General features: G+C 61.1%; 54 protein-coding genes (2 of these 54 only partly in view). 21 read left to right on the top strand and 33 right to left on the bottom strand.

The genetic code is table 11. The features are described 5' to 3' along the window. Nucleotides 1–59 carry the 5' portion of a methylmalonyl Co-A mutase-associated GTPase MeaB gene (meaB, locus tag AC2FLO_RS16410; protein WP_496753004.1) on the bottom strand. 913 nt of this gene lie to the left of the window's left edge, so only the first 59 of its 972 coding nucleotides appear in the window; its start codon is at nt 57–59; the stop codon falls past the left edge of the window. Between the two features lie 173 nt (nt 60–232). On the opposite strand from meaB, the gene hrpB reads away from it, so the two are divergent. The 3 genes from hrpB (at nt 233) to AC2FLO_RS16395 (ending at nt 4,905) form a co-directional block, all read left to right on the top strand. Then, entirely contained in the window at nt 233–2,686 is a 2,454-nt protein-coding gene (gene hrpB, locus AC2FLO_RS16405; RefSeq protein ID WP_496753005.1) for an ATP-dependent helicase HrpB, read from the top strand. Between the two features lie 192 nt (nt 2,687–2,878). Beyond that, nucleotides 2,879–3,337, top strand: a complete 459-nt coding sequence (locus AC2FLO_RS16400) for an NUDIX hydrolase (protein WP_480488431.1) — start codon at nt 2,879–2,881, stop codon at nt 3,335–3,337. A gap of 89 nt (nt 3,338–3,426) precedes the next feature. Further along, nucleotides 3,427–4,905: an inorganic phosphate transporter gene (locus AC2FLO_RS16395; RefSeq protein ID WP_496753006.1), complete on the top strand. Its 1,479-nt coding sequence runs from the start codon at nt 3,427–3,429 to the stop codon at nt 4,903–4,905. A gap of 9 nt (nt 4,906–4,914) precedes the next feature. Here AC2FLO_RS16395 and AC2FLO_RS16390 read toward each other — a convergent pair whose 3' ends face one another. Both AC2FLO_RS16390 and AC2FLO_RS16385 read right to left on the bottom strand, forming a co-directional pair. Then, nucleotides 4,915–5,889, bottom strand: coding sequence for a 2-dehydropantoate 2-reductase (locus AC2FLO_RS16390; protein ID WP_496753007.1), 975 nt, complete (start codon nt 5,887–5,889; stop codon nt 4,915–4,917). A gap of 45 nt (nt 5,890–5,934) precedes the next feature. Continuing rightward, nucleotides 5,935–6,930: a pirin family protein gene (locus AC2FLO_RS16385; RefSeq protein ID WP_496753008.1), complete on the bottom strand. Its 996-nt coding sequence runs from the start codon at nt 6,928–6,930 to the stop codon at nt 5,935–5,937. 274 nt (nt 6,931–7,204) lie between these two features. Here AC2FLO_RS16385 and AC2FLO_RS16380 point away from each other — a divergent pair, with 274 nt between their 5' ends. Both AC2FLO_RS16380 and AC2FLO_RS16375 read left to right on the top strand, forming a co-directional pair. Continuing rightward, nucleotides 7,205–7,693, top strand: coding sequence for a peptidase associated/transthyretin-like domain-containing protein (locus AC2FLO_RS16380; RefSeq protein WP_480586252.1), 489 nt, complete (start codon nt 7,205–7,207; stop codon nt 7,691–7,693). Nucleotides 7,694–7,696: 3 nt separating this feature from the next. Then, on the top strand, nt 7,697–8,293 hold the full coding sequence (locus AC2FLO_RS16375) for a ferric reductase-like transmembrane domain-containing protein (RefSeq protein ID WP_496753009.1): 597 nt from the start codon (nt 7,697–7,699) through the stop codon (nt 8,291–8,293). 28 nt (nt 8,294–8,321) lie between these two features. On the opposite strand, the gene AC2FLO_RS16370 is transcribed toward AC2FLO_RS16375, so the two are convergent. The 4 genes from AC2FLO_RS16370 to AC2FLO_RS16355 form a co-directional block, all read right to left on the bottom strand. Next, nucleotides 8,322–8,666, bottom strand: a complete 345-nt coding sequence (locus AC2FLO_RS16370; protein WP_496753010.1) for a 5-carboxymethyl-2-hydroxymuconate Delta-isomerase — start codon at nt 8,664–8,666, stop codon at nt 8,322–8,324. 58 nt (nt 8,667–8,724) lie between these two features. Continuing rightward, entirely contained in the window at nt 8,725–9,651 is a 927-nt protein-coding gene (gene argF, locus AC2FLO_RS16365) for an ornithine carbamoyltransferase (protein WP_480473650.1), read from the bottom strand. Between the two features lie 75 nt (nt 9,652–9,726). Beyond that, on the bottom strand, nt 9,727–10,914 hold the full coding sequence (locus AC2FLO_RS16360) for an aspartate aminotransferase family protein (protein WP_496753011.1): 1,188 nt from the start codon (nt 10,912–10,914) through the stop codon (nt 9,727–9,729). 242 nt (nt 10,915–11,156) lie between these two features. Continuing rightward, nucleotides 11,157–11,417: a zinc ribbon domain-containing protein gene (locus tag AC2FLO_RS16355; protein ID WP_496753012.1), complete on the bottom strand. Its 261-nt coding sequence runs from the start codon at nt 11,415–11,417 to the stop codon at nt 11,157–11,159. A 74-nt stretch (nt 11,418–11,491) separates the two neighbouring features. Here AC2FLO_RS16355 and AC2FLO_RS16350 point away from each other — a divergent pair, with 74 nt between their 5' ends. The 3 genes from AC2FLO_RS16350 (at nt 11,492) to AC2FLO_RS16340 (ending at nt 14,136) form a co-directional block, all read left to right on the top strand. Next, entirely contained in the window at nt 11,492–11,857 is a 366-nt protein-coding gene (locus AC2FLO_RS16350) for a MerR family transcriptional regulator (protein ID WP_480586237.1), read from the top strand. Nucleotides 11,858–11,909: 52 nt separating this feature from the next. Next, entirely contained in the window at nt 11,910–12,794 is an 885-nt protein-coding gene (locus AC2FLO_RS16345) for a DMT family transporter (protein ID WP_496753013.1), read from the top strand. Between the two features lie 106 nt (nt 12,795–12,900). After that, a complete protein-coding gene (locus tag AC2FLO_RS16340; RefSeq protein WP_496753136.1) occupies nt 12,901–14,136 on the top strand; it encodes an MFS transporter in 1,236 nt (411 codons plus the stop codon). Here AC2FLO_RS16340 and AC2FLO_RS16335 read toward each other — a convergent pair. Further along, nucleotides 14,133–14,936, bottom strand: a complete 804-nt coding sequence (locus AC2FLO_RS16335) for an ABC transporter permease (protein WP_496753014.1) — start codon at nt 14,934–14,936, stop codon at nt 14,133–14,135. The genes AC2FLO_RS16340 and AC2FLO_RS16335 overlap by 4 nt on opposite strands. 126 nt (nt 14,937–15,062) lie before the next feature. On the opposite strand from AC2FLO_RS16335, the gene AC2FLO_RS16330 reads away from it, so the two are divergent. Together AC2FLO_RS16330 and AC2FLO_RS16325 are read left to right on the top strand one after the other, a co-directional pair. Then, nucleotides 15,063–15,632 (top strand): GcrA family cell cycle regulator, encoded by a 570-nt coding sequence (locus tag AC2FLO_RS16330; RefSeq protein WP_267363457.1) that lies wholly within the window; start codon nt 15,063–15,065, stop codon nt 15,630–15,632. Between the two features lie 315 nt (nt 15,633–15,947). Then, a complete protein-coding gene (locus AC2FLO_RS16325; protein ID WP_496753015.1) occupies nt 15,948–17,795 on the top strand; it encodes an amidohydrolase in 1,848 nt (615 codons plus the stop codon). A gap of 87 nt (nt 17,796–17,882) precedes the next feature. Here the strand turns inward: AC2FLO_RS16325 and AC2FLO_RS16320 are convergent, their stop codons facing one another. Together AC2FLO_RS16320 and AC2FLO_RS16315 are read right to left on the bottom strand one after the other, a co-directional pair. Further along, a complete protein-coding gene (locus AC2FLO_RS16320) occupies nt 17,883–18,959 on the bottom strand; it encodes a T6SS phospholipase effector Tle1-like catalytic domain-containing protein (RefSeq protein WP_267363459.1) in 1,077 nt (358 codons plus the stop codon). After that, complete coding sequence (locus AC2FLO_RS16315; protein ID WP_496753016.1) at nt 18,937–21,228, bottom strand: xanthine dehydrogenase family protein molybdopterin-binding subunit; 2,292 nt, start codon at nt 21,226–21,228, stop codon at nt 18,937–18,939. Before AC2FLO_RS16315 ends, AC2FLO_RS16320 begins: the two co-directional genes overlap by 23 nt. A gap of 164 nt (nt 21,229–21,392) precedes the next feature. Here AC2FLO_RS16315 and AC2FLO_RS16310 point away from each other — a divergent pair, with 164 nt between their 5' ends. From AC2FLO_RS16310 to AC2FLO_RS16295, 4 genes are all read left to right on the top strand, one after another. Next, nucleotides 21,393–22,292: a phytanoyl-CoA dioxygenase family protein gene (locus tag AC2FLO_RS16310; RefSeq protein ID WP_496753017.1), complete on the top strand. Its 900-nt coding sequence runs from the start codon at nt 21,393–21,395 to the stop codon at nt 22,290–22,292. A gap of 94 nt (nt 22,293–22,386) precedes the next feature. Continuing rightward, entirely contained in the window at nt 22,387–25,569 is a 3,183-nt protein-coding gene (locus AC2FLO_RS16305) for a valine--tRNA ligase (protein ID WP_496753018.1), read from the top strand. Between the two features lie 135 nt (nt 25,570–25,704). Continuing rightward, nucleotides 25,705–26,868 (top strand): benzoate/H(+) symporter BenE family transporter, encoded by a 1,164-nt coding sequence (locus AC2FLO_RS16300; RefSeq protein WP_496753019.1) that lies wholly within the window; start codon nt 25,705–25,707, stop codon nt 26,866–26,868. Nucleotides 26,869–26,907: 39 nt separating this feature from the next. Beyond that, nucleotides 26,908–27,240, top strand: coding sequence for a DnaJ family domain-containing protein (locus AC2FLO_RS16295; protein WP_480507803.1), 333 nt, complete (start codon nt 26,908–26,910; stop codon nt 27,238–27,240). Here AC2FLO_RS16295 and AC2FLO_RS16290 read toward each other — a convergent pair whose 3' ends face one another. Both AC2FLO_RS16290 and AC2FLO_RS16285 read right to left on the bottom strand, forming a co-directional pair. Beyond that, nucleotides 27,241–28,023: a crotonase/enoyl-CoA hydratase family protein gene (locus AC2FLO_RS16290; protein ID WP_496753020.1), complete on the bottom strand. Its 783-nt coding sequence runs from the start codon at nt 28,021–28,023 to the stop codon at nt 27,241–27,243. 66 nt (nt 28,024–28,089) lie between these two features. Further along, nucleotides 28,090–29,160 carry an SMP-30/gluconolactonase/LRE family protein gene (locus AC2FLO_RS16285; RefSeq protein ID WP_496753021.1) on the bottom strand — a complete coding sequence of 357 codons (1,071 nt, stop codon included), beginning with the start codon at nt 29,158–29,160 and terminating at the stop codon, nt 28,090–28,092. Between the two features lie 90 nt (nt 29,161–29,250). Between AC2FLO_RS16285 and AC2FLO_RS16280 the strand changes: the two genes are divergently transcribed. After that, nucleotides 29,251–30,366, top strand: coding sequence for a pyridoxal phosphate-dependent aminotransferase (locus AC2FLO_RS16280; RefSeq protein ID WP_496753022.1), 1,116 nt, complete (start codon nt 29,251–29,253; stop codon nt 30,364–30,366). A gap of 127 nt (nt 30,367–30,493) precedes the next feature. Here the strand turns inward: AC2FLO_RS16280 and AC2FLO_RS16275 are convergent, their stop codons facing one another. The 6 genes from AC2FLO_RS16275 to AC2FLO_RS16250 all read right to left on the bottom strand — a co-directional run bounded on the left by AC2FLO_RS16275 (nt 30,494) and on the right by AC2FLO_RS16250 (nt 39,304). Then, a complete protein-coding gene (locus AC2FLO_RS16275; RefSeq protein ID WP_496753023.1) occupies nt 30,494–31,684 on the bottom strand; it encodes a pyridoxal-phosphate-dependent aminotransferase family protein in 1,191 nt (396 codons plus the stop codon). Between the two features lie 51 nt (nt 31,685–31,735). Beyond that, nucleotides 31,736–32,368: a bifunctional 4-hydroxy-2-oxoglutarate aldolase/2-dehydro-3-deoxy-phosphogluconate aldolase gene (locus AC2FLO_RS16270; RefSeq protein WP_496753024.1), complete on the bottom strand. Its 633-nt coding sequence runs from the start codon at nt 32,366–32,368 to the stop codon at nt 31,736–31,738. Nucleotides 32,369–32,372: 4 nt separating this feature from the next. Beyond that, on the bottom strand, nt 32,373–34,178 hold the full coding sequence (gene edd, locus AC2FLO_RS16265; RefSeq protein ID WP_496753025.1) for a phosphogluconate dehydratase: 1,806 nt from the start codon (nt 34,176–34,178) through the stop codon (nt 32,373–32,375). Nucleotides 34,179–34,180: 2 nt separating this feature from the next. Beyond that, complete coding sequence (zwf, locus tag AC2FLO_RS16260) at nt 34,181–35,626, bottom strand: glucose-6-phosphate dehydrogenase (RefSeq protein ID WP_480507791.1); 1,446 nt, start codon at nt 35,624–35,626, stop codon at nt 34,181–34,183. Nucleotides 35,627–35,775: 149 nt separating this feature from the next. Continuing rightward, nucleotides 35,776–38,019: a phosphoenolpyruvate--protein phosphotransferase gene (ptsP, locus tag AC2FLO_RS16255; protein WP_496753026.1), complete on the bottom strand. Its 2,244-nt coding sequence runs from the start codon at nt 38,017–38,019 to the stop codon at nt 35,776–35,778. 46 nt (nt 38,020–38,065) lie between these two features. Then, nucleotides 38,066–39,304 carry an aspartate kinase gene (locus AC2FLO_RS16250; protein WP_480488466.1) on the bottom strand — a complete coding sequence of 413 codons (1,239 nt, stop codon included), beginning with the start codon at nt 39,302–39,304 and terminating at the stop codon, nt 38,066–38,068. 165 nt (nt 39,305–39,469) lie between these two features. Here AC2FLO_RS16250 and AC2FLO_RS16245 point away from each other — a divergent pair, with 165 nt between their 5' ends. Then, nucleotides 39,470–39,826 (top strand): hypothetical protein, encoded by a 357-nt coding sequence (locus AC2FLO_RS16245; RefSeq protein ID WP_480488468.1) that lies wholly within the window; start codon nt 39,470–39,472, stop codon nt 39,824–39,826. On the opposite strand, the gene AC2FLO_RS16240 is transcribed toward AC2FLO_RS16245, so the two are convergent. The 5 genes from AC2FLO_RS16240 to AC2FLO_RS16220 form a co-directional block, all read right to left on the bottom strand. Continuing rightward, nucleotides 39,820–40,458, bottom strand: coding sequence for an SDR family oxidoreductase (locus tag AC2FLO_RS16240; RefSeq protein WP_496753027.1), 639 nt, complete (start codon nt 40,456–40,458; stop codon nt 39,820–39,822). The genes AC2FLO_RS16245 and AC2FLO_RS16240 overlap by 7 nt on opposite strands. A 3-nt stretch (nt 40,459–40,461) precedes the next feature. Beyond that, nucleotides 40,462–40,917 (bottom strand): DUF1178 family protein, encoded by a 456-nt coding sequence (locus AC2FLO_RS16235; RefSeq protein ID WP_496753028.1) that lies wholly within the window; start codon nt 40,915–40,917, stop codon nt 40,462–40,464. Nucleotides 40,918–40,989: 72 nt separating this feature from the next. Next, nucleotides 40,990–41,451: an NUDIX hydrolase gene (locus tag AC2FLO_RS16230; RefSeq protein ID WP_480586196.1), complete on the bottom strand. Its 462-nt coding sequence runs from the start codon at nt 41,449–41,451 to the stop codon at nt 40,990–40,992. A gap of 140 nt (nt 41,452–41,591) precedes the next feature. After that, nucleotides 41,592–42,335: an EcsC family protein gene (locus AC2FLO_RS16225; RefSeq protein WP_267363077.1), complete on the bottom strand. Its 744-nt coding sequence runs from the start codon at nt 42,333–42,335 to the stop codon at nt 41,592–41,594. Nucleotides 42,336–42,387: 52 nt separating this feature from the next. After that, the gene (locus AC2FLO_RS16220) at nt 42,388–42,882 is read right to left on the bottom strand and encodes a GNAT family N-acetyltransferase (protein ID WP_496753029.1); all 495 of its coding nucleotides are present in this window, start codon (nt 42,880–42,882) and stop codon (nt 42,388–42,390) included. A 72-nt stretch (nt 42,883–42,954) separates the two neighbouring features. Here AC2FLO_RS16220 and AC2FLO_RS16215 point away from each other — a divergent pair, with 72 nt between their 5' ends. After that, a complete protein-coding gene (locus AC2FLO_RS16215) occupies nt 42,955–43,560 on the top strand; it encodes a flavin reductase family protein (RefSeq protein ID WP_496753030.1) in 606 nt (201 codons plus the stop codon). Between the two features lie 135 nt (nt 43,561–43,695). On the opposite strand, the gene AC2FLO_RS16210 is transcribed toward AC2FLO_RS16215, so the two are convergent. Beyond that, nucleotides 43,696–45,330 carry a SulP family inorganic anion transporter gene (locus AC2FLO_RS16210; protein ID WP_496753031.1) on the bottom strand — a complete coding sequence of 545 codons (1,635 nt, stop codon included), beginning with the start codon at nt 45,328–45,330 and terminating at the stop codon, nt 43,696–43,698. A 165-nt stretch (nt 45,331–45,495) separates the two neighbouring features. On the opposite strand from AC2FLO_RS16210, the gene AC2FLO_RS16205 reads away from it, so the two are divergent. The 3 genes from AC2FLO_RS16205 (at nt 45,496) to AC2FLO_RS16195 (ending at nt 47,937) form a co-directional block, all read left to right on the top strand. Further along, complete coding sequence (locus tag AC2FLO_RS16205; RefSeq protein ID WP_496753032.1) at nt 45,496–46,056, top strand: invasion associated locus B family protein; 561 nt, start codon at nt 45,496–45,498, stop codon at nt 46,054–46,056. A 66-nt stretch (nt 46,057–46,122) separates the two neighbouring features. After that, on the top strand, nt 46,123–46,995 hold the full coding sequence (locus AC2FLO_RS16200; RefSeq protein ID WP_480898735.1) for an S-methyl-5'-thioadenosine phosphorylase: 873 nt from the start codon (nt 46,123–46,125) through the stop codon (nt 46,993–46,995). Between the two features lie 312 nt (nt 46,996–47,307). Beyond that, nucleotides 47,308–47,937 (top strand): LysE family translocator, encoded by a 630-nt coding sequence (locus AC2FLO_RS16195; protein WP_496753033.1) that lies wholly within the window; start codon nt 47,308–47,310, stop codon nt 47,935–47,937. Between the two features lie 8 nt (nt 47,938–47,945). On the opposite strand, the gene AC2FLO_RS16190 is transcribed toward AC2FLO_RS16195, so the two are convergent. Continuing rightward, on the bottom strand, nt 47,946–48,119 hold the full coding sequence (locus tag AC2FLO_RS16190) for a hypothetical protein (protein WP_209505622.1): 174 nt from the start codon (nt 48,117–48,119) through the stop codon (nt 47,946–47,948). Nucleotides 48,120–48,444: 325 nt separating this feature from the next. Here AC2FLO_RS16190 and AC2FLO_RS16185 point away from each other — a divergent pair, with 325 nt between their 5' ends. After that, nucleotides 48,445–48,984: an adenine phosphoribosyltransferase gene (locus AC2FLO_RS16185; protein WP_209505620.1), complete on the top strand. Its 540-nt coding sequence runs from the start codon at nt 48,445–48,447 to the stop codon at nt 48,982–48,984. A gap of 42 nt (nt 48,985–49,026) precedes the next feature. Here the strand turns inward: AC2FLO_RS16185 and AC2FLO_RS16180 are convergent, their stop codons facing one another. The 8 genes from AC2FLO_RS16180 to AC2FLO_RS16145 form a co-directional block, all read right to left on the bottom strand. Then, the gene (locus AC2FLO_RS16180; RefSeq protein ID WP_496753034.1) at nt 49,027–50,442 is read right to left on the bottom strand and encodes an FAD-binding oxidoreductase; all 1,416 of its coding nucleotides are present in this window, start codon (nt 50,440–50,442) and stop codon (nt 49,027–49,029) included. Between the two features lie 38 nt (nt 50,443–50,480). Continuing rightward, entirely contained in the window at nt 50,481–51,299 is an 819-nt protein-coding gene (locus AC2FLO_RS16175) for an MBL fold metallo-hydrolase (RefSeq protein ID WP_480484384.1), read from the bottom strand. Between the two features lie 102 nt (nt 51,300–51,401). Beyond that, on the bottom strand, nt 51,402–51,986 hold the full coding sequence (locus tag AC2FLO_RS16170) for a GNAT family N-acetyltransferase (protein WP_480586169.1): 585 nt from the start codon (nt 51,984–51,986) through the stop codon (nt 51,402–51,404). Next, complete coding sequence (locus AC2FLO_RS16165; protein ID WP_496753035.1) at nt 51,986–53,248, bottom strand: M16 family metallopeptidase; 1,263 nt, start codon at nt 53,246–53,248, stop codon at nt 51,986–51,988. The genes AC2FLO_RS16170 and AC2FLO_RS16165 overlap by 1 nt, the downstream gene beginning before the upstream one ends. Next, nucleotides 53,245–54,633, bottom strand: coding sequence for a threonine synthase (thrC, locus tag AC2FLO_RS16160; RefSeq protein ID WP_496753036.1), 1,389 nt, complete (start codon nt 54,631–54,633; stop codon nt 53,245–53,247). Before thrC ends, AC2FLO_RS16165 begins: the two co-directional genes overlap by 4 nt. Beyond that, entirely contained in the window at nt 54,630–55,307 is a 678-nt protein-coding gene (locus AC2FLO_RS16155) for an SURF1 family protein (protein ID WP_496753037.1), read from the bottom strand. The genes thrC and AC2FLO_RS16155 overlap by 4 nt, the downstream gene beginning before the upstream one ends. 156 nt (nt 55,308–55,463) lie before the next feature. Then, nucleotides 55,464–56,279: a cytochrome c oxidase subunit 3 gene (locus AC2FLO_RS16150; RefSeq protein ID WP_209505605.1), complete on the bottom strand. Its 816-nt coding sequence runs from the start codon at nt 56,277–56,279 to the stop codon at nt 55,464–55,466. A gap of 22 nt (nt 56,280–56,301) precedes the next feature. Further along, nucleotides 56,302–56,749: the 3' portion of a cytochrome c oxidase assembly protein gene (locus AC2FLO_RS16145; RefSeq protein WP_267363056.1), read on the bottom strand. It continues 128 nt past the right edge of the window; the window shows 448 of its 576 coding nt (coding positions 129–576); its start codon lies beyond the right edge, outside the window; its stop codon occupies nt 56,302–56,304.

Here is a 56,749-nt window from a genome sequence, read left to right as displayed (position 1 = left end):
CGCGCCAGCGCCCGACGCTCGCCCTTCAGAATTCTGTCGCTCAGGCTGTCTGTCTGCATTCTTGTCCCGATCCTAGAGGCAGGAACAGTTGCCGTGCTTGGAGGGTGTTTGTCCAGACCGGAGGCGGCAGGAAATGCGAAGATCGCGCAGCCTGTGTCATTTCGTGCGGGGCGATTTGCTGATGTGAGCGCGGAAACTGGACGCCACCTGCGGGATCGCGGATAAGGGCCGGATGACCCTACGCCTGCCCATAGACGATGCCATACCCGGCCTGCTGGACACCCTGCGCGCGCAGGGGCGGGCCGTGCTGCAAGCACCGCCCGGTGCGGGCAAGACCACGCGGGTTCCGCTGGCGATGCTGGAGGCGGGTCTGTGCCGCGGCAGGATCGTGATGCTGGAGCCCCGGCGACTGGCTGCACGGGCCGCGGCAGAGCGGATGGCAGAGACACTGGGAGAGCGCGCAGGCCAGAGTGTTGGCTATCGCGTGCGGGGCGACGCGAAAGTGTCAAAAGACACAAGGATCGAGGTGGTGACCGAGGGCATTCTGACCCGGATGCTGCAATCGGACCCTGACCTGCCGGGCATCGGCGCGGTGATCTTTGATGAATTCCACGAACGCTCACTCAACGCGGATCTGGGGTTGGCGCTGTGCCTTGAGGTCACGGGCGCGTTGCGGGACGATCTGATTCTGCTGGCCATGTCGGCCACGCTGGACGCAGACCCGGTGGGGCGCCTGATGGCTGCGCCGCTGGTTACGTCGGAAGGGCGGAGTTATCCCGTCGAGATGCGCTGGCTGGATCGGCCGTTGGGGCCACAGGCGCGGCGGCTGGATGCATTGGTCGATCTGGTCGTTGAGGCCGAGCGCGAGACCCGCTCCACCGGTGGCGGGATCTTGGTGTTTCTGCCCGGTGAGGGTGAAATCCGGCGGGCTGAGGCAGCCTTGACCGGACGCCTGCCCGCCAGTTGCACGGTGCGCCCGCTGTTTGGGGCCATGCCCTTTGCGGCCCAGCGCGCGGCGATTGCCCCGGTTGAGACCGGGCGCAAGGTGGTGCTGGCGACGTCGATTGCCGAAACCTCGCTGACGATCCCCGATATCCGGGTGGTGGTGGATATGGGGCAAGCACGGCGGGCGCGGTTCGATCCGGGCTCGGGCATGTCCCGGCTGGTGACCGAGCGGGTAACACGGGCCGAGGCCACGCAACGCGCAGGTCGTGCGGGCCGTGTGGCCGAGGGGCTGTGTTACCGGCTGTGGTCAAAGGGGGAGGATGGCGCGCTGGCCGCGTACCCGCCTGCCGAGATCGAAGCCGCCGATTTGACCGGGCTGGCGCTGGAGCTGGCGCTGTGGGGCGCGGATGCCGCCGATCTGGCCTTTCTGACCCCGCCACCCGAAGGCGCGATGGTCGAGGCGCGCGCGCTTCTGGCGATGCTGGGCGCGCTGGACAGCAAGGGGCGGATCACCGAACACGGGCGGGCGCTGGCGGCGCTGCCGTTGCATCCCCGGCTGGGGCATATGCTGGTGCGGGCCGGACCGAGTGCCGCGCCTTTGGCCGCCTTGATGGCCGAGCGCGACCCCCTGCGCGGCGCGCCGGTGGATATCGCCTTGCGGCAAGAGGCACTGCGGGATGTGCGCACCTTTCAGCGCAACCGGGTCTGGCAGGTGAACTTGGGGGCCGTGGATCGGATCAACGCCGAGGCCAAGCGGTTGACGAAACAGGCCGGAAGCAAGACGGATGATCTGAGCCCGGCCGCCATGGCCGCCCTCGCCTATCCCGACCGTATCGGACAGCGACGCAAGGGCGATGCGCCGCGTTATGTGCTGTCGGGGGGCAAGGGTGTCGTGCTGGACAGCGGCGATTCGCTGGCCGCCGCGCCTTTTCTGGTTGTCACTGACACCGATGGCAACCCGCGCGAGGCAAAGGTGCGGATGGCCACCCAGATTTCGGAACGCGAGATCCGCGAACTGTTCGCCGATCAGATCGATTGGGTCGAGGTTTGCGCCTGGTCGAAACGCGAACGGCGGGTCGTGTCCCGGCAGCAGGAGCGGTTCGGGGCGATCACACTGGACGACCGCATCTGGAAGGATGTCCCGGACGACGCCTTGGCGCGCGCGATGCTGGACGGGGTGCGCGATCTGGGGTTGCGGCTGGACGGGGCCGCCGCACGGCTGGCCGCGCGGGTAGAACTGGTGCGTGCCGACGGGGTGGACCTGCCCGACTTTTCGGTCGAAGGTCTTATGGCCGAGCTGGACGACTGGCTGTTGCCGATGCTGTCCGGTGTCAAAAGCGCAGAGGACTGGAAACGGTTTGACCCGCTGCCCGCCTTGCGCGCGCGGTTGGACTGGGCCCAGACCCAGGAGCTGCACCGCCGCGCGCCGGGATCGTTTGAAACACCGCTGGGGCGCAAGGTGCCGATCGACTATGGCGCGGCGGTCCCCGAAATCTCGGTTCGGTTGCAGGAGCTGTTCGGCGTGACCCGGCATCCGGTGGTCGGCGGACAGCCCCTGAAGATCACCCTGCTGTCCCCGGCGCAGCGCCCGATCCAGATTACCCGCGATCTGCCGGGGTTCTGGGCCGGGTCTTATGCGGATGTACGCAAGGATATGCGGGCGCAATACCCCAAACACCCCTGGCCCGAAGACCCGACACAGGCCGACCCGACGCTGAGGGCCAAACGCAGGCGGGATTAGACCCATTACTGCGTCGCTTCCGGCAAGCGGCTCGGGCATTCGGGGCTGTTGCGCGAAATCTCACAAATCACAGTAAATTGACCGAAAATCCGGTCATAATCAGAAATAAGCGGACATTTCATTGAAGTCTGGCATTATTGTTGTTACGTCACACAGGTTTCGAAGACAGAAACAGGATTTGAAGAACATCTTATGAGTGCTTGGCTGCGAAATATCTGGGAAGAGGTCGGACGCCCCTTGTTTCTGCGCCCCCAGCGGGTGCAGTTTGCGGCCCTGTGTACACGCAGGCATGAGGATCAGGACGAGGTTCTGCTGATCACCAGCCGCGAAACCGGGCGCTGGATCATCCCGAAAGGCTGGCCTGTCAATGGTCTGGACGGGTTGGAGACGGCCCTGCTGGAGGCATGGGAAGAGGCTGGCGTGCGCGCAGAAGCGGTCGACAAGGAGCCCGTCGGCCAATTCACCTATGACAAGATCTTCAAGGGCGGGTCGGCACAGTCGGTCCTGACCCGTGTCTACCGGGTTTCCGTGCACGAGCTGGCGGATGATTTTCCCGAAGTGGACAAGCGCAAACGTCAGTGGTTTTCACCGGCAGAAGCCGCCAAACGGGTTCAGGAGCCCGAGTTGCAGGCGCTGCTGCGACAGATGTAGCCGTTTCGCAACAATTTGATGGCTGCGCGCTTGCCCCTGAACCGGGAAACCGTTAGCTGCGGGCGATCTGCCAATCTTTGACCAAGCCCATGTCTGACACAAATTCAAAACCGCGCTGGCAGTCGCTTGACAGCGACCTGCAACGCATCTCGCGCGTAGAAATCGCCAATCTTCATGTCGCCCGCCCGCTGCTGGCGCCGGGAATTGCACTGGCGTTCATGGTGCTTGCCGGATTGATGGCAGCGGTGCTGTTCGGTCGGGCCGACGGCACCTATATCGTTGTGGCTGCGGCCGCGTTCGGGGCCTATATGGCGATCAATATCGGCGCCAATGACGTGGCCAACAACATGGGCCCTGCGGTGGGTGCGAACGCGCTGACCATGGGCGGTGCCATCGTGATTGCCGCCGTTGCCGAAAGCGCGGGCGCGTTGCTTGCGGGGGGCGATGTGGTCTCGACCATCTCGAAGGGGATCATCGACCCGGCCTCGGTGCAGAACAGTAACGTGTTCATCTGGGCCATGATGGCGGCGCTGATCTCGTCCGCCATGTGGGTCAATCTGGCGACCTGGATCGGCGCGCCGGTGTCGACAACGCATTCGGTTGTGGGCGGAGTCATGGGCGCGGGGATTGCCGCTGCCGGTCTGAGCGCGGTGAGCTGGGGCACGATGGGCGCGATTGCGGCCAGCTGGGTGATCTCTCCGGTTCTTGGGGGCGTCATTGCGGCGGCATTCCTGGCGCTGATCAAGACCAAGATCCAGTATCAGGACGACAAGATCGCCGCCGCGCGGCGTTGGGTGCCGATCCTTGTGGCGGTGATGGCGGCAGCGTTCGCTACCTACCTGTCGGTCAAGGGTCTGAAGCGGATCGTGAAGATTGATCTGCAGATGGCGCTGCTGATCGGTCTGGGCAGCGGTGTGCTGGTCTGGGCGCTGACGGTTCCCTGGGTGCGTCGCAAGTCCGAGGGACTGGAGAACCGGACCCGGTCGCTGAAAACCCTGTTTGGCCTGCCATTGGTGATATCGGCCGCGTTTCTGAGCTTTGCCCACGGTGCCAATGACGTGGCCAACGCGGTCGGCCCCCTGGCGGCGATTGTCCACGCGGCGGAGTTCGGGGATTTCGCCCAAAAGGTTTCTATCCCGCTATGGGTGATGATCATCGGCGCGTTCGGGATATCATTCGGCCTGTTCCTGTTCGGGCCCAAGCTGATCCGGATGGTCGGCAGCCAGATCACCAAGCTGAACCCGATGCGGGCGTTTTGCGTGGCGTTGTCAGCGGCGATCACGGTCATTGTCGCCAGCTGGCTGGGCTTGCCGGTCAGTTCCACGCATATCGCCGTTGGCGCAATTTTCGGCGTCGGGTTCTATCGTGAGTGGCAGTCGGATCGTAGGCGGAAACAGAACAATGGGCGAAACGCGACAGCCCAGAAGCTGGCCCCCGAAGAATACCGGCGGCGCAAGCTGGTGCGGCGGTCGCATTTCATGACGATCGTTGCGGCTTGGGTCGTGACCGTGCCTGCCGCAGCCGCCATGTCGGCCGTGATTTTCTGGACATTGACCAGATTCGTCTGACGACCGCGATCAGAGCCTGATCTGTTCCGGGGACAGCGGATGATCTGGCGCGTGTTTGATCAGGTCTGACACTTTCGTGCAAAGGGGGGTGGGCACCCCGGTTTCATGCCCCAGCCGAATGATATGGCCCTGAAGGCTGTCGATTTCCGTTTGCCGCTCGGCCATCAGGTCATAGGCCATTGAGGTCCGGGCGGCGGGATCGATGGTGAGCATCCGCGCTGCGATCCGGCTGAACAAGGGTGTCGGCAGCCGCAGGATATGCGGCGTTAGCCACGTCGGAAGCGGCGTTGTCGAGGCCACCGGATGCCCGGCCGCCTTGAGAACCAACAGCGCCTCGGCCATCTGGTCGGCCATGAGGTTGCGCCAGTCACGGCTGAGCAGCTGATCCACAAGCGGCAGGCCCGACAGCGCGTTCAGCGCATTGTTCAAATTGATCACCAGCTTGCCCCATTGCACCGCCTCAATCCGGTCAGTTGCGATAACGGGCAGGTCCGGGCTGCTGAGGGCGTTGGCCAGATCACCGGGGCCGTTCTGGATGATAATTTCGCCCGACGTGGCCCGGTGATAGGTGGCGGGGCCGTTCGGGACCACGTTGAAGGGGACCATAGCCGCGCGCACATCCCGACCGGGCAACGCCTTGCGCAGGGTTGCCGCATTCTCGATCCCGTTTTGCCAGGACAGGACGGGCGCGTCCCGACAGGCGGCGTCCGCGATATGACCGGCCATATCCGCTGTCGCCCCGGATTTGACGGTGACGATAACAAGTTCAGCCTGATCCAGGCAGGCGGGATCGGTGCTGAGTGTCAGGGCTTCAGCCGCAACATGGGCATTGAGGTCATCGTAATCCGTGACCGTCAGCCCATGTTCGCGGATGGGGTCCAGTACACGGGCACGACCCAGCAAGGTCACCGCATGCCCTGAGCGGGCCAGTAAACCGCCGCAGTAGCAGCCGATGCTGCCCGCGCCTGCGATGACAAGTTTCATGATACCCCCTCTGGTATACCAGAAAGGATCACCGCAAACGGACGGTTACACAAGCCCACCCGCCCCTGACGCCGTGCGCGGGCGGGCCAGACGGGGCTTTGTACCCTCAAACTGTTCTGAAATAGCGATAAATTCGCGGTCATCCCCTGTCGGAAGGTGGAATGCGCCATTGACCCAATCGGCGCTTTTCCACTCATGAATCGCCGCTTCGATCTTTTCTTTCGAGGACGAGACGAAGTTCCACCAGATATAGCGATCGTTATTCAGAGTGGCGCCGCCCAGTAGCATCAGCCGCGCGCCCTGCGCCCCTGCCCGGGCCGACAGCCTGTCACCGGGGCGGAACACCATCATGCGGCCTTCGTCGAACGTGTCGCCTGCAATCTCAATCGACCCTTGCGTGACATAGACACCGCGGTCCTCGTGGTCGTCGGGCAGCGGGAAAGACGCACCGGGGGCGAGCTGAACATCCAGATAGAAGGTCTCGGACAGCATCGTCACGGGGCTGGTTTCGCCATAAGCCGTGCCGAGGATCAGCCGTGCGCTGACGCCCTTGTCTTGGATATGGGGCAGCGCGCCTTGCTTGTGGTGTTCGAACTCGGGGGCCATATCCTCCTGCGCTTCGGGCAGGGCAAGCCAGGTCTGAATGCCGAACAGTTTGTGGCCTTTGCCGCGCGTTTCTTCGCTGGTGCGCTCGGAATGGGTCACGCCACGGCCTGCAACCATCCAGTTGACCTCGCCGGGGTAAATCATCTGGTGGGTGCCGAGGCTGTCGCGATGTTCGAATTCGCCCTGATAAAGATAGGTGACGGTTCCCAGACCGATATGCGGGTGCGGTCGCACGTCAATGCCGCCTTCGGTGACGAATTCCGCCGGGCCGACCTGATCAAAGAAGATGAACGGGCCAACCAGTTGACGTTTGACCGAGGGCAGCGCGCGGCGCACCTCGAACCCGCCCAGATCGCGGGCGCGGGGAATGATGAGTGTTTCCAGCGCATTTTTTTCGGAGGCGCATTCGGGGTCATGGGTGGGGTTCCAACTCAATCCTGATCTCCTTTTTTTGGTCCTGCGAGACGGGTTCATGTTCGCCCATACTGAAGGTATTGGGAAAGTGTCCCATGAAAAGTGCATTTCTGCACAGTGATCGTGAAGCCCCTGGAACGATTTGCAGATACTCACAAAGGCGTGGAATAGCGTATTTGGTACGCTCCTTCGCGACTCTCGGAATCATGAACAATCGTGCTATCTTTAGACATCGGGTGTCGCCGGTTCAAGGAAGCCGGTCGAAGATGGGATTCAACCGACAGGAGTGGATGCAATGGCCCGACTCGAAATCAACCGCCGCAAGCTTGTTGCGACCGGGATTGGTACAATTGCAGCCGGTATGGCCGGTTTTATCACACCTGCGCACGCCGCCGGTCTTGCGCCGACACCGTCAATGCGGGGCGGGTCGAACAATTACAGGCCCGGTGCGCCGATCGTGGAGCGCATCGGCGGCGGCGGGTTCTGGATGACCGGCACCGTGCGGCGTGCGGGCGACGGGGCCCCCCTGCCCGGCCAGCGCATCCAGATATGGGCCCACACGACCGAAGGGCATGAACGTGACCAGCGCAGCCATGGGGCGACACTAACCGATGCGAACGGAGAGTTCCGGTTGGAAATGCCTCAGATTGTGCCTGCTTTTGGTCAACCGCACGGGCATCTGGCCTATGACAGCGGTGAATTTGAGACTGTGTTCCTGCGCCCTGTGATGTCGAGCGCGAAGGACAAAACCCTTGCTGCACATTTCGTGCTGCAACCTGTCTGACAGGTGTTAAAGCGCGTCGCGATCTGGGCAGCATTGATCGCCGCACTTCTGGTACCGGTCGTAGCAGCGGCTTTCAGCCCCTATCTGGCGTCGCGAGATCCGATTTATATCGTCGCCGGGTTTGCAGGCATCATCGGGATGTGTCTTCTTCTTCTGCAACCTTTGCTGGCCGGGCGCTGGCTGCTCGGACTTTCTCCGGTCAACAGCCGCCATTGGCACAGGCGGTGTGGCTTGGCCCTTGTTGCAAGCATTATGATCCATGTGACCGGCTTGTGGATCACAAGCCCACCTGATGTGGTGGACGCATTGCTTTTCGTGTCTGCAACACCTTTTTCGACATGGGGGGTCATCGCCATGTGGGCGGGTTTTGCGGCGGCGGCAATGGGGATATTTCGGCAGCGACTAAACTTGCGGTTTCGAGTCTGGCGCTTGGGTCATGCAGGACTGGCCATGGCAACCATTTTGGGTAGCGTCATTCACGCACTGCTGATCGAAGGTACGATGGAGACAATGACCAAGGTCGCTCTGTGCGCGCTGGTGGTATTGGTGAGCGTGGGAACACTCGCCAGGTTGCGGATTTGGGAGGTGCAACGGCGTTAAACCCCCGAGGCACGCTACCGGGTCCGCGTCAACCTGAGAGGCGCTTTGCATAGGTGGCGCGGGTCATCTCGACATCCTGCACGGTGATGCTGCCGACCTCGGGCATGGTCTGGGCCAGAACGTCCAGAATGATGGCGTTAAGCTCGGCCCGCGTGGCCTCATCCCGGCCACGCATCAACAGCAGCGTGGCATGCACGAAGGTCTGCGGTTGCGTTCCGATGTAGGAATAGGCAATCGGTGTGGCACGGATCTTGAGCGCTGAGGCGTCGATTTCATCATGTTTTGCGAGAACGGTATGCAGCCGCTCGCAAATCAGCTGGAAATCATGGGTGTCGTCCAGCGATTTGGAGAATTCCAAGGTAACGTGAGGCATTGAATGCTCCGGGGGTCATGAGAGAGCCTGATGGCCCTCTCGAAACTGCATGATGATCCTAAACGCCCAGACACCAGCGCATTACGGCCTTTTGTGCGTGCAGGCGGTTTTCGGCCTCGTCGAAGATGACCGAGTTCGGGCCGTCCATGACCTCGGAGGTTGCTTCTTCCTCACGATGCGCGGGCAGGCAGTGCATGAACAGCGCGTCGGGTTTGGCATGTGACATGAGTTCCGCGTTGACCTGATAGGGGCGCAGCATGTTGTGGCGGCGTTCCTTGGCGGATTGGCTGTCATGCATCGAAACCCAGGTGTCGGCAACCACCAGATCGGCGCCCTCGACCGCTTTGTGCGGGTCCCGTTCGATGACGACTCTGGACCCCTTCTGGCGGGCAAACCCCATGAATTCTTCTTCGGGGTCAAGCTGGGCCGGGCCGGAGAAGGTCAGATCGAAGCCGAACTGACCGGCGGCGTGCAGGAAGGAGGCGCAGACATTGTTGCCATCGCCGGTCCAGACCACTTTCTTGCCCGCAATGGGGCCGCGGTGTTCCTCGAACGTCAAAACATCGGCCATGATCTGGCAGGGATGGGTGCGGTCGGTCAGGCCGTTGATGACGGGCACGTCGGAATATTCGGCCATCTCGGTCAGGATGGTTTCATCGAAGGTGCGGATCATGATCATGTCGACATAGCGCGACAGCACACGGGCGGTATCGGCAATGGTTTCGCCGTGACCCAGCTGCATGTCCTTGCCCGACAGCACCATGGTCTGGCCACCCATCTGGCGCACTCCCACGTCAAAGGACACACGCGTCCGGGTCGAGGGCTTTTCGAAGATCAGCGCGACCATACGGTCTTTCAGCGGCTGTTCGTCGTCAGGGGCGGCCTTGGGACGGCCCAGACGCGCCTGTTTCATCGCGCCCGCCTGATCGATCATGGACCGCAGCGCGGTGGCATCGGTTTTGTGGATGTCGAGAAAATGGTTCATATCGCTTCGCTTTTGGCTGGTCGGGCGGTGGGGGCCAGCCCCCACACCCCCGGAGTATTTGGGAAAAGATGAAGCTCAGGCAGTTGCGAGCTGGGTTTCGATCTGATTGGCGGCCTTTTCGAGGCGGATCACGGCCTGGGCGATGTCATCCTCGGTCAGGGTCAGGGGGGGCAGCAGGCGGATGACGTTGTCGGCGGCGGGGACGGTGATGACCAGATTGTCATAGCCCGCATTGACCACATCTATATTTGGCGCCTTGCATTTCAGGCCGAGCATCAGGCCCGATCCGCGCACCTCTTCGAAGACCTCGGGGTGATCGGCGACCAGGCCTTCGAGTTTCTGGCGCAACAGGCCAGCCTTGCGGTTGACACCTTCGAGAAAGGCGGGTGTGGCGACCTGATCGATCACCGCACAGCCCACGGCGCAGCCCAGCGGGTTGCCGCCATAGGTGGAGCCATGCGTGCCTGCGGTCATACCGGACGCCGCATCTTCGGTTGCCAGCACAGCGCCGAGGGGGAAACCACCGCCGATGCCTTTGGCGACCATCATGATATCCGGGGTGATCCCGGCCCATTCATGGGCGAAGAGCCTGCCGGTCCGACCGACGCCGCATTGCACCTCGTCCAGGATCAGCAGCAGACCGTGTTCGTCGCAAATGGCACGCAGGGCCTTGAGTTCGGCATCGGGTACGGGGCGGATGCCACCCTCGCCCTGAATCGGTTCGATCAGGATGGCTGCGGTATTTTCCGTGATGGCGTCGGTGACACCGTCGAGATCGCCAAAGGTGACGTGGACAAAGCCCGGCAAAAGCGGGCCAAAGCCTTTGGTCATCTTCTCGGAGCCGGCCGCTGCGATGCCCGCCGACGACCGGCCATGGAAGGAACCATCGAAGGTGATGATCTCAACCCGTTCGGGCTGGTCTTTGTCATAGAAATACTTGCGGGCCATTTTCACGGCCAGTTCACAGGCTTCGGTACCGGAATTCGTAAAGAATACCGTATCCGCAAAGGTGTGTTCGACCAGCTTATCTGCCAGTGCCTGCTGTTGCGGGATGTTGTAGAGGTTCGAGACATGCCACAGCGCATGGGCCTGTTCCGTCAGTGCGGCCACCAGCGCCGGATGGGCGTGGCCCAGCGCGTTCACCGCGATCCCTGCGCCGAGGTCCAGAAAACGTCGGCCATCCGCCTCGGTCAGCCAGGCGCCTTCGCCCTTTACAAATGACAGGGGCGCGCGGTTATAGGTCGGCAGAACGGACGGGATCATGGGATCATCCTTTTCGGGTCGTTTGAGCCTCGTGAGTGATACACGAAGGCCCGGTTCGTCAACAGATTTGGTGAGATTTGTGCCAATTTGGCAGGCACATGGGATCAAACAGGCCGATTACGCAGAGAGGCGTCGGCGTCGGAGCAGCTGGATATGTGCGCGTTTGATCATGGCCGCTCTATAGACGTGAAAAGACAGCCTGAAAACCCTATTATTGCCGCAGGGTCAAAATTGCCGCCGGATCATCCCGCCGAGCGCCAGCGGTCGAGCTTGCCCATACCGCGGGTGAAAGCCCAAGCAAGGATGCGGGGCATGCCTTTTGCGACGAGGGCATCGACGCAATGAGACTGAAACTCTTCCAGCGAAGCGTCGGAGTGGCGGAACGCACCGTTTTCGTAACACAGCGAGCAGTAACGCGTGCTGCGCCCGCCGTCAGCTTGGGACCCGCCGCCCTGAGGATCTTTTGACAGCGGCATGCCGCAACTTTGGCATTTGGGACCCATGATGCTTGTCCTTGCAGAGAATGACTGTCTGACATAGGATCAAAACCATGGAGTTGAGTCAACGGTTTTGAAACATGCGGATCGGGGAACTTGCGCGGCGCAGCGGGCTGAGCCGCGACACGCTGAGGTTTTATGAACGGCAGGGGTTGATCCGGTCAGGCCCGGGTCCGGACAACACCAACAGCTACCGCGACTATCCCGAAGACGCGCTGATCACGCTGGAGCAAGTTGCCGATGCACAGGCGGCAGGCATCAGCATTGCAGAACTGGTCATGTTGCTGGGGCAGTTGGAAGCCGCCGATCCCGACAGCTTTGACGGCGAGGCGTTTTTGCAGGACCGGATTGACGAGGTCGAAGCACGGATTGTGCGTGCGGAGCGGTTTCTGGACAGCCTCAAACAAGCCAAGGCGGCGCTGGCGGCCGCTCCGGTTTTGCGCTGAGCGCTGAATTGCGTCTTGCCAAGGCCCCCGTTTTTGCGCACCGCTTTCGCCCATGTTCACCCCGAAGGCGCAAAATCCTGCTTTGGCCGCAGGGCTGATTTTTGTCGCGACCGCCTTTATCGCGGCGACGACGCTGTTGGCCAAGGCCTTGGGGACGGATACACTCGGGCCTCCCTTGCACGCGATGCAGATCAGTCACGGACGGTTTCTGTTTGCTCTGCTTGCCATCCTGTCGGCAGTCGCAGTGTTTCGTCCCCGGCTAGGGCGGCCCCATTGGGGGCTGCATGTCGGGCGAACCAGCTTTGGCTGGGCCGGAGTGACGTTGATGTTCGCGTCCGTTGCGTTCATTCCGATGGCGGATGCGACGGCGATCTCCTTTCTGAACCCGGTCTTTGGCATGGTCCTGGCCATTCCGCTATTGGGGGAACGCGTCGGCCCGTGGCGCTGGCTGGCGGCGGCCGTGGCCCTTGTGGGTGCGGTAATCCTGCTGCGCCCGACACCTGCAAGTTTTCAGCCCGCCGCCCTTCTGGCGCTGGCTGCGGCGGCGTTTATCGGGATGGAGCTGATCTTTATCAAGAAACTGTCGGGGCGCGAGGCCCCGATCCAGATTCTGCTGATCAACAACACGATGGGGCTGGTGATCGCCACGGTCGCGGTCAGCTTTGTGTTTCACATGCCTACGCCACAGCAATGGGTTGCGCTGGTGGGGATCGGCCTGCTGATGGCCTGCGCGCAGGTTTGTTTCATCAACGGCATGGCACGTGCGGACGCGTCATTCGTGGCCCCGATCAGCTATGCCACACTGATTTTTGCCGCGCTGTACGATTTTGCGGTGTTTGATGTGATCCCTGACCGGATCAGCCTGATTGGTGCGATCACGATTCTGACCGGAGGGCTGATCCTGGTCTGGCGCGAGGCCGTAAACCGCCGGACCTGACAGAAAAAACCGCCCCTGCGGTTCAGGGGCGACCTTTGTGTCGCAAATCCCCATGAACGGCAGCTCGGCCGGCGCATTCTGGGCTGAGTTGATTTGCGAGTTTGTTATGCATGAACGCCGAATACCTGAATGGGTACGCCACGCGCCTGCCCCATCGGTGCGCGATTTCGGGATTCTGGCCGGAATCGAAGCCGTGGTGCGCGGTATTCTGATTTCGGTCTTTCCGCTGGCGATGTACCGGGCGCTGGGCGATGCCTCGTCCGTGTCATTCCTGTATTTCCTGATTGGCATCCTGTCCCTGCTGGTCGGGTTGATGGTGCCGCTCCTGATCCGTTTTGTACCGCGCAGATGGGCCTATTCCACCGGTTGCGTCATGTTCATCTGCGGTGCATCGCTGGCGATCGTGGGCAGCCCCGAGGCCGTGGTCGGCGCATTGGCCCTGAATACCATGGCCGCGGTTGTCACTTTCATCTGCTTCAACACCTATGTGCTGGATTACATCAGCAAGATCGAACTTGGCCGGTGCGAGACCAGCCGCATGTTCTACAGCGCTTTGGGATGGACGGGCGGCCCAATGGCCGGTGTTCTGCTGATGGAGCTTTGGCGCCCTGCCCCGTTTGTCATCAGTGCCGGAGCGGCGCTGGTCATGCTGGCGCAGTTCTGGCGCATGCGTCTGGGCAATGGCAAGCTGATCACCAAGGCTCGTGGTCCGGCCAACAACCCGTTGGCCTTTCTTCCCCGGTTCTTTGTACAACCCCGACTGGTTGCCGGATATCTGTTTGCAATGATCCGGTCCTGCGGGTGGTGGATATATGTGGTCTACATGCCCATTTTCGCCATCCAAAACGGGCTGGGAGAACAACTGGGCGGCATCCTTCTGTCATGCACTAACGCCATGCTGCTGGCCGCCCCGTTGATCCTGCGCTGGGTCCAGACGCGGTCGCTCAGGTCGGCTGTTCGCATCGGGTTTGCAGCCGCGGGAGGCTGCTTTTTCGCAGCCGGTCTGGTGGCGGGATGGCCGGTCGCCTCGGTCGCTGCACTGGTTCTGGGGTCTGTCTGGCTGATCGTTCTGGATATCTGCGCCGGATTGCCCTTCCTCATGGCCGTTAAACCGTCTGAGCGAACCGAGATGTCGGCGATTTATTCCAGTTACCGCGATGTCTCGGGCATTCTGACGCCCGGTGTTGCAGCTCTGGTCCTGCTGGCGGCACCGGTGGCCGGTGTGTTTGCGGCAGGCGGGATTGCCTTGTTCGGGGCATGGGCTGTCTCGGCCCGCTTGCATCCGCGGTTGGGTGAACCCAAGCCTGCCCTGCCGCCCGGTACGCTGGCAGAGACCGGTTAAGCCTTAAGCCGATAACCGGTGCGCAGCATCTGCCAGGTGATCAGCCCGATGGCCAGCGTGGCAAAACCACAAACTGCCATGCCCAACCACGGTGAGCTGTCGGACACACCGATCATGCCGTAACGCAGCCCATCGATCAGGTAGAAGACCGGGTTCAGATGGGTCAGACGGTTCAGGACAGGAGGCAGCGCCTCGACCGAGTAGAAGGTGCCCGACAGGAAAGCCAGAGGTGTGACGATGAAGTTGGTGATCGCGGCCATCTGATCGAACTTGTTTGCAAAGATCCCGGCAAACAGGCCCAGCGCGCCCATGAAGGCGCCCCCCAGAACAACAAAGATCAGTGCAATCAACGGGTGCTGGGGCGCGATGGACAGCAAAACCAGCAACGCAACCGATATCACCAGCGCGATCATCAGGCCACGGGCGATGCCACCGGCGAGATACCCCAGCAGGATCTCGAGCGGGGACAGCGGCGGCATCAGCGTGTCGACGATATTGCCCTGCACCTTGGCAATCACCATCGAAGAAGAGGTATTGGCAAAGGCGTTCTGGATCACCGTCATCATCAGGATTCCCGGTGCCAGAAAGACCACAAACGGCACGCCCATGACGTCAGGGCGGCTGGGCCCGATGGCGATGGTGAAGATCAGCAGGAACAGGCCAGCCGTGACCAGAGGCGCCAGAACGGTCTGAGTCCAGACCGAAAGAAAGCGCCGGGTTTCGCGCTGCGCCAGCGTGTAAAGCCCCATCCAGTTGACCGCCCCAAAGCTGCGTGCGGTCTGTTCTGCGGGATTCTGCATGCTTTGCCCTCAACCTGATTCGAAGACAGCTTGTAACTCGGGCTGCAGTGTTTAGAATAGGGGGCTGAGACGAATTCCCAAGGCGGCCCGAATCCGGGGCCGCTTTCCGCTTTTGAAAGGCTGACGATGTCCTGGACAGACGAGCGCGTAGAACTGCTGAAGAAGATGTGGGGCGAAGGCCAGTCGGCCAGCCAGATCGCCAAGGAACTGGGCGGCGTGACCCGTAACGCGGTGATTGGCAAGGTCCACCGCCTGGGCCTGTCCAACCGGACAGCAGGCGCAGCCCCGGCCAAGTCCGAACCGAAAGAGAAACCGGCGCCCGCGCCCAAGGCCGAAGCCAAGCCCAGACCCATGCCAAAGACAGAACCGGCGCGCCCGGCTGCTGCTGCCGAGGCGAAACCCGCCGTTCCGGCCCGCCGCCAGATCATCCCCGCCGGTCAGCCGCTGCCGCCACAGCCCTCGGCCAACGAGATCAGCCCCGAGGCGCTGGCCAAGGTCAACGAGATCGAGAAGAAAGCCAAGAAGCTGACGCTGATGGAACTGACCGAGAAGACCTGCAAGTGGCCCGTGGGCGACCCCGCGACCGAGGATTTCTGGTTCTGCGGCCTGCCGGTTGAGGCTGGCAAACCCTATTGCGAGGCGCATGTGGGCGTGGCCTTCCAACCCATGAGCTCGCGCCGCGACCGGCGGCGGTAATTGCGAACACCAGAACCTAAATCATGTCTATAGAACGTGAAAAGGGCGCAGGCGTTTCGCCACGCCTCTTGCCGGAAGCGTTGCATAGTCAAGACCGACGCAAGACGTAACGAGCTCTTACAAAGAAAACACCCTCGCTGAATGCTGCGAGGGTGTTTTAGTTCGGAGCGTCAACTTTGCGGACGAAGCTGCCTTTGACTTTCCAAATGATTATAGCGTTAACTCGTCGCCAATCGTCTGCCAAACTGCGGCGACCACCCTGCTGCGGTTTCTAGGCGCCACGTCAAATTGAGAAGTTACTGAGAGCCGATCCAAATGACCAAACATGTTTATGGATGCGCTTGTTGTAGCGCGGATTTCGGAAAGCTGTTTCGCTCGAATGTTGCTGTCGGCGACCTCAGGGAGAAGGCAGCATCGGGCGACGGCTGGTCCTGCAATTGGGGCTTTGATCTGGGCAGCCTCGGGCGGCGCGACTTCTTGAAAGGCGGTACGGCAGCGGCAGGCCTCGCGGCGATTGTGCCCGCACAGGTTCAAGCACAATCCAACACGACGATCGTCTTCACTGGAGGCACTATCCTGACCGTGGACGATAACTTCTCCGAGGCCGAAGCGATCGCCATCCGCGGCAACCGTATTCTGTCTGTCGGAACCGATGGCGAAGTCCGGGCCGTCGCCGGTGCAGATGCGCTTGTCGTCGATCTGGCCGGCAAGACCGTATTGCCCGGTTTTGTCGATCCGCACACCCATGTGATTGCCGGGTCCGTCGTTGACGCCGTGATGGAATATGTCGGGATGGCGCGGTTCGCCACGGTGGCTGAGGTTCTGGACCATATTGGCCAGCGGGTCGCCGAAACGCCCGCCGGGGAATGGCTCGTCTTTCGGAATTTCGATCCCGCGGTGCAGGAAGGTCTGGATGAACTGACCTTCGCCGACCTCGACCCGATCTCGACGGATCATCCGATCTTCGTCTTCAATGCCTCCGGGCACCTCGCGTATGCAAACTCGACAGCCTTCGAAGTTGCTGGAGTACCTGCAGACGTTGATAACCCGCCGGGTGCCGAGTTCGTCCGCGATGCCAACGGCAAACTGACCGGCGTCATGAAAAACAACGTATCCTTTCTACAAGTCCTCAGTGCGTACCCGGCGCTTGCCACGACGGACCCGGTAGACGCTGTCGTCGGCCTGCTGTCAAAGTGGAGCCAACATGGTCTCACAACAGTCAGTGAATTGAGTCTGGGTGGCCTTTCGCAGTCGCCTGTGGATACGCAGGTGCTCCTTGGCGCCGCCGCCTCTGGGCGGCTTCCGGCGCGCATCCGGGCTTATCCGTTCTATACCATCGGCGTAGAGGCGTGGGACGCAGCTGGTGTGGTCTCCGGCACCGGAAACGCCATCGCGCGCGTTGCGGGCTACAAGCTGGTGGCTGACGGCTCGAACCAAGGATATACTGGGCTTCAGCGAGAGCCCTACCTGAATTCCAACAGTCGTGGACTGGCTTACACTGCCCGTGAAGACCTGATCGACCTTGCCGTGGACAGAGCGACCAAGGGCTGGCAGCTCGCGATTCATGGCAACGGCGATGCTGCAATCGACAACGTGCTCGACGCCTGTGAGGCCGTCCGCGACGCGGGTGTCGACATGTCACGGGTTCGGGCGCGGATCGAGCATTGCTCGATCCTGCACGATGAACAGATTGCGCGTATGAAAGACCTTGGGGTTTCGGCCAGCTTTCTGATCGGGCACGTGCACTACTGGGGTGTTGCAATGCGCGATAAGGTCTTTGGTGAGGAAAAGGCGCAATTGCTCGACCGATGCAAGAGTGCCGAGGACGCTGGTGTTGGCTTTTCCTTGCATTCGGACTTCATGGTGACGGACCCTGTGCCGCTGCACATGATCGAGATGGCGGTCACTCGGAAAACATGGAAGGAGCCAGATTATGTTCTGGCCCCTCAGGAACGCATCTCAGTTGAATCGGCCATCCGGGCGGTCACATCCGAGGCTGCGTGGCAATTGTTCTCCGACCATGAGATCGGCAGTTTGGAGCCGGGCAAATTCGCCGACTTGGTGATCCTCGACAATGACCCTCGCGCTGTCGACCCGGACAGCCTTAAAGACATCAAAGTGGCCGAGACGTGGATGGACGGGCGGCAAGTCTACAAGGCCTAGGTTACATTGTAATTTGGGTCCTGCTTTGGGCTCGAACCTGACATTGAAGTGCCGGTGATCTTGGTGCCACTGGCACATGGTAGCCTTTCACTGCGCGGGATGTGTCGGCAGGTTCGGCATCGCCACCCAGCCCGGCAATTCATCCGGCGCGACCGAGACATGCAGGCGTTCCGACTGGTCCCGCCCGACCTTGCGGTGTTTGCGCAGCAGAAAGATCTTGCCCCAGCCGCGCCAGGTTCCAACCGATTGCGCATGGGCATCCGTCGGGAAACGGGTGCGCCAGCCTTCGGGCATCGGCAGCCCGTGCATCTCGGCCTTGTCCAGCATCCAGATCAACGAGATATTGCTGAGCGGCCGGGCCTCTTCATAACCGTTCAGCTGGCCGCCGATATCGCCGTGGGTGCCACGGAACCAGACCTGTTCCACATGGCCCTTGAACTCGGGCTTGCATCGCCACAGAACCGGCTCGAACACCTCGCGCGTTTCGTCGAGGGCCAGCGCGTGATAGCCATGGAGCGTTGCCGGGCCCAGCTGGTGGTTGTGAAAGGCATGGCGATCCTCGGCCCAGCGCCACAGCAGCGGCAGACGCAGGCCCAGCGCCTTGACCGTGTCCCAGACACCGACCATCTCGATCTTGACGTTGTCATGGCAGAACTTGCGGCGGAAATCGCGTGCGGCGGTGCCGCTGACATTGCATTCATAGTGGCGGTAGGCTTGCAGGATGTTCCGCTCGGTCGCGTGTTCGGCCTTGAGCAGGCCGATCATATCGATCACCCCAGCCAGGCTGCGCACGCCGTAGGCGCCACGGGAATAACCGATGAAATAAATGCGGTCACCGGGTTTGTAGCGGGACGCCAGATAGCCATAAGCGCGGCGGATCTGGCGGTTGATGCCCCGGCCCATCATCACGTCCATGGTGGATTTCCAGCTTTCCCACTGCACGCCCGACTCGTAGAACACCGACACCTTGCTGCCCATTTCGCAGCACAGGCGATAGGTCTGACCGGCATGGGTCTCGAACCCCGGTTCGAGGGTGGACATGGTGCCATCTAAAATAATGACGTGGCTGATCGGCTCGCGGTGCCGCGTTTCGGCGGAGTGCTCGGACCGTAAGGGCCGCCCGAGCCATCCCAGAACCTTCCTACTCAGCCGCGACAGTTTCATGCGTCAGCAATTCCCAAACTTTATGAGGTGTGAAAGGCATATCCGCCTGCCGCACCCCGTGATCCCAGAGCGCATCCTGAACCGCGTTCGCCACAGCGGCCAAAGCGCCCACCGTGCCGGCCTCGCCGCATCCTTTCATCCCCATCGGGTTGGAAGTTGACGGCACCGGCGCCGAGGTAAACTTTATCATGGGTACGTCCACAGCGCGGGGCAAGGCGTAATCCATAAACGATGCCGTGAGCAGCTGTCCGTGATCATCATGCACCACATGTTCCGACAGCGCCTGCCCGATGCCCTGAACCACCCCGCCATGCACCTGCCCTTCGGCCAGCATCGGGTTGATAAGATTTCCGAAATCATCAACCACGGTGTAGCGGTCCACACGGGTTTCGCCGGTGAAGGAATCGATCACAACCTCGGCAACATGCGCGCCGTTAGGATAGCTGCGGGCATCCAGTTGCGCGCGGGACTCATGCGTCAGCAAGTCCAATCGCCCGTCAGCGCGGGCCATGGCCGCGGCTTCGGTCAGGGTCGGCGTCAGGTTCGAGCCCGGCGCGCGGAATGTTTCATGGTCAAATCGCACATCACTGTCCTCGACCCCCATCTTATCGGCCAGATAAGGCGTGAATGCGGCGATCATTTTGTCAATGGTGGCGAGGGTCGCGGTACTTTGCACCGTCACCGAGCGCGAGCCGCCCGTTCCGCCGCCATGGCCAAGCCGGTCGGTATCCCCCTGAATGACGGTGATCCTGTCCATCGGAACGCCGGTCTGATCGGACAGGAACTGGGCATAAACCGTCTCGTGCCCCTGCCCGTTCGATTGTGTGCCGACATAAAGGTTCACAGTGCCATCCTCGCAAAACTCGACCTTCGAGTTCTCGGAAGGGTCGCCCAAAATACTTTCGATATAGTAACAAAGACCCTGCCCCCGGATCAGACCGCGTTCGGCATCGGCGGCCTTGCGGGCCTCGAACCCGCTGGTCTGGCTGGCCGCACGGCGCAGGACCATGTCGAAATCGCCGACATCATAGGTTTCACCCGTGGCAGAGGTGTAGGGGAAATCGCCGGGCCTGATGAAGTTTTTGCGCCGCAACTCCCACGGGTCAACGCCCAGTTCGCGTGCGGCGCGGTCCATCACGCGTTCCAGCACATAGATCGCCTCGGGGCGTCCGGCGCCGCGATAGGCGTCAACCTGTGTTGTCGTGGTATAGAACCCCTCGACCCGGAGATAGGTGGTCTGAACGTCATAGACCCCCATCAGCACCTTGCTGAACAGGCTTGTCTGGATCGCCTGCGCGAAATGGCTGTTATAGGCACCCAGGTTGACTTTGCTGTGGACGCGGTAGGCGGTGATCCGGTGGTCTGCATCAAAGGCCAGCTCGGCCAGCGAGGTCAGATCGCGGCCGTGGTGATCGGACAGCATTGCCTCGGACCGGTCGGACATCCAGTGCACAGGCTGGCACAGTTTCATCGCAGCCACGGCCACGCAGAAATATTCGGGATATGGCATCACCTTCATGCCGAACCCGCCCCCCACATCCGGGGTGGTGACACGGATCGCATCCGCATCGAGTTTCAGCTTTTGCGCCAGTTGTGCCTTCATCGCCCAGACACCCTGCCCGCCATAGGAAAAGTGCAGACGCCCGCCGGACCAGTCGGCCTGACAGCCCCGCGGCTCGAGCGAGCTGATGATGACGCGGTTGTCGTGCACGTTCAGCGACACGGTATGGGCGGCGGCCTGAAAGGCGGCCTTGGTCGCGGCCTCATCCCCCAGACCCCAATCAAACGCGCGATTGTCGGGCGCTTGCGGGTGCAGGGCCTCACCCCCCGCGTTCACGTCCAGCTTGGCGGGGCGTTCCCGGATGTCCATCCAGATCAGTTCGACCGCGTCCTGCGCCTGTACCAGCGTATCCGCGATGACAACGGCCACGGGTTCGCCCACAAAGCGCACACGGTCCTTGGCCAGCATATGCCGATCCGGCGCGGCAGAGCCGGTCCCGTCGCGGTTGGTCAAGGTTGCTGCATTCATCACCGTGTCGATGCCCGAGGCGGCAAGATCGTCCAGTGTCATGACCAGCCGCACCCCGTCAGCATCCCGCGCGGCCTCAAGATCCAGCGCTGTAATATCGCCATGGGCTACAGGGCTGCGGAAAAAAGCGGCAAACAGCGCATTGTCGGGCACGGCATCGTCCATATAGCGCCCCTGCCCGGTCAGGAACCGCTGATCCTCGGTCCGTTTGACGGGCTGGCTTTTGCCGAATTTTTCCATGGGATGCTCCTATCGCTGCCTTGATGGCGACACTAGTCCTGCGCCCGCTTATGTCCAGCGCCTTGCTTGAAAGCGCGTGGCGACACCGATGTCGTAAACAGGATTGCGGGGGCCGCAGAGGGATTCGTAGGCTGTTTGAAGATACAGCCTGCCGGAGGTTCCCCATGCCCGAACCCAACTCCCTGTCACAGGGCCGCCTGGACGCCCCATCGGTCGACGCGTATTGGCAAGACGGGTTTGCCTTTCCCATCACTGTCTTTTCGCCGGATGAGACCGCACAGTTCCGGGCCGAGCTGGAGCAGATCGAGAAGACCTGGCGCGTGGCTGACCTTCCGCTGCCGCTGAACATGTACAAACGCCTGAACGCCCATGTGGTGATGCCGCTGGTCGCCCGTATCGCACTGGATCCCAGGGTTCTGGACGTCGTCGAAGGAATACTGGGGCCGGATTTGCTGCTGTGGTCTGCGGAACTGTTCATCAAAGAGCCACGCACGACCCAGGTGGTGGGAATGCATCAGGACCTGACCTATTGGGGGATGGGCGAAACACCGGATCAGGTGACCGCGTGGATCGCATTGTCGCCTGCCACGGTTGCAAGCGGCTGCATGGACTTTGTCAGGGGTAGCCACAAAAACCCGATCCTGCCCCATAACGACACGTTTTCAGACAACAACCTGCTGTCGCGCGGGCAGGAGGTGGCTGTCGATGTGGCAGACGAGGACAGGACACATATCGAATTGCAGCCGGGTCAGATGTCGTTGCACCATGGCCTCACAATCCATGGCTCGGGGCCCAATATGTCGGACGATCGGCGGATCGGGCTGGCGATCCGGTATCTGAACCCGAACGCGCAGCAAAAAGTGGCGGATCGCGATTACGCGGTCTTGGCGCGGGGCGAAGACCGGGTGGGCAATTTCATCCTCATCAAACCACCGACCGAGTTGTTTTCGCCGCCAGCCTTGGTGCTTCATGCCCGCATCCGGGAGGATCAGGCCAAGGCGATGACACAAGGCGCGGCACAAAGCACGCACCTGTACGGAAACGAGGCGACCGGCACGGGGTGACTTCGGCAATCGTCGCCGCACAGGGCCTTCCCCTTCCCGTCTCCATTCGCTATTGCAGGCGCTGACCCGAATTTGTTGACGCAGGACGCATCCCATGGCGATGGAAAAGACATTCAACGCGGCCGAGGCCGAGGCCCGTATCTATGAGGCCTGGGAACAGGCCGGAGCCTTCAAGGCAGGCGCGAACCGTTCGCGCGAGGAAAGCTTTACCATCATGATCCCGCCGCCCAACGTGACGGGTGCGCTGCATGTGGGTCACGCGTTCAACAACACGTTGCAGGATATCCTGATCCGCTGGCACCGGATGCGTGGTTTTGACACGCTATGGCAGCCCGGTCAGGACCACGCGGGCATTGCCACGCAAATGCAAGTGGAAAAGATGCTGGCGGCGCAGGGCAACGAAGGTCGGCGCGAGTTGGGACGCGAGAAATTCCTTGCGAAAGTCTGGGAGTGGAAGGGCGAATACGGCGGCACGATCATTGAACAACTCAAGCGCCTGGGCGCCAGCTGCGACTGGTCGCGCAATGCCTTTACCATGGCGGGCGCGCCAGGTGACCCGCGCACCGGGCACGAGAACAGCCCGAATTTCCATGATGCCGTTATCAAGGTCTTCGTCGACATGTACGAGAAGGGCCTGATCTATCGCGGCAAGCGACTGGTCAACTGGGACCCACATTTCGAGACGGCGATTTCGGACCTTGAGGTCGAGAATATTGAAACGCCGGGCCACATGTGGCACTTCAAGTACCCTTTGGCGGGCGGCGAGACATATGAGTATTTGGAAAAAGATGAAGATGGGAATGTAATCCTTCGCGAAGAGCGGGATTATATCTCGATCGCGACGACCCGCCCTGAAACCATGCTGGGCGACGGTGCCGTGGCCGTCCATCCGTCAGATGAGCGGTACGCGCCGATCGTCGGCAAACTGTGCGAAATTCCGGTTGGCCCGAAAGAGCATCGCCGCCAGATCCCGATCATCACCGATGAGTATCCCGATCCCGATTTCGGCTCGGGCGCGGTGAAGATCACCGGTGCGCATGACTTCAACGACAATATGGTGGCCAGGCGCTGCGGCATTCCGATGTACCGCCTGATGGACACCAAAGGCGCGATGCGGGCTGATGGCGCGCCTTACGCCGAAGAGGCGGGCAAGGCGCAGGAATACGCGCGCGGCAAAGCGTTCTCTGAGAATGAGATCGACGCGATCAACCTGATCCCGGATCACCTGCGCGGACTGGACCGGTTCGAGGCGCGTGCCAAGGTGGTCGAAGAGATCACCCGCGAAGGTCTGGCTGTCATGTGTCCAGCGGACGATCCGCGTCTGGGATCGAGCCGGGCTGAAGCCCGGCCTACAGAGGACGATGACGGTGGGCAAGACTTCAGCCCGGCACTTGTCCCACTGGTCGAGAGCAAACCGATCATGCAACCCTTTGGCGACCGCTCGAAAGTCGTCATCGAGCCGATGTTCACCGACCAGTGGTTCGTCGATGCCGAAAAGGTCGTCGGCCCGGCGCTGGACGCGGTCAAGGACGGCACGGTCAAGATTATCCCTGAATCGGGCGAGAAGACCTATTACCACTGGCTGGAAAACATCGAGCCCTGGTGCATCTCGCGCCAGCTTTGGTGGGGGCATCAGATTCCGGTTTGGTATGGCCTCGATCTCTCGGCTGAGAACTTCGAGGACGACGAAAACGATGGCGACCTTGATCTAGTCGAACTGGGCCGTTTACTGAACGAAGGCGGCATGCTGAACCGTGGTAACGTCATGGAGTGTGCAGCGAACCTGAAAGCCGTTACCGAGAAGTTCCTGGATGACAATGCAAACATTCCAAGTCCATTGAGCCACGCGACGGTTATCGAAGTCGCTGACAAGCAGGAAGCCATCCATCAATTTGCGGAAAGCCTGGCACAATATGCAGTCGAACAGGATCCAACCAAGCTGGTCTACCCGGTTTGGCGCGATCCCGACGTCCTCGACACCTGGTTCTCGTCCGGCCTCTGGCCCATCGGCACGCTGGGCTGGCCCGAAGATACCGAGGAGATGCACCGCTATTTCCCGACAGACGTTCTGATCACCGGTTTCGACATCCTGTTCTTCTGGGTTGCCCGGATGATGATGATGCAGCTTGCCGTGGTCGACCAAATCCCGTTCCACACCGTCTACCTGCACCAGCTCGTCCGCGACGAGAAGGGCAAGAAGATGTCCAAGACCACCGGCAACGTCATCGACCCGCTGGAAATCGTCGACGAATTCGGCGCCGACGCGCTGCGGTTCACCAACGCCTCGATGGCGGCGATTGGCGGCGTGCTGAAACTGTCGCGCGAGCGCATCACCGGTTACCGGAACTTCGGCACCAAGCTGTGGAACGCCGTCCGCTTTGCCGAGATGAACGAGGTCTTCACGGACTCGGTTCCGCAACTGGACGTGGCTGACCTGAAGCCCAAGGCGGCCGTCAACCGCTGGATCATCGGTGAAACCGCCCGTGTGCGGGCGGAGGTCGACGCGGCGCTGGAGAGCTATCGCTTCAACGATGCCGCCAACGGCCTGTACGCCTTTGTCTGGGGCAAGGTCTGCGATTGGTACGTGGAACTGTCAAAACCCCTGCTGCAGGGTGACGACGCCGAAGCACAGGCCGAAACCCGCGCCACCATGCGCTGGGTTCTGGATCAGTGCATGGTTCTGCTGCACCCGATCATGCCCTTCGTCACCGAAGAGCTGTGGGGCCTGACCGGCAACCGCGCGAAAATGGTCGTCCACGCTGACTGGCCGACTTATGGTACCGAACTGGTCGACGCCGACGCGGATCGTGAAATGAACTGGGTGATCTCGGTGATCGAGAACACCCGCTCGGCCCGTGCGCAGATGCGGGTGCCTGCGGGTCTTTACGTGCCGATGCTGGTGACCGAGATCGACGCAAACGGACAAGCTGCGTGGGACCGCAACGAGGCGCTGATCAAACGTCTGGCCCGCATCGACAGCCTGACCAGCGCGGACGCGCTGCCCAAGGGCACCATCTCGATTGCCGCCCCCGGAGCCTCCTTCGGCCTGCCGCTGGCGGATATCATCGACATTGGCGCGGAAAAGGAGCGGCTGGAGAAAGCAAAGGGCAAGCTAGCCAAGGAACTGGGTGGCCTGCGTGGGCGTCTGAACAACCCCAAATTCGTGGCCTCGGCCCCGGATGAGGTGGTCGAGGAAGCCAAAGCCAACCTCGCCGCACGCGAGGAAGAAGAAGCCAAGCTGAACGAGGCGCTGGCCCGTCTGGCTGAGATCGCCTGATCTTCATCTTTTCAAAAATACTCATACCCCGAACCCCGCCGCTGATCCGGCGGGGTTTTCTTTTGCGCGTTCAGACCTTGCCCGTCCCTGCCGCCGCTTGTTAGCAATCACCAACCCCAACCGCCCGAGGCTGTCATGACCCAGTTTGCCCCACCGCTCCAGACAGTCTCGACCGGGCTTGTTGTCGCCATTGTCGGATTCTTCAGTTCATTTCCTATCGTGTTTCAGGGGCTGGCCGCGATGGGTGCGTCTCCGGCGCAGGCGGCCTCGGGTCTGATGATGGCGGCCATCGCAATGGGACTGACCGCCATTGTGCTGAGCCTGTGGTACCGGCAACCGATCAGCGTCGCCTGGTCGACGCCGGGGGCGGCGCTGCTGGCGGTGTCCGCGACACCGGCGCTGGGGTTTGCCGAGGCGACGGGCGCCTTCCTGTGTGCAGGGGCGCTGACGGTTCTGGCCGGGCTTTGGCGGCCACTAGGGCGGCTGGCGGCCGCCATTCCGACGACTCTGGCACAGGCCATGCTGGGGGGCGTTCTGCTGCCGCTTTGCATTCTGCCCTTTCAGGCCGCAGTCGAATTGCCCGCGCAAGCCCTGCCGGTGATCCTGACATGGTTCATCGCGGGCCGGATCAACCGGCTGTTCGCTGTTCCGGCGGCTGTTGTCGCCGCCGCGCTGGTTGTGGTGCTGAACGCAGGCGACGCATCGGTGACCCCGGCGCGATGGCTGGCGGCACCGGTCTGGACCACGCCCAGTTTTTCGCTGGCCTCGACCATCGGGATCGCCATCCCGCTGTTCATCGTCACGATGGCGACCCAGAATATTCCCGGCATCGCGGTGATGCGCAGCTTTGGCTATACCCCGGCATCGGGCAGGCTGTTTTCATCCGTGGGTGGGGCGAGCCTGTTATCTGCGCCATTTGGTGCACCTGCCACCTGCCTTGCGGCGATCACGGCTGCGATGTGTTCCAATGAAGACAGCCACCCTGACCCCGCGCAACGGTACTGGTCGGCCATCATGAGTGGTGTGTTCTATGGTGTATTCGGTATCTTTGCCGTGGCGATTACCGGCTTTGCATCCCATGCCGATCCGCTGTTGATGGGGACACTGACCGGTGTCGCCCTGATCGGCGTTCTGGCCAATTCGATTTTCGCAGCACTTGAGGTTCCGGCCGAGCGTGAGGCCGCGATGCTGACCTTTGCGATCACCGCATCGGGTATCTCGGTCTTTGGGCTGGGCGCGGCGGTCTGGGGCCTTCTGGTCGGCGGGCTGGCCTATCTGGTGAGCAACAGAATTCGGTAGCCGCTTTCGTATCCCGCCCTTACCGGGTATAGTTGCGCCATGTTCGGTTCACTTGGAAAACTGGTGGAGCGCCAGATCAAAAAGGCACAGGCCGAGGGGCAGTTGCAGGGCCTTGTCGGCGAAGGTCACCCCCTGCCCGACCGGTCCGGCGAGGCGCAGGGCGATCCAGCCATCGCCGCCGGGCACCGGATCATGGCGCAAGCCGGGGTTCTTCCCGAAGAGTTCGACATCAAAAAGAAACTGGATGCGGCCCGCAAAGCGTATCCGGCCCTGACCGACCCCGCGGAACGCCGGGCCGCGATGTCGGAGATCGCTGATCTGGAAATGCGTTACAACATGGCCCGCGATGCACGGCGGGCTTTCATGCGCTGATCACTTGAACTCGGGCTTGCGGCCCTGCATCTGCGCCATCACGACCTCCATCTGATGAGGCTTGCCGATCAGCTCCACCTGCTCGGCGGATTCCGCCTTGAGAACATCCGCACGGGGCTGGGTTTCGGCCACTTCGATCAGCCGCTTGGCGGCACGGATAGCCGAGGGGCTTTGACCGGCAATATTCTCGGCAATGGCCAGAGCTTCGGTCAGCGGATCATCTGAAAGCTGCGTGACCAGCCCCCAATCCATCGCCTGCTGCGCACCGATGGGCCGGGCCGTGTAGGTCAGCAGACGCAGCACGTCCGAACGCACAAGCCGGGGCAACAGAACCATGCCGCCCATATCGGGGATGATACCCCATTTCATCTCCATCACCGCCAGTTTCGCCTCGGGGTGCGCGATACGGATATCCGCGCCCAGCGCAATTTGCAGGCCACCACCATAGGCGACACCCTGAATGGCGCAGATCACCGGCACCGGTACGCGACGCCAGATCAGGGCAAGCTCCTGCATTTCGTTGGCATCTTCGTGGCTGCGGGTCGTCAGCCATTTGGTGGGGTCCATATGGGCCATCTTGGCAAAGCTTGCCATGTCGAGCCCGGCGCAGAAGCTTTTCCCCTCGCCCGACAAAACCACGGCGCGGGCGTCCGAGGCGGCGACCTCTTGCCCGGCAGAGAGCAATGCCTTGACCATCGCGTCATCCAGCGCGTTCATCTTGTCACCCCGGGTCAGGGTGACATGGGCAACATGGTCTTGATAGGTGACGGATACGCGTGACATGGGGGACCTCCCGAATTTCAGTTGCGGCGACCATGCCCGGACGGGACGCCGATTTCCACTGCGACGTCAGGGCATATCGCTGACAGGCATCCGCCCGAACCAGGGAGAATCGAGCGTCATGACATAGAACTGATCGCCCACGATCCGGCCCCCTGTTGTGATGCCAATACGGCCCTGCGGATCCTGTAGCGTGCGCAGGATCGTGCCTTCACCATCGAACTGCACCAGCATACCCCGATGGATCGGCGCCGGGCGCACAGCCGGGCCCAGCCGCCAGATCACCTTGCGCAGGAAGGGGTACGGCATCAGCGCCTCGGACGGCACACGCGGGCTGGCGAAGGCCATCCAGTAGGTGCCATCGCCCTGTGCTTCGAGATTGTCGGGATAGCCCGGCAGATTGTCCAGCAAGACCTCTTGCTGACCGGCTTTCGGCCCGCTGAGCCACAGCTTGTGCACCCGTGCGCGGCCGGTCTCGGCGATCAGCAGGAAATCTGTATCGGGCGAGAGGGCAATGCCATTGGTATAGACGAATCCAGTGGCAATCTTTTTGGTTCTGCCGTCGGGTGTGTGACGGGCGACATAGCCTGTATCGGACTGTTCCCAGATGGTCAGGACCGAGGTCGGCTTGGTTCCGCCCATGGTTTCGGGGTCGAACCGGTCAGAGGAGTTCGAAAAATAGATCGTGCCGTCCGGCGCCACGTCCAGTTGGTTTGCATAGACCACGGGTGCACCGTCGATATTTGCCACCACGGATTCAAGCGTGCCCGACCCGGTCCAGCGCATCACCCCGCGAAAGCTGTCGGCAATATATAGCGCGCCATCCGGCCCGGCCCTGAGGCCCAGAGGACGCCCGCCAAGTTGGTCGACCACAACAGGTTCAGCCCCGTCAATCCGATAGAGCGTACCGGACCGGCTGGTCGTATAGACCGCGCCGTCGGGCAGGATGGCGATATCTTCGGGGCCGGTTTCCCCATCCGGCAGGCGGATCAGCTGCGCGGCGTCCAGCGCGGTGTTCTCTGCGAAATCTCCTGTGAAACCGGCATCTTCCGGCATCTCAACAGCGACGGGGATAACGGGAACGGGCCAGAACAGAAGATAGGCAAGGCCCAGAAGAACAATGGCAGACAGTATGCGCATCTGCGCTCCTTACTTTTGTTTCAATACGTTCTGACGCGCGGGATGAGGTGCGCGCTTGCCCGAAGCTCGGGCTTGGGGTTATCTGCAGGCATGACAGGACCTCGATACACCCCGCTTGCCCAATCCCTGCCCGCCACCGTGCCCTTTGTGGGCCCCGAAACGCAAGAGCGTCAGCGCGGCGCGGCGTTCATTGCCCGTCTTGGCGCCAATGAGAGCGTGTTTGGCCCCTCGCCCCGCGCGATCCGGGCCATGGAGCAGGCCGCGTCTGATATCTGGATGTATGGCGATCCCGAGAACCACGATCTGCGCCATGCTTTGGCCGAGTATCATGGGGTAACCCCCGAAAATATCGTCGTAGGCGAAGGGATTGACGGGCTTCTGGGTTATCTTGTGCGTCTGGTTGTAGGGCCCGGGGATGCGGTTGTGACCTCGGACGGGGCGTATCCCACCTTTAATTATCATGTGGCCGGGTTCGGTGGCGTTCTGCACAAGGTCCCTTATGCCGGGGATCACGAAGACCCGGCGGCCCTGTTTGCGAAGGCGGCCGAGGTGGGTGCAAAACTGGTCTATCTGGCCAATCCGGACAATCCGATGGGCAGCTGGCATTCCGGCGCGGATATCGTGGCGGCGATGGATGCCCTGCCCGACAGTTGCCTGCTGATTCTGGACGAGGCTTATGTGGAATGCGCGCCAGATGGGACAGCGGCACCCGTCAGCGCAGACGACCCTCGCGTGATCCGGATGCGGACATTTTCCAAGGTCTATGGCATGGCGGGCGCGCGGGTTGGCTATGCCATTGGAGCGCCCGACCTGATCGCAGCCTTCAACAAGGTGCGCAACCATTTCGGCATGAACCGCGCGGCGCAGGCCGGGGCGCTGGCCGCGTTGCAGGATGGTGCGTGGCTGGAACACATTCAGGCGCAGATCGCAGAGGCGCGTGAGCGGATAGGGACAATTGCCCGCGAGAACGGGTTGGAGCCCCTGCCCTCGGCCACCAATTTCGTGACGATTGATTGCGGGCGGGATGGAGAATTCGCCAGAGCGGTACTGGAGGCTTTGGTTGCGCGGGGTCTGTTTGTTCGGATGCCGTTTGCAGCGCCCCAGAACAGGTGCATCCGGGTAAGCTGTGGTGAAACAGAAGATCTGGATGCTTTTGCGGCCGCCTTGCCCAAGGCGCTAGCGGAGGTGCGGTCAAATACTGCCTAGCGCTGGTCTGTCTTGCCTTCGGGGCAAAGGGGGGGCTGTCTGCCCCCCATCGCGCAATGCGCGATTCCCCCCGAGGATATTTTTGGCCAGATGAAGGGGCGGATCAGCGCTGTTCGTCTGACGTGTATCAGGCGGCCAGGACGGCGGCGGCGGCCTCGAGCGCGCCTTTGCCACGGGGGATATCAAGCGCGGCCATGGCCGTTTCCATACCGCCCAGCATCGCCATCACCATTTGCCCGTTGACATGGCCCATATGCCCGAGGCGGAAACAGCTGTCGTAATCCTCCATCCCAAGGCCAATGCCCAGCGTCAGACCCAGTTGATGTTCGGTGAACGCGCGCAGGGCTGTGCCGCGCCCCCCGTTCAGGCGCAGGGCAGTGACGGCATGACTGCGGTGGGCGCGGTCGGCAACGTTCAGATGCAGCGCGCCGCCTTCGGCCCATGTTTCACAGGCCGCCCAGATGGCAGTAGCCAGACGCTCATGGCGGGCCCAGACCTGTTCGATCCCTTCCGCATGGATCAGGTCGAGCGCGGCGTGCAGACCATAAAGGTGATGTGTCGGCGCGGTACCGTCGAAATACTGGTAGAACAGGTCGGGATTGGCGCGCGGCTGCCAGTCCCAGTATCGCGACACACGCGGCATGGCGGCCCGCTTGGCCTGTGCTTTGTCGTTGAAAAAGACAAAGCCTGTGCCTGCGGGGGTCATCAGGCCTTTCTGGCAGGCGGTGACCGTGACATCGACGCCCCATTCATCCATCTCGAACCGGTCGCATCCCAGCGAGGCAATGCAATCGGCCATCAACAGCGCCGGGTGGTCCAGATCGTCGAGCAGTTTGCGCAGTGCCGGGATATCGTTGCGGATCGAGCTTGATGTGTCCACATGAACCGCGAGAACGGCCTTGATCTGGTAGCTTTTGTCCGCGCGCAATGCGTCGGCAATTCGGTCGAGATCCCAGGCGGATGAGGTGCCGAAATCGATTAGTTGCACCTTTGCCCCGATGCCTTCGGCCATCTCGGCCCAGCCATGGGTGAACCGGCCCGAGGCAGGAGCCAGAACGGTTTCGCCGGGGGCGATCACGTTGGACAACGCGGCCTCCCACGTGCCGTGACCGTTGGCGATATAGATGGCAACGTCATGGCCTGTGCGTGCAACCCGGCGCAGGTTGCGGGTCAAGTCGGGCATCATGTCGATGAGCGCGCCATCATAGATATTGGGCGACGGGCGATGCATCGCCTGCAGGACTGCGTCCGGCATCACCGACGGGCCCGGGATCGCCAAATAAGTTCGCCCCTGGGAGAGGGCAGATGTCTGTGTCATGGGGTCAACCTGTCTGAGTTGACGCCCACATTACCGAGGGGCTTCGCGGCGTCAATCCGCCAGCTTCGATGCCTCGCGCGCAAGTGTTTCGATCCCGGCCCAGTCGCCGCTTTCGACCATCTGCTTGGGCGCGACCCAGCTGCCACCGGCGCAGACCACATTGGACAGGGACAGGTAGTCACGGGCGTTGGACGGCGACACCCCGCCTGTCGGGCAAAAGCTGATCTGCGGCAGGGGTGCGCCGATGGCTTTGAGCGCGGGCGCGCCGCCCGAGGCCTCGGCCGGGAAGAATTTCAGCATGTCATAGCCTTTTTCCAGCAATGCCATCGCTTCGCTGGCCGTGGCCGCGCCGGGCAACAGCGGCAGGCCCTCGGCCTCGCACGCCGCGATGAGCGCGTCGGTTGCGCCCGGAGAGACGCCGAACTGCGCGCCCGCCTCTTTGGCGGCGCGGACATCTTCGGGTGAGACCAGCGTACCTGCGCCGACCACGCCGCCGGGCACCTTGGCCATCGCGCGGATCGCGTCGAGCGCGGCGGGCGTGCGCAAGGTGACCTCGAGCGCTGGCAGACCGCCGGCGACCAATGCCTCGGCCAACGGGCGGGCCTGCGCGACGTCATCGACAACCAGAACCGGAACGATCGGGGCGAGTGCGCAGATTTCACGGGTGCGTTGGGACTTGGACATAAGGTTAAACTCCGAAAATGCTGGCACCGGTGTCGGCCGAGCCGACATTCTGGCGGAACGCGCCAAAAAGATCGCGCCCTGTACCGTGTTGATTGGCGGACAGGTCGGCGGTGACGGGCGCGCGGTCCAGAACGCCTGCGGTGAGGATTTCCAGATCACCCCCGACCGCGTCAACGCGCAGGATGTCACCGTCCTGAAGGTATGCAATGGGGCCGCGGTCGAGCGCCTCGGGGACGACATGGATGGCGGCGGGCACCTTGCCGGACGCGCCAGACATGCGGCCATCGGTGACCAGCGCCACTTTCTGGCCCCGGCCCTGCAGGATCGACAGCATGGGCGTCAGCGAGTGCAGTTCCGGCATCCCGTTGGCCTTGGGGCCCTGGAAGCGCACGACGACGATGACGTCACCGGTGAACTCGCCAGCCTTGAAGGCTGCCTTGACCGCGTCCTGGTCGTGGAAAACGCGGACAGGAGCCTCGACCACCTGATGTTCTGGCGCGACGGCTGATACTTTCATGACCCCGGTGCCCAGATTGCCGGTCAGGCGCGACAGGCCGCCGGTGGGCTGGAACGGATCGCGCGCGGGACGGACGATCTTGTCATTCAGGCTTTGGCCTGCACCGTCTTGCCAGGTCAGCTCACCATTGATCAGCTTGGGCTCGCGCGTGTAATTGTGCAGGCCCTGCCCGGCGACGGTCAGCGTATCGGGGTGCAGCAAACCTTCTTCGAGCAACGTGCCGATGGTGAACCCAAGCCCGCCTGCGGCGTGGAAGTGGTTCACGTCGGCCAGACCGTTGGGATAGACCCGCGCGACCAGTGGAACAACGGCGGAGATATCGGAAAAATCCTGCCAATCCAGCACGATACCACCAGCGCGCGCCATGGCAATCAGGTGGATCAGCAGATTGGTCGAGCCTCCGGTCGCCATCAGGCCGACGATACCGTTCACAAAGGCCCGTTCGTCGAGCACCTGATAAACCGGGGTATAGCTGTTTCCCAGCGCGCTGAGCGACAGGGCGCGGCGCGCGCCCTCTTGTGTCAGCGCGTCGCGCAAGGGCGTGTTGGGATTGACGAAGCTGGAGCCCGGCAGGTGCAGGCCCATGAACTCCATCAGCATCTGGTTGGTATTGGCGGTGCCGTAGAAAGTGCAGGTGCCGGGGCCGTGATAGGCGGCCATTTCGGCGGCCATCAGTTCGTCGCGCCCGACCTCTCCGGCAGCGAATTTCTGACGGACCTTGGCCTTTTCGTCATTGGGCAGACCGCTGGTCATTGGTCCTGCGGGCAGGAACACGGCAGGCAGATGCCCGAACGCCTGCGCACCGATGATCAGACCGGGGACAATCTTGTCGCAGACGCCGAGGAAGACAGCCGCGTCATAAGTGTTGTGGCTGAGTGCTACGCCAGTTGCCAGAGCGATCACGTCGCGTGAAAACAGCGACAATTCCATCCCTGCTTCGCCCTGGGTGACACCGTCGCACATGGCTGGCACGCCACCCGCGACCTGTGCGGTGCCTCCGGCAGCGCGGATCGCATCGCGGATCAGGGCGGGGTACCGTTCAAAGGGCTGATGGGCAGACAGCATGTCGTTATAGGCGGTGACGATGCCCAGATTGCCCGCCGTGCCGGTGGCCATGGATTGCTGGTCTTCACCCGCACCCGCATAGGCATGGGCCTGACCACTGCAGGACAGGTGCGCACGGGCGGGGCCCTTGGATCTGGCCTGTTCCATCCGGTCGATATGGGGGCCGCGCAGACCGGCGCTGCGGTCGATGATCCGTTTGGTGACGTCGGAAATGACAGAGTGAACCATGATTACCCTCCGATCTGACGCCAGCGACGCCCATCGCGATGCATCAGCATCAGTGCTTCTTCGGGGCCTGAACTGCCCTGATCGTACTTGGCGGGTTTGTCCCCGCGCTGTTCCCAGCCGTGAATGATGGGATCGACCCAGGCCCAGGCGGCCTCGGCCTCGTCCCCACGCATGAACAGGGTCTGATCGCCCCGGATGACATCCATGATCAGGCGTTCATATGCGTCCGGGGATTGCGAGTCATCACCCAGCGCGTCGGCAAAACTCATGTCCAGAGCGACATCGGACAGGCGGAACCCGCCCTGCCCCGGTTCCTTTATCGTCGTGCGCAGGGTGATGCCTTCGTCAGGTTGCAGGCGGATCACCAGCACGTTGCCATGCAACGGGCCGACATTGGGAAAGATCGTGTGTGGCGGGTCGCGGAAGAACACAGCGATTTCAGAGGCACGGGCGCGAAGGCGTTTGCCTGTGCGCAGGTAGAACGGCACCCCGGCCCAGCGCCAGTTGCCGATATGGACCTTGAGCGCAATAAAGCTTTCGGTGCGGCTGGCCGGGTTGCCAACGTGATCAAGGTATCCGTCACCGCCCTTGCCCGTGCGATACTGACCACGGGCGATATCCCTGGGTTCGACCGGTTCCAGCGCCTCGATCACCTTGACCTTCTCGTCACGCACCGCGTTGGGAGAGAACTTTGACGGAGGTTCCATCGCGGTCAGGCACAACAATTGCACCAGATGGTTCTGGATCATGTCCCGCATCGCGCCGGATTGATCGTAATAGGCCCCGCGCCCTTCGACCCCTACGGTTTCTGCCACTGTTATCTGTACATGATCGACATGAGTCGAGTTCCAAAGCGGCTCGAACAGGGAATTCGCAAAGCGCAGCGCCATCAGGTTCTGCACGGTTTCCTTGCCCAGATAATGGTCGATCCGGTAAATCTGGTGTTCTTTGAAACACGCCCGCAAGCCTTCGTTCAGCGCTTTGGCCGAGGCCAGGTCATGGCCGAAAGGCTTTTCGACAACGATGCGGCTGTCCGGCGTGGCCAGACCTGCGTCATGCAGGCGCTGCGCAATGCCCGAAAACAGGCTGGGACCTACTGACAGGTAAAAGGCCCGCACCACGTCAGGGCGCAGCATCTTGGACAGATCGGACCATCCGGCATCGCCCAGTGCATCCACCGGCACGTATTCAACATGGGACAGGAACCGGTCCAGCGTGTCCTTTTTGAACTTTGGCGCGAATTCCTGCATCGACGCGCGGACCTGATCGCGAAACCCATCGCTGTCGATATCCGAGCGCGCCGTGCCGATGATCCGCGCCCCATCAGGCATCTGGCCGACCTCGAACCGATGGTACAGGCCCGGCAGGATCTTACGTTGCGCCAGATCCCCGGTCGCGCCGAACAACACAAGATCGAACGGCTCTACCGGAATTACGCGTGAAACCATCACAGGCTCCTTCTCGAGTTTGCCGATATCAGTTCAGCACGGCATGAAACGGCTCTGCGGCATACTGTTACCGCTAACATTTCCTGCGTGATAGAAAGCCTGCGCGAAAAAATCAAGCATAGTTTCCCCAAAAAGCGAGGTTTTGCGGGCTATACCTGACTGCGCAGCCATTCCATCACGGCCGGGCGCACGGATTGTTCGCCACGATGGCGTGCGTCCGCGATGATTTTGCGCACCTCCATCAGGTCGCACCGCAGCAACAGGCTTTTGACCGGACCAATCGACGCCGGGCGCATCGACAGGGTGCGAATACCCATGGCCGCAAGGCACAGCGCTTCAACCGGGCGGCCCGCATCCTCGCCACAGAAACTGAGCGGGGTGTCCGAAAGACCGCACCGTTCGACAATGCGTTCCATTAGGCTCAGGAAACTGACATTCAATGAGTCATAGCGGCGGCGGACCAGTTCGTTTTCGCGGTCAGCCGCAAAAAAGAACTGCTTGAGGTCATTCCCGCCGATCGAGATGAAATCGACCTCGTCAAAGAACTTTTGCGGCGCAAAGGCCAGCGATGGAGTTTCCAGCATCGCGCCGACTTCAAGCGTTTCGGGCAGAACGTGGCCCAGTCGCTTTTCGCGTTCGATGGTTTTGTTCACCTCCCAGCGGGCTTCGCGATATTCCTCGGCCTGCGCGACAAAGGGGAACATGATGGTCAGCGGGCGACCATTGGCGGCGCGCAGAAGGGCCTGTAACTGCATCCGCATCACGCCGCGTTTGTCCAGACCGACTCGAATGGCGCGCCAACCTAGGGCCGGGTTGGGTTCGGCCACGTGTTTCATATAGGGCAGCACCTTGTCCGACCCGATATCGAGCGTGCGGAACACCACCCTTTTGTCGCCCGCCGCATCCAGTACCCGCTGATACTGGGTGACAAGCTCGGACCGTTTGGGCATCTGATTGCGGATCAGGAATTGCAGCTCGGTTCGGAACAGACCAACACCTTCGGCACCCGACGTTCCCAGCGACGGGAGATCGGCCATAAGGCCCGCGTTCATCACCAGATTGATACACGTTCCGTCGCGTGTGACACAGGGGGTTTCGCGGATCGAGGTATAGCGTTCCTGTGCCTTGGCCTGCATCGCGATCTTGTCGCGGAAGGCGCTTACCACGCTGTCTTCGGGGCGCAGATGAACAACGCCCTGATCGCCGTCCACCAGCACATGGTCGCCGTTCAGCGCTTCGGTCGTGATCCGGCCCACATGGACCACCAGTGGGATTGCCAGCGCACGGGCCACAATGGTGGCGTGACTGCCGACTGAACCTTCTTCGAGGATGATCCCCTTCAGCGCCCGCCCGTATTCCAGCAGGTCGCCGGGGCCGATATTGCGCGCGACCAGAATCGGATCGGGCGGCAGATCGGCGCTGTCGGTTTTTCCCTGCCCGGTCAGAATGCGCAACAAACGGTTGCTGAGATCGTCAAGATCCGCCAGCCGTTCGCGCAGATAGGGATCGGACACCTGCCCCATCCGGGCGCGCGCCTGAGATTGTTCTTTCTCGACCGCGGCCTCGGCACTGAGCCCCAGGGCAATGTCCTCTTCCATCCGGCGCATCCAGCCTTTGGAATTGGCAAACATCCGGTAGGCTTCCAGCACCTTGAGCTGTTCGGTGTCACCATCCCGGGAAATCTCGAGCATCTTGTCGACACCGACGCGCAGCTCTTCCACCGCCTCGTTCAGACGTTCGCGTTCCCGGTGCGGGTCTTCGGCAATCGGATTGGTGACAACCACACGGGGTTCATGCAGCCAGACATGGCCTTCGGCGGAGCCTTCCTGCGCCGGGCCGCCGCGCAGCAGGACCGATTGCTGGTGCCGTGGCGACAGTGCCGCGCCTTCGCCGACAAAGGCGCCCAGTTCGGTCATTTCGGCCAGCACCATGGCCACCACTTCCAGCGCATAGATTTCGTCGGCGGAAAATTCGCGCGCTTTGCGGGACTGGACAACCAGAACACCCAGCTTTTCCCCAAGGCGCTGCACCGGCACGCCGAGAAAGGACGAAAACCGCTCTTCCCCGGTTTCCGGCATATACCGGAACCCTTTTTCAGACGGCGCATCCGGGGTGTTGACCACCTTGCCGGTCTTGGCGACCCTGCCCACCAGCCCCTCGCCCATGCGCATCCGGGTCTGGTGTACCGATTCAGGCGCAAGCCCCTGGGTCGCACAGAGTTCCAGGGTCTCATCATCGCGGAACAGATAGATTGAGCACACTTCGCTGCGCATGCTGTCGGCGATCAGATGAGTGATCTGATCAAGACGCTCCTGTCCAGCGGCTTCGCTGGCCATCGCCTCGCGCAACCGCCCCAGCAGCTTGCGGGATTCTGTTTCCGTGCCGTCCGCCATGGCCCAACCAATTCAGTGTGTCAGGCGAAACCCTTGGCCGATCAGCTCAGGCCGCCTTGTCCAGTTCAAAGGCATCATGCAGTGCCTGAACGGCAAGTTCCATGTATTTCCTGTCGATAAGAACGGAAATTTTGATCTCGGAGGTTGTGATGACCTTGATGTTGATCCCCTCATCCGAGAGTATCTTGAACATTTTGGCCGCGACACCCGATTGCGAGCGCATACCGATTCCCACCACCGAGACCTTGCAGACACCGGTATCGGCGACCAGTTCGGCATAGTTGAGCTCGCCCTTGTCCTTGATCGCCAGCAGCGCTTTTTCGGCACGAACCACCTGATCGGTGGGGCACGAGAAGGTCATGTCCGTGCGCCCCTCGTCCGAGATGTTCTGCACGATCATGTCGACATTGACGCCCTCATCGCTGAGCGCGGTGAAGATGGTCGAGGCGATACCGGGACGGTCCGCCACCGAAACGACGGTCATCTTGGCCTCGTCACGGGAATAGGCCACACCGGCCACAACATTGGATTCCATGATATCCTCCTCGTCAACGACCAGCGTACCGGCCTCGTCGGATTGTTCTTCGAAACTTGAAAGAACGCGCAGTTTTACTTTGTAGCGCATCGCCAGCTCGACCGAGCGGGTCTGCAGCACCTTGGCGCCCAGCGACGCCAGTTCGAGCATTTCCTCGAACGAGATCCTGTCCAGCTTGCGCGCCTTTTCGCAGATGCGCGGATCGGTGGTATAGACGCCGTCCACGTCGGTATAGATGTCGCAGCGTTCCGCACCAAACGCGGCGGCAAAAGCCACGGCAGTGGTGTCAGAGCCACCCCGGCCCAGCGTGGTGATGCGGCCTTCGGGGCTGAGCCCCTGAAACCCGGCTACAACGGCCACTTTCATGCCTTCGCCGAATTTCTGGTTGATGTTCGTGGTCGGGATATCTTCGATCCGGGCCTGGCTGTGCGCGCTGGTTGTCAGCAGCGGCACTTGCCAGCCCTGCCAGCTGCGCGCAGGAACATCCATTTCCTGCAATGTCAGCGCCATCAGCCCAGCGGTGACGTTTTCGCCCGAAGATACAACGGCATCGTATTCGCGTGCATCAAACAGCGGCGAGGTCTCGTTCACCCAACCCACCAGCTCGTTGGTTTTGCCCGACATGGCCGAGACGATGACGATCACGTCATAGCCCTTGGCAACTTCGACACCGATGCGCTTGGCAGCACGGCGGATGCGGTCCAGGTTGGCGACCGAAGTGCCGCCGAATTTCATAACGAGTACGGGCATGGGGGCAAATGTCTCCGCGCCTTGGATTAGAGGTCCCGAGCCTCATAAGCGAGGGGCACCCCAAGAGCAAGAGCGCAAACAGGACCCGCCTGTGGCACAGGGCCGCTTTACATTGCGCAGGTGCGGTGTCAGCCTGCGAGTAACAACCAAATCAAGAGGTTCCCCATGTTTCGCCTAGCCCTTGCCGTTACTTTGTTGTCATCGCCTGCATTGGCGCAGGTTGCCAGTGTGGCCGGCACGGACGGAAAGAATGCACTGGGCAAGGTGCCCTGCGCCGCAAATGCCGGTGACCCGATGCAAAGCTGCAATGCAGAGCTGCGCCGCCATGATGACGGCACAACGACGCTGGCCGTGGCTTTGGGGGGTGGCAAGGTGCGCAACATCTATTTCAAGGATGGTGCGCCGGAGTCCAGCAGCTCGACCTCGAAGATGACTTATGAAACGCTGGGTGACGTGCTTGTGGTCTATATTGAACCCGGTGAGGTCTATGAAATTCCCAAAGCGGCGCTGACCGGTCAGTAAGCGTGCGCCTGCCCGTCATAGGTTTCAAAACAGCCGGTAGAGCTGATTGACAGGGCCTCAAAGCGTTCCATCAGGCCCGAGACGGCCTGATCGACATCAATATCGGCGGCCGCGCCGCCCATGTCGGTTTGCACCCAGCCCGGATGATAGATACCCACGGCGATCCCGTCGGCTTTCAGATCCATCGCCAGATTCCGCCCCAGGTTCAACGCCGCCGCCTTGGAGGCGCGGTAGATATAGCTGCCCCCCGGCGCCCGCGTATGGGACGCCATCTGCGACGAGATGATCGCGACCTTGCCGCCTGCGGCGCGCAGATTGGGCAACAAGGCCTGAACGGTCAGGAAAACGCCGGTCACGTTGGTGGCAAAGCTTTGCGCCCACATTTCGGCGGGGTAGTCGTCGATCGTGTGCCCCTTGTCCAGATAGACCCCGGCATTGCAGATCAGAAGATCAACGGGCTGGTCTTTTAGCTGTTCGGCCATTGCTGCCTGTTGGGCCGGGTCCGACACGTCCAGACGGACCTGTGCACTGCCATCGCGTGCGGTTCCGGTAACCGCGTCACCGCGGGTGTCGTAGCGCGTGGCAAGGGCGCGGCCGATACCGCGATTGGCACCGGTGATCACGACATGCATGGATCAGTTGGTCTTTCTGCTGGGCAGAAACGGCAGCGGTGCCACCGGCACGCCATCTTCGATCAGCGATTTCGCCTCATCCGGTCTGGCTTCACCATAGATCGAACGCTCTGGCGCCTCTCCCAGATGCATCTTGCGCGCTTCGCTTGCAAAATCCTTGCCAACGTAGTCCGAGTTCTTTTCGACATGGCGGCGTATTTCGGCCAGAACTTTCTCGATCTCGGGCGAAGGGGTGGCGACGTTGATCCGTTCATTGGATGCAGGCGCGTTTTCGGGCTTTCCCTGCGCATTCCGGGCCGGTCGGACACGCGGTGTCATGATCGCCTTCGCAACCTGCGTACATCCGCAGATCGCGCAGGTCACCATCTTGGCAGAGGCCAGCTTGTCAAAGGCTTCTGCGGATTGAAACCAGCTGTCGAATGTGTGGCCTTCACTGCATTTCAACGCGTATTGAATCATGTTCAGTCCAAAATTACGATTGGCGAATAGATACCGACCAGACCGACAATATCAAGCCTCTCTGGCGCTATCTTAATGCGTATGGGTCTTAAAGTCGCGTAACAATTCGGCAAGCTCGGGTGATCTGACCTTTTGGGCCGCGCACTCAGGTGCAAACCACTTGCGCCTGCGCTCGTGCTTTTCGGGGAAGTCCTGCGACATTACCTGTACATGCAGCGCAAAAACATCGACCAGAATCAAGGTCGGGGGCTGATTTGGGCGGTGCTTGAGGTGCAGAAACTGCCCCAGCCCCGCTTTGCTGCATCGCCCCGTCACGCCCGCTTCTTCCCAGGCTTCCTGCACTGCGGTTTCTGATGGGGTCAGGCCGGGGATGAGCCACCCTTTGGGGACAATCCAGCGCTGGGCCCGGCGTGTCGTGATCAGCAAAACCTCTGGCTGGCAACGCCGTATCCGGTAACACAGGGCAGAGGATTGCCGCAAAACAGGGTGTTCCGCAGTCTCAGCCAATTCACGCAGTACCGGTCTTGCATTCATTGCGCGACGCACCTTTTGTTCGGGCAAAGGACCCGTTGGCGTTATAGGCCCGCAGGACACGCCTATTTAGCGCCCTTCCCTTGAGAAACTACCATATGAAGTGGTGTCCGCCAAGTCCGGCGTGATGGCGCATTTGTTGATCACATACGGGCTGACAGCTGTTTCACCAGCTCGTCATGCGGGATATCGGCATCAACCGCCAATCTTCGCAGGCCGAAATGCACGCGCGCGATTTGCTGGTAATAACGCGAATAGACATAGTTCGTTCCACCACCGGCCAACGCGCCGAGCACCGGGACGGACTGTGCCGCCAGTTTTTGCCCCAGCACGATCGAAAAGCGTGGTGCCACTGCAGCAATCAGACGCTGCATGGCCGGACCCGTCAGTGTCAGGCGCACCGAGAAAAAGCCAAGATCCGCACCGTCATCATGCGACAGCGGGCCCGATGCGGACAGAACCCGCACACAGTCGAACTTTACGTTCTCGGCAGACGGATCGAAACCTTCGCGCGCGGCGGCCCCCTGAATGGCGCGCAACAGCATGGCGGTTGTTGCAGGCAGCTCCATCAGGGCTGTTGATACACCGCCCAACCCGCCGGCCGCGCCCATGGCCGTGGCAAGCGCGGTATTGACCCAGGGCTGCTGATCAGGGATCGCACGCCGGGACCCCTGAGCCGCGTGCATCGCAAGCCACAGCGCCTGCTCGGTAGCCCCTGTCAGGCCGTTCCGAACCGGATCGGGCAATTGCTCGAGCAGTGACTCGGCTGATCCGCCCAGCTTGTTCAGCAGTTTGACACCAGCCCCTCCGGCAGATCGGTAATAACCCGCCAAACGATCCAGTTCAGCCTCGGCATCCACGTTTTCGACAAGAACCACGTTCTGCATGTGCGTCCTCCTGCCTATCAACATCGGCGTTAAGCCACGCCGATTCAATAGGTCAGCGGGTCCAGCGGGTGACGGCCCCCTGAACTCCGGACCAGACACCGGGCATCAGTTCCAGCCCCAAAACCCGGTCCGGGTTGGTGGGCGGCGGCATCTCGACATCCTGCAGCCGCGCAAAACCAAATCGCCTGTAATAGGGTTCGTCACCGACCAGCATGACCCGCTGCCACCCGCGCTTACGCCCGGCTTCGACACCGGCATGGATCAGATAACCGCCCAGACCCTCGCCCTGGTGGGTTGGGTGTACGGCAACCGGGCCTAGCAGCAATGCGTCGTGTTCACCGACATGGACCGGCCAGAAGCGGATCGCCCCGGCCAGAATGCCCTGACCGTCGCGCGCGACCAGTGACAGGTCAGAAACCGGCGGCACATCATCGCGCAACCGGTAGGAAGACAACGCCTCACGGCCCGGCGCAAAGCACAGGTCATAGAGGGCTTCGACCTCCCACCAATCGTCCGGCTCTTCTGGCCTGATCCCGAATTGCTGCACACCCGCCCTCTTTTCCTTGCTGGAAATCGCCCTAGCACTTCGTTACGCCTTGGGCAAACGCTTGGAGATATGATGTTCTACCGCCCCGAAGACGGCCACGGCCTGCCGCACAACCCGTTCAACGCCATTATCACGCCACGCCCGATCGGCTGGATCTCGACCCGTGATGCGGATGGGATCAACAATCTGGCACCCTATTCCTTTTTCAACGGGGTTGCTTACACACCGCCGCAGGTAATGTTTGCCACAACCGGCACGAAACACGATCAGATCGGCGGCAAGGACAGTATCGCCAATATCGAGGCGACAGGTGTATTCTGCGTGAATGTTGTAGCCCTAGCGCATCAGGATGCGATGAACGCCAGCTCGGCCTGCCTTCCCAAGGAGGTGGACGAGTTTGCCCATGCCGGATTAACCCCGGTCGAATGTGAAACCATTCCCTGCGCCCGCGTACAAGGCGCCCCGGCGGCGTTGGAATGCAAGTTGACCCAGATCGTCACTCTGCCCGGCGCGGCCAACCGCGTCGTGTTCGGCGAAGTAACAGGCGTGCATCTGCTCGACGACCACATCCGAGAGGGCAAGTTCGACGTAACCTCGTTCAAACCTCTGGCACGGCTTGGGTACCGAGACTATTCGGTCGTGTCCGAGCTGTTCTCGCTCAGTCGCCCGGATGATTGAGGTTGTCGGGGGCTCTGCCCCCACCGCCCGTTCCGGGCGGCTCCCCCGGGATATTTTTTGGCCAGATGAAACAGGGATCCTTCATTCATCTGGCTTCAAATATCCCGGTGCGCGAGGCAGAGCCTCGCAAAAGGATCAATGCCCGCCCAGAATGCCGGTACGGACCGAGTAATCGACGGCAAGTTCGTAATCCGGGTCATCGTCACTGTCGACCATCAGGTGGCCTGCCTTGTTCAACAGCTTGTGACAATCCCGGCTCAGGTGGCGCAACATGACGCGTTTACCTGCTGCCTCGTATTTGGCCGCGATATTTTCGATGGCTTGCAACGCCGACTGGTCCACCACACGGCTTTCAGCGAAATCGACGATGACGGTTTCCGGGTCATTCGGCACATCGAAGAGTTCGATAAAGCCATCCGATGACCCAAAGAACAGCGGCCCCTGGATTTCATAGACCTTCGCCCCTTTTTCGGTCGCGGACTCACGGGTGACGGCGTGGATGCGCTTGGCGTTGTTCCAAGCATAGGCCAGAGCCGACACGATGACACCGACCACAACAGCAACCGCGAGGTCTTCCATCACTGTCACGACGGTGACCAGAACGATGACAAAAGCGTCAGTCAGTGGAACCTTGCGCAGGATCTTGAACGAGTTCCACGCAAAGGTGCCGATGACCACCATGAACATCACCCCAACCAGCGCGGCCAGCGGGATCTGCTCGATCAGCGGTGAAGCGAACAGGATGAAGGTCAGCAAAAACAGCGCCGCAGCGATCCCGGCGATACGGGTCCGGCCACCGGATTTCACGTTGATCATCGACTGACCGATCATCGCGCAGCCACCCATGCCTCCGAAAAAGCCGGTCACGATATTCGACGCACCCTGGGCGATACATTCCTGAGACGCCCCGCCGCGCTTGCCGGTGATTTCGCCCACAAGGTTCAGGGTCAGAAGGGATTCAATCAGACCAATCGCGGCCAGAATGACAGCGTAGGGCAGGATGATCTCGAGCGTGCCCCAGTTCAGCGGAACCATCGGGATGTGGAAGGCAGGCAGACCACCTTCGATCGAGGCCAGATCACCGACGCGCGGAACATCCAACCCCAGACCGATCACCAGCGCAGCGACAACCAGAATACCGGCCAGAGGCGCAGGAATGATGCGCGTGATGCGCGGCACCACCCAGATCACCGCCATGGTCAGTGCCACAAGGCCCAGCATGGTGTATAGCTGCGCACCCGAGAGCCATTCTCCACCGCCCATGCCGTGACCGGTGTTTTCCATGGTACCCGGCACCTTGAACTGGCCCATCTGGGCCAGAAAGATCACGATGGCCAGGCCATTCACAAAACCCAGCATCACCGGGTGCGGCACCAGTCGGATGAAGCGGCCCCAGTGCATCGCTCCGGCGATAACCTGGAGGATCCCCATCAGAACCACCGTCGCGAACAGGTATTCGACCCCATGTTCGGCCACCAAAGCCACCATGACGACCGCCAGCGCGCCCGTCGCGCCCGAGATCATGCCGGGTCGCCCGCCGATCAGCGCGGTGATGAGCCCCACAAGGAAAGCGGCATAAAGGCCCACCAGCGGGTGCACGCCTGCCACAAAGGCAAAGGCCACGGCCTCGGGCACCAGTGCGAGGGCCACGGTCAGGCCGGACAGCAGCTCGACCCGTAGGCGAGAGAAGGTCAGCCCCTCATCCGGCACCCAGCGCAGATCGGGTATGGCGATACGGTTGGCAAAACTTGCCAGCAAGGCTCGGGGCATTGGACAGTCCTATAGGATTTTATGTTCGCGCGAAGGGGTCGTTGTAGCGGGCGCGTCGCTGTTAAGCCACCGCAGGAGGTGGGATGCAGCCATGCGCACAGCGCATAACTCACCTCTCGGCAACGTGATTTGCGGCACCCGGATCAAGCACCCAAATGTGAGTTCATGCGTTGGATTGCCCTCATATTTCTATCGGCCCTGCCCGCCTTTGCACAGGACTTGCAAGGGAATGACACGGCTGGAAACTGGCGTGTCACGCACCATGAAATTTTCGGCATCTGGAATTCAATTTGTGACGAGCGTGAAGAAGCCGGTACTTTGGTGCAGCGCTGCTACATAAGGCGCGCCGAGGTGTTTTCCTTGCGTCCGAAATTTGCGGCGCAATTCATGTTCATCACACCTGAACCAGATGGTTTCAAAATCGAGTTCGGGATTGAGCCCGGCACCTTCTTCAGCCCTTCTGGATTCCGCATAGAGAAAGATCAGGATGTGATCTGGCGCACGCGGCGCCCCGGGTGCCTGACAGGGTTCAGCTGCACATTCGAGGATCATCGCGCCTACGGCCTGCTGGATGCCATGCTGAACGGGGATGCGTATCGTTTTGAGTTTCGTGACAGGCATGGTCAATCGCAGGATCTGACGTGGCCGCTGGATGAGTTTGGAGCCGCGTGGGCGGATTTCAATACGCAATCTCAACAGCGTAACCTGCTGGTGCAACAGGAATAGACCTCTTGTCAATTTCGGGCCGAACCCGCACAAATTCAATATCAGTATCTCATGCGGAGCAGGACAGTGACCCAAACCAGGATTGCCGTTATCGGCGGATCAGGCATCTATGACATCGATGGGCTGGAAAATGCGGAATGGGTCAGTGTCGATACCCCTTGGGGGGCGCCCTCGGATCAGATTCTGACCGGGTCGCTGGACGGTGTCGCAATGGCCTTTCTGCCGCGCCATGGGCGCGGGCATGTGCATTCACCGACCGATGTGCCCTATCGCGCCAATATCGACGCGCTGAAACGGCTTGGTGTGACGGATGTGATCTCGGTCTCGGCCTGCGGGTCGTTTCGCGAACACATGGCACCGGGTGACTTTGTCATCGTCGATCAGTTCATCGACCGGACATTTGCGCGCGACAAGAGCTTTTTCGGAACAGGCTGCGTGGCCCATGTCAGCGTTGCGCATCCGACCTGCCCGCGCCTGTCGGACGCCTGTGAAACCGCAGGCAAGGCTGCCGGTATCACGATCCATCGCGGCGGCACCTATCTGGCGATGGAAGGGCCGCAGTTTTCGTCTCTGGCGGAATCGAAGATGTATCGCGAGCAATGGGGCTGCGACGTGATCGGGATGACCAACATGCCCGAAGCCAAGCTCGCCCGCGAAGCCGAGCTTTGTTATGCCTCAATCGCGATGGTCACCGATTTTGACAGCTGGCACCCGGATCATGGCGAGGTGGATGTGACCACCATCATTGCGACCCTGACCGGCAATGCCGACAAGGGCCGTGCACTGGTCAAAGGCCTTCCCGTCCTGTTGGGGACCGACCGCGCGCCCTGTCCGCATGGCTGTGACCGGGCGCTAGAATATGCCATCCTCACCGCGCCCGAAAAGCGCGATCCGGTGCTGCTGGCCAAACTGGACGCGGTGGCGGGGCGGATTCTCTAGGTTCCGCGCGACGCATCAGGCATCATCGCCGCCAGCAGTTCGGGTTCCCGGATCACGTTATGCAAGCGTCCAAGCATGACATCGACCCTGCGCCCGTAACTGTCCGGGCACAGGGGATGCGGGTTCTTTCTGCCGGATACTCGCCGCAAGAATGCGACGGTTGTGAAGGATCGCACTGGTATCAGTTTTCGTGCAAGTCTGGGCCTGATCGGACTGATTTGACGGGCCCGAAAGCTGGTCGCCATGAAAATTGTCAAGCACCGGTAGTTTGGCTATAGCGATACCAAAGGAACATATCGCGAGCAGACCCTTATGTCTCTGGAACTCTGGCTGGCCTTTGTTGCCGCATCCACCGCCTTGCTCTTGATCCCGGGCCCGACCGTGCTGTTGGTGCTGAGCTATGCGCTGTCCAAGGGGCGCAGCGTTGCCGTGGCCTCGGCCACAGGGGTCGCTGTGGGGGATCTTGTGGCGATGACCGCATCTTTGTCGGGGCTAGGCGCGCTTGTTCTGGCCTCGGCCACCTTGTTTTCCGTCCTTAAATGGGTCGGTGCGGCCTATCTGGTCTGGCTTGGGGTTAAACTGCTGCGCAGCGCCCCGGCAAGTGGCCTGGGAACGGTCGCGACCGGGCGGGATGTCACCCCCGGCAGCGTGTTTGGACATGCGGCCGCTGTCACAGCACTGAACCCGAAATCCATCGCCTTTTTCATCGCCTTTGTGCCGCAGTTCCTGCGCCCGGCTGAACCACTGGGGCCGCAATTTGCCATCCTGATTGCCACTTTTGTCGGACTGGCCTGGCTGAATGCGCTGGCTTATGCGTTGCTGGCCGAACGGCTGCGGCGTCTGATTGGCCGCGCTAGCGTGATCACCGGCATGACGCGGTTTGGCGGGCTGACTCTGATCGGGATGGGTTTCGCCACGGCGGTTCTGCGCCGCCCGGCCTGACCCCTTCTTCAGTTTTCGGCGTTTTCCTTCATGAACCCGCGGATAAACCGGCGGATTTCGCGGGCAGCTGATGTATCCAGCTCCCTGCACAACTCGACAAACGCGTCGCGTTCATCCTTGTCCAGACGCAGAACCAGCTGGCTGTTTTTCTTCGTCGATCCCTTGCCGTCTTTCTTTGGCACGCGCGTTGCTCCTAGCAAATGCTCGTTAATTTAGGCGATGCATTGTGTATACATAGCATAGTGATTGTCGTTATCGGGCACTTAACAGCACCGGAACAGAAATGGCAATGAACCTTCAAACCGTCTGGGGCCTTTCTTTTGCGAGATCAACGCAAATGCACAAGCCGCACCTGTCTTGGCCACCTGCCACGCTTCACCGGTATTACGGATTGCCCAAGGCTGTGGTTTCGTGCCGCTAGTGATCGCGTGAATGAATTGTTCCTTGCATGGCTAACCCTCTTGGGCCAAACACGTTTTGGTATTTGAAGCGGAAAAGGGTTGGTTCATGTCAAGGAACAAGACTGTCAAAGACTACATCCGGACGATTGTCGACTTTCCGCATGAAGGAATTCTGTTTCGCGATGTGACGACGCTGTTTGCCGATCCGCGCGGATTTCGGATGGCCATTGACCAGATGCTGCACCCCTATGCCGGGGAACGCATCGACAAGGTTGTCGGCCTCGAGGCGCGGGGCTTTATCCTTGGGGGGGCGATTGCGCATCAGCTGAGTCTGGGCTTCGTACCGATCCGCAAGAAAGGCAAGCTGCCCGGCACAACGATCAGCCAGGACTACAAGCTGGAATATGGTGAAGCGATCGTCGAGATCCACGATGACGCCATCCAGCCAGGCGAAAAAATCCTTGTCGTTGACGACCTTCTGGCCACAGGCGGCACTGCGGCGGCGGGCATCAAACTGATCGAGCGTCTGGGCGGTGAGATCGTCTCATGCGCGTTCATTATCGACCTGCCTGACCTCGGCGGGCGCAAAGTATTGGAAGATATGGGCATGGACGTGCATGTCCTGTGCGAATTCGAAGGGCTTTAACGCGGCAACCTTCGGATTACTTAACAAGAGTCAGAGCCGGGTTCACGCCTTCAGCACCGCGCCGGGATTCATGATGCCAAAGGGGTCCAGCGCCGCCTTGATGGTCCGCATTGCATCCAGCTTTACCGGATCGCCATAGCGTTCCAGATCGTCCGTTTTCATGCGGCCCACGCCGTGTTCCGCGCTGACCGAACCGTCAAAGGCATGGACCAGATCATGCACGACCCGCTTGACCACGGCGCTCTGACCCTCAAAATCCGACCTGCCCTGCCCCTTGGGGGGAAAGACGTTGTAATGCAGATTGCCATCCCCAAGATGGCCAAAGCAATTGATCCGGAACGGCCCGAGACCGGAAACCACCTTTTCCCCTTGGCGCACAAATTCCGGAATTTCTGAGATCGGGATCGAGATATCATGGCTCGACACCGAGCCGATCAGGCGGTTGGCCTCGGGGATACGCTCGCGCACGGCCCACAACTCATCGCGTTGCGCCTCGCTTTGCGCAATCACGCCATCCTGCACCAGCCCAAGCGCTTGCGCGCGGACAAAGATATCCTCCAGCGCGTCGGACGGAGACTGCCCTGTGGCCAGCCCCAATTCGATCAGAACGCTCCACTCTGGCGGCGTCTTAAACGGTTGCCGGACGTCCGGCAGAACCTCAGACAAGAACTTCAGCCCCTGCCAGTGGATCAGTTCGAAAGTGCTGACAGCCTCGCCCACGCGATCCCGTGCCAGCGCCAGCAGGGAAATGGCGGCTTCGGGTGACGCTACCTGAAACATCGCCGTCCCGATCGCGGCAGGCCGGGGAAACAGCTTGAGCGCGGCTGCGGTTATGATCCCCAGCGTGCCCTCGGCCCCGATCAGCAGATTGCGCAGGTCATAGCCTGTGTTGTCCTTTCGCAACCGGCTGAGACCCTGCCAGATTTGACCGTTGGGCAGAACGGCCTCGAGCCCAAGGCACAGGTCGCGCGCATTGCCATAGCGCAAGACGTTGACGCCCCCGGCATTGGTGGACAGGTTGCCCCCGATCCGACAGGATCCCTGCGCCGCCAGCGTCAAGGGAAACAGGCGGTCTTGCGCCTCGGCCGCGGCTTGGACGTCCTGCAAAATGGCGCCGGCCTCGGCAATCAGCACGTTTTCGGTGGGATAGACGGACCGGATGGCGGTCATCCGTTCCAGCGAAATCACAAGGGGCGCTGGCCCATGCGGCTTCACCTGCCCCCCGACCAGACCGGTTCCGCCGCCATAAGGCACCACCGGAACACGCATTTCGGACGCCACCTGCACCAGTACCGAGACCTCCTCGGTTGTGCGGGGCAAGGCCAGTAGGCCAGCCTGTCCGGCAAATCGCCCGCGCGGCTCTTCCAGATACCGGTCAGCCACCGGGCGCAGCACCTGATCGCCCAGTTTCGAGCGGATCAGCGTGGCAATGCGGTCATCAGCGGGGTTCAGACTCATACGCTTTCAATGCCCAACCGATCCTGCCACGGCAAGCCTTATTCCAGATCAATCAGATAACGCGGCTCCAGCACAACAACCGTTGGACGGTCCGGCAAGTCACGCAGAGAGACGGTGATCTCGGACACGCCGTCACGTTCAACCGGGAACTCATCCCGGATATCCACGAGGAAGCGATCAAGCGAAAACTCCGAGAACCAGTGCATCGGAATGATCACCGAGCTTTTCAGCCGCTTCAGAACCGAGATCATGTCGGGCAAGGGCATGGTTGTTCCGCCATCGACGGCGGCCATGACCACATCCAACCGACCCAGCGCAGCAAACTGTTCGTCTGACGGTACATGATGCAAATGTCCCAGATGGCCGATACACAGCCCTTCGACCTCGAACACGAAGATAGAATTGCCGCGCTCCTCAACTCCGCCATAGGCCGAGCGGATATCGGTCGGGACATTGCGTATCAGCATCTCGCCCAGATCCAGGTGATGTTCGATCCCCTGCCCGAACTCTCCCCATCCCGGCAGGACATGCGGGATCGCCGGGTCGGGATGCGCCGTCCAATGGGTGTCATGGGCATGGTTCATTGTCACCACATCGGGAATCAGATCGGCACCCCCGATGAACCCGGTAAAATCGGTCACCACATTCAACCCGCCACGGGTCTGGATCATAAAGGCGGCATGCGCGACATAGCTGATGCGCACCGAAAACTCCGGTACCGGGTCCTGCCACGCAGCTTTGTGCAGATATTCGATCCCCGGCGCAGCATCGGCGATAGCGATACAATGGCTCGGCCGCCGCTCCTGCGCCACGGCCTCGCCCGAAATCACCATCAATGCTGCAACCAACCAGCGCATACCCGAAGTGTAGCGCAGATCGCCACCAAGTCATGCCCCTTGTTCATCTGGCCGAAAATATCCCGGGGGAGGCGCGGCTTGCCGCGACGGGGGCAGAGCCCCCTAGCCCGCGTCCGTCTTGCCACGCCGGTCGGACCGCAGGCTGGCATAGAGAACATGCGTCCGCCATCGCCCGTTGATCTGTAGATAAGACTGCGCCACGCCTTCATATTTGAAGCCCGAGCTTTCCAGCAAACCGCGCGACGCCCGGTTTTCCGGCAGGCACGCGGCTTCGATCCGGCTCAGGTCCAGACGGGTAAAGGCGTGATGCAACATCGCGCCGATCGCTTCGCGCATGTATCCCTGACGGGCAAAGGATTCACCGGTCCAGTAACCCAGAGTTCCGGCCTGCGCAGGACCGCGCCGGATATTGTCCAGCGTGATCGCCCCGACCAACACATTGTCTTCACGGCGAAACAGGAACAGCGGGATTGCTGTGCCACTCGCGACCGAGCGCTGCGCCCAGTAGACCCGATTGGTAAAGGATTTGCGGCTCAGGTGATCCTTGGCCCAGATCGGCTCCCACGGGGTCAGGTAATTTTTTGAGGCGCGCCGCAACGCCGCCCAATCGTTGAAATCGGAATGTACAGGCGGACGCAAGCTGAGCCGCGCGGTCTCGAGTTTCAACTTGCGTCTGCCCAACAGCATCACGCTGCACGCCTCTCCTGCAAGTCCGCCAATGTCGGTGCGTCTGCGACCGGTCCGTAAAGCGCCAGCGCCGCCGGGGCCTGAACGGCCATGGTTTCAGCAAAGGCGCGCACGTCGTCGGTGCTGACCGCATCGATCTTGGCAACCGTATCTTCCAGCGAGGGCACCCGCCCCCAGATATGCACCAGCCGCGCCAGACGCTCGGCCCGATTCGACGGGCTTTCCAGCCCCATCAGCATCCCGGCCTTCATCTGGGCGCGGGCACGGGCGACCTCTTCGGGGTTCATGTCCTCGGCGGCGCGCTTCATCTCATCGATGGTGATCGTCGCCAGTTCGGCCACCTGATTGGCCGAGGTCCCGGCATAGATCGTGGTTGTTCCAGTATCGGCATAGGCACCGGTCTGCGCAAAGATCGTGTAACAAAGCCCACGTGTTTCGCGCACCTCCTGAAACAGGCGCGAGGACATGCCACCGCCCAATGCGGTCGAATAGATCTGCGCCGTATAGATCGCGTCGTCGCGATAGCCTGGGCTTTCAAGCGCCAGGGCGAAATGTGCCTGTTCCAGCTCTTTTACCTGCCGGGCTTCGCCGCCTGTAAAGCGTGCGATCTCGGGGATCAGACCCTTACGGGATTGCAGATGGCCAAACATCTCTTCGGCCAGTTTCATCAGCATGTCGTGATCCACAGCACCTGCTGCGGACAGGATCATCTGTTCGGGGCCATAATGTTCGGTCACAAAGCCCGACAGGTCTTCACGCGAAAAGGCACTCACCCGCTCGGACGGACCCAGGATCGTCCGGCCCAGAGGCTGGTCGTGATAGCTCTCCTCTTGCAGCCAGTCAAAGATCACATCGTCGGGCGTGTCATGGGCCTGACCGATTTCCTGAAGGATCACGCCCCGCTCGACCTCGATCTCGCGCGGATCGAAAACCGGGTTCAGAACGATGTCGCCGATGACATCCATCGCCAGCGCCACGTCGTCCTTCAGAACGCGTGCGTAATAGGCTGTCACCTCGCGCGAGGTATAGGCGTTGATATAGCCGCCCACATCCTCGATCGCCTCGGCAATCTGCAAGGCCGAACGGCGCTCGGTTCCCTTGAACGCCATATGTTCAAGGAAATGCGCTATGCCGTTCTGCTCGATCCGCTCATGCCGCCCACCGGCGGTTACCCAGATGCCGATGGCCGCAGATTGCAGCCCCGGCATATGTTCACTGACGATACGAAACCCGTTCTTCAGTTGGTCTTGTCTGACAGTCACTCAGCGATGTGCCTTTTTATATGATCCTCAAGGGCACCCAGATCATTGGCGATGCGGGTTACCCGTTCCGGACGTTCATACAGATCAGACATGCGGGAGGGAAGAGGCGGATGTTCGCCGCTCGCCTTCTCGACCGCGGCCGGGAATTTCGCCGAGTGCGCGGTGGCCAGCGTGATCATCGGAACGTCTGCCGCGCGGTGTTCTTCTGCGACCTTGATGCCCACGGCGGTGTGCGGGCAGACCAGTTCGGCGCTGTGCGCCAGCGTGGATTTGATCGTGGCCAGCGTTTCCTCTTCGGACACACGGCCCGAATCGAAATTCTCACGCAGCGCTTCCATCGCGCCCTGGCTGATATTGAAGCCACCCTGTTTCAGCTCATCCATCAATTGTGCGATGGCCCCGCCATCTTCGCCATAGGCATAATAGAGCGCGCGTTCGAAATTCGAGCTGACCTGAATGTCCATCGACGGGCTGATCGAGGGGATAGTCTCGCCCTTGAAATACCCCTCGCCCGAGAGGCAGCGATGCAGAATGTCGTTCTGGTTGGTCGCCACCACAAGGCGGTCAATCGGCAGCCCCATACGCTTGGCCAGATAACCCGCGAAGATGTCACCAAAGTTGCCAGTTGGCACCGTGAAGCTGACCTTGCGGTGCGGCGCACCAAGGCTGACGGCAGCCGAGAAGTAATAGACGATCTGCGCCAAGACGCGGGCAAAGTTGATCGAGTTCACACCCGCCAGTTTCACGCCGTCGCGGAAGTCGAAATCGTTGAACATGTCTTTCAGCGCAGCCTGACAATCGTCGAAATCGCCATCAACGGCCAGAGCATGCACATTGCTGTCCGCAGGCGTCGTCATCTGTCGACGCTGTACTTCGGACACGCGGCCATGCGGGAACAGGATGAACACATCCACCGCGTCCAGCCCGCGGAACGCCTCGATCGCGGCTGAACCGGTATCCCCGCTGGTCGCGCCGACGATGGTCACACGGTCACCACGGCGTTTCAGCGCCACCTGGAACAACTGGCCGATCAGTTGCATGGCAAAGTCCTTGAAGGCCAGCGTGGGGCCGTGGAACAGTTCCAGCAGGAAGTGGTTCTCGTTCAGCTGCTTCAATGGCGCGCGAGCATCGTGGCCGAAACCTTCGTAAGCGCGGGCGATGATCGCCTTGAACTCATCCGCGGCGAATGAGCCGCTGACATAGGGCCACATCACGCGGAATGCGATTTCTTCGTAGGGCAATCCGGCCAGCGCCGCGATCTCGTCCTGCGACATCACCGGGATTTCGGCGGGCAGATACAGGCCACCATCGCGGGCAAGTCCGGTCAACATCGCCTCTTCAAACGTTAGTTCGGGCGCCTGCCCACGGGTCGAGATGTATTTCATGTCGCGTCACTTTCAGAATTGGCACGGTTGCGCCACAGGAAGTATCCGGTCATCGCGGCCCAGACCAGAGCCAGACCAAACCAGGTTATTGCATATTGCAGGTGATCGTTTGGTATGCCTGCCGTGTCCACCGGCAGCGGTGTCACATTCGGATCGGTTTGCGAACGCGCGATCAACATAACCGGCTCTGCTCCCAATTCAGTGGCCAGATTGGGCACGTCCCGGGCAAACCAGATATTTGCATCCATGTCTGGCTCAGGTGTGTAGCTGTCAATCTCATCCGGCCAATGCAGGTTACCGGTGATTTCCATCGGGCCGGTCAGACGTTCGGTCTGCTTCGCAGTTGTCGGGACAAAACCCCGATCAACTAGAATAGTGCGATCTTCGGTGTTGAAAGCCTGAATGATCCGGTACCCCGCCCCCACCTGCTTGACAGAAACCAGAACATGGATTTCCCCCGGCACCATCTCTCCTTTGATTGCTACGGGCAGATATTTGTCTTCGTCTTCGAAAACTTGCTGGGGTAGAGAAACCGCTTCGGCAGAGATACGACTTTCGATATCGGCGAGTTCGCCTTCTTTCTCTGCCAAGCGATCCACCTGCCAAAAACCCAACCACAACAGCACGCCCAAACCGGCGAGGCCGAAGATCAGCAGGAACAGGATACGGCGCATGTCAGGACCAAACTTCTTTGCAGGAACCGGCGTCTTGTTAAGGGGCGCGCGGGCTGAATTGCAACCACGCAATTGTATGGGGCGCAATCTTGCGCCCCACATAGAGAAAAAGCCGCCCCTTGGGGCGGCTTTTGCAACTGATCAGCCTGACCGGCGTTACATCAGCGGAGCCTGGCCCCAGATGTAGACGGCAAAGAACAAGAACAGCCAGACCACGTCGACGAAGTGCCAGTACCAAGCGGCGGCCTCAAAACCGACGTGTTTTTCGGGGGTGAAGTCACCCTTAAGCGCGCGGATCAGGCAGACGGTCAGGAAGATTGTCCCGATGATCACATGTGCGCCGTGGAAACCCGTTGCCATGAAGAAGTTGGAATAGAACTGGTCGCCGCCGAATTCCCAGCCTTCATGCTTGAGCAGTTCGGCGTATTCATAGCCCTGAAGGAAGGTAAAGGCGATGCCCAGCACGATGCCAATGGCCAGACCATTGATCAGCGCCTTGCGGTCGTTGTCATGCACCAGTGCATGGTGCGCCCAAGTGATCGCACAGCCCGACAGCAGCAGGACCAGAGTGTTGATCAGCGGCAGGTGGAACGGGTCAACCGCATGAATGTCCGGCTGGATGTATTCGGTGCCGGCATAGTCGTACATCGGATACATGCGATGTTTGAAGAACGACCAGAACCAGGCGAAGAAGAACATCACCTCGGACATGACGAACAGGATGAAGCCGTAACGCAGACCGATGCGGACAACAGGTGTGTGATCGCCCTGACGGCTTTCCGCAACCACATCCGACCACCAGGCGAACATCGTGTAAAGCACCGCTGCCAGACCGGCCCAGAACATGAAGGGCGTGATGCCTTGCATCCAGAGAACGGCTCCGAACAGCATGACAAAGCCGCCGACGGCGCCGATCAGAGGCCAGATCGACGGGGCCAGAATGTGATAATCGTGGTTTTTAGCGTGTGCCATCAGCGTCCCTCACCTACAGGCGTTAGTTCGTGTTTGTATCTGCCTGCGCATCGAGGGCGGCATAGCCCTCGGGCAGGTCAATTTCGTAGAATGTATACGACAGCGTGATCGTATGAACATACTTGGCTTCAAGATCCTCGACCATTTCCGGGTCGACGAAGAAAGTCACCGGCATCTCAACGCGTTCGCCGGGTTGCAGCACCTGCTCTTCAAAGCAGAAACAGGCAATCTTTTGGAAATACCCACCCGCAGAATAGGGCGCCACGTTGTAAGACGCCTGCCCGGCAATGGGGCGGTCGGTCGGGTTAAAGGCCTCGTAAAACGCGAGACCTGTTTCGCCGATGCGCACATCCATCTCGCGCACGACCGGCTTGAATTCCCATTCCATGTCCTTGGCCTTGGACGCGTCAAAACGGATGGTAACGGTGCGATCCAGAATGGTATCGGGGGCAGTTTCGGCAACACCAGTG

The organism is Ruegeria sp. TASC047 (assembly GCF_059612445.1).
This window is presented reverse-complemented; position numbering and strand designations above follow the sequence as displayed.

Bases quoted from the DNA above. Each gene is read 5' to 3' on its own strand.
- thrC (WP_496753036.1), bottom strand. From the start codon at position 54,633: ATGAAATACATCTCGACCCGTGGGCAGGCGCCCGAACTAACGTTTGAA.
- zwf (WP_480507791.1), bottom strand. From the start codon at position 35,626: ATGGTTTCACGCGTAATTCCGGTAGAGCCGTTCGATCTTGTGTTGTTC.
- AC2FLO_RS16360 (WP_496753011.1), bottom strand. From the start codon at position 10,914: ATGATCCCGTCCGTTCTGCCGACCTATAACCGCGCGCCCCTGTCATTT.
- AC2FLO_RS16210 (WP_496753031.1), bottom strand. From the start codon at position 45,330: ATGCCCCGAGCCTTGCTGGCAAGTTTTGCCAACCGTATCGCCATACCC.
- AC2FLO_RS16245 (WP_480488468.1), top strand. From the start codon at position 39,470: ATGTTTCGCCTAGCCCTTGCCGTTACTTTGTTGTCATCGCCTGCATTG.
- edd (WP_496753025.1), bottom strand. From the start codon at position 34,178: ATGGTTCACTCTGTCATTTCCGACGTCACCAAACGGATCATCGACCGC.
- AC2FLO_RS16230 (WP_480586196.1), bottom strand. From the start codon at position 41,451: ATGAATGCAAGACCGGTACTGCGTGAATTGGCTGAGACTGCGGAACAC.
- AC2FLO_RS16290 (WP_496753020.1), bottom strand. From the start codon at position 28,023: ATGTCACGCGTATCCGTCACCTATCAAGACCATGTTGCCCATGTCACC.
- AC2FLO_RS16155 (WP_496753037.1), bottom strand. From the start codon at position 55,307: ATGCGCCGTATCCTGTTCCTGCTGATCTTCGGCCTCGCCGGTTTGGGC.
- AC2FLO_RS16175 (WP_480484384.1), bottom strand. From the start codon at position 51,299: ATGCGCTGGTTGGTTGCAGCATTGATGGTGATTTCGGGCGAGGCCGTG.
- argF (WP_480473650.1), bottom strand. From the start codon at position 9,651: ATGAACCATTTTCTCGACATCCACAAAACCGATGCCACCGCGCTGCGG.
- AC2FLO_RS16150 (WP_209505605.1), bottom strand. From the start codon at position 56,279: ATGGCACACGCTAAAAACCACGATTATCACATTCTGGCCCCGTCGATC.
- AC2FLO_RS16280 (WP_496753022.1), top strand. From the start codon at position 29,251: ATGACAGGACCTCGATACACCCCGCTTGCCCAATCCCTGCCCGCCACC.
- AC2FLO_RS16395 (WP_496753006.1), top strand. From the start codon at position 3,427: ATGTCTGACACAAATTCAAAACCGCGCTGGCAGTCGCTTGACAGCGAC.
- AC2FLO_RS16250 (WP_480488466.1), bottom strand. From the start codon at position 39,304: ATGCCCGTACTCGTTATGAAATTCGGCGGCACTTCGGTCGCCAACCTG.
- AC2FLO_RS16345 (WP_496753013.1), top strand. From the start codon at position 11,910: ATGTTCACCCCGAAGGCGCAAAATCCTGCTTTGGCCGCAGGGCTGATT.
- AC2FLO_RS16275 (WP_496753023.1), bottom strand. From the start codon at position 31,684: ATGACACAGACATCTGCCCTCTCCCAGGGGCGAACTTATTTGGCGATC.
- AC2FLO_RS16205 (WP_496753032.1), top strand. From the start codon at position 45,496: ATGCGTTGGATTGCCCTCATATTTCTATCGGCCCTGCCCGCCTTTGCA.
- ptsP (WP_496753026.1), bottom strand. From the start codon at position 38,019: ATGGCGGACGGCACGGAAACAGAATCCCGCAAGCTGCTGGGGCGGTTG.
- AC2FLO_RS16225 (WP_267363077.1), bottom strand. From the start codon at position 42,335: ATGCAGAACGTGGTTCTTGTCGAAAACGTGGATGCCGAGGCTGAACTG.
- hrpB (WP_496753005.1), top strand. From the start codon at position 233: ATGACCCTACGCCTGCCCATAGACGATGCCATACCCGGCCTGCTGGAC.
- AC2FLO_RS16235 (WP_496753028.1), bottom strand. From the start codon at position 40,917: ATGATTCAATACGCGTTGAAATGCAGTGAAGGCCACACATTCGACAGC.
- AC2FLO_RS16400 (WP_480488431.1), top strand. From the start codon at position 2,879: ATGAGTGCTTGGCTGCGAAATATCTGGGAAGAGGTCGGACGCCCCTTG.
- AC2FLO_RS16320 (WP_267363459.1), bottom strand. From the start codon at position 18,959: ATGAAACTGTCGCGGCTGAGTAGGAAGGTTCTGGGATGGCTCGGGCGG.
- AC2FLO_RS16350 (WP_480586237.1), top strand. From the start codon at position 11,492: ATGCGGATCGGGGAACTTGCGCGGCGCAGCGGGCTGAGCCGCGACACG.
- AC2FLO_RS16180 (WP_496753034.1), bottom strand. From the start codon at position 50,442: ATGAGTCTGAACCCCGCTGATGACCGCATTGCCACGCTGATCCGCTCG.
- AC2FLO_RS16240 (WP_496753027.1), bottom strand. From the start codon at position 40,458: ATGCATGTCGTGATCACCGGTGCCAATCGCGGTATCGGCCGCGCCCTT.
- AC2FLO_RS16390 (WP_496753007.1), bottom strand. From the start codon at position 5,889: ATGAAACTTGTCATCGCAGGCGCGGGCAGCATCGGCTGCTACTGCGGC.
- AC2FLO_RS16305 (WP_496753018.1), top strand. From the start codon at position 22,387: ATGGCGATGGAAAAGACATTCAACGCGGCCGAGGCCGAGGCCCGTATC.
- AC2FLO_RS16195 (WP_496753033.1), top strand. From the start codon at position 47,308: ATGTCTCTGGAACTCTGGCTGGCCTTTGTTGCCGCATCCACCGCCTTG.
- AC2FLO_RS16340 (WP_496753136.1), top strand. From the start codon at position 12,901: ATGCATGAACGCCGAATACCTGAATGGGTACGCCACGCGCCTGCCCCA.
- AC2FLO_RS16335 (WP_496753014.1), bottom strand. From the start codon at position 14,936: ATGCAGAATCCCGCAGAACAGACCGCACGCAGCTTTGGGGCGGTCAAC.
- AC2FLO_RS16215 (WP_496753030.1), top strand. From the start codon at position 42,955: ATGTTCTACCGCCCCGAAGACGGCCACGGCCTGCCGCACAACCCGTTC.
- AC2FLO_RS16315 (WP_496753016.1), bottom strand. From the start codon at position 21,228: ATGGAAAAATTCGGCAAAAGCCAGCCCGTCAAACGGACCGAGGATCAG.
- AC2FLO_RS16370 (WP_496753010.1), bottom strand. From the start codon at position 8,666: ATGCCTCACGTTACCTTGGAATTCTCCAAATCGCTGGACGACACCCAT.
- AC2FLO_RS16170 (WP_480586169.1), bottom strand. From the start codon at position 51,986: ATGCTGTTGGGCAGACGCAAGTTGAAACTCGAGACCGCGCGGCTCAGC.
- AC2FLO_RS16300 (WP_496753019.1), top strand. From the start codon at position 25,705: ATGACCCAGTTTGCCCCACCGCTCCAGACAGTCTCGACCGGGCTTGTT.
- AC2FLO_RS16380 (WP_480586252.1), top strand. From the start codon at position 7,205: ATGGCCCGACTCGAAATCAACCGCCGCAAGCTTGTTGCGACCGGGATT.
- AC2FLO_RS16270 (WP_496753024.1), bottom strand. From the start codon at position 32,368: ATGTCCAAGTCCCAACGCACCCGTGAAATCTGCGCACTCGCCCCGATC.
- AC2FLO_RS16330 (WP_267363457.1), top strand. From the start codon at position 15,063: ATGTCCTGGACAGACGAGCGCGTAGAACTGCTGAAGAAGATGTGGGGC.
- AC2FLO_RS16325 (WP_496753015.1), top strand. From the start codon at position 15,948: ATGACCAAACATGTTTATGGATGCGCTTGTTGTAGCGCGGATTTCGGA.
- AC2FLO_RS16310 (WP_496753017.1), top strand. From the start codon at position 21,393: ATGCCCGAACCCAACTCCCTGTCACAGGGCCGCCTGGACGCCCCATCG.
- AC2FLO_RS16285 (WP_496753021.1), bottom strand. From the start codon at position 29,160: ATGCGCATACTGTCTGCCATTGTTCTTCTGGGCCTTGCCTATCTTCTG.
- AC2FLO_RS16185 (WP_209505620.1), top strand. From the start codon at position 48,445: ATGTCAAGGAACAAGACTGTCAAAGACTACATCCGGACGATTGTCGAC.
- AC2FLO_RS16295 (WP_480507803.1), top strand. From the start codon at position 26,908: ATGTTCGGTTCACTTGGAAAACTGGTGGAGCGCCAGATCAAAAAGGCA.
- AC2FLO_RS16355 (WP_496753012.1), bottom strand. From the start codon at position 11,417: ATGGGTCCCAAATGCCAAAGTTGCGGCATGCCGCTGTCAAAAGATCCT.